This window comes from Rhodococcus globerulus (assembly GCF_019334125.1).
Lineage (GTDB): Bacteria > Actinomycetota > Actinomycetes > Mycobacteriales > Mycobacteriaceae > Rhodococcus_F > Rhodococcus_F globerula.
Map to the genome: position 1 here is coordinate 4887501 of NZ_CP079698.1, position 57671 is coordinate 4945171.

The 57671-nt window shown below is 61.9% G+C and carries 48 protein-coding genes, 2 rRNA genes and 1 riboswitch (2 of these 51 cut by a window edge); of the genes, 32 read left to right on the plus strand and 18 right to left on the minus strand.

Annotated features, from left to right (window positions below):
* A 23S ribosomal RNA gene (locus KYT97_RS22250) occupies positions 1-2639 on the plus strand; it begins 495 nt to the left of the window's first position.
* A 141-nt stretch (positions 2640-2780) separates the two neighbouring features.
* Positions 2781-2897 (plus strand): 5S ribosomal RNA (rrf, locus tag KYT97_RS22255).
* 156 nt (positions 2898-3053) lie between these two features.
* Here the strand turns inward: rrf and pdxR are convergent.
* Positions 3054-4439 carry a MocR-like pyridoxine biosynthesis transcription factor PdxR gene (gene pdxR, locus KYT97_RS22260; RefSeq protein WP_219110686.1) on the minus strand — a complete coding sequence of 462 codons (1386 nt, stop codon included), beginning with the start codon at positions 4437-4439 and terminating at the stop codon, positions 3054-3056.
* 50 nt (positions 4440-4489) lie between these two features.
* Between pdxR and KYT97_RS22265 the strand changes: the two genes are divergently transcribed.
* From KYT97_RS22265 to KYT97_RS22285, 5 genes are read left to right on the plus strand one after another with little or no spacing between them, the layout of a single operon-like run.
* A complete protein-coding gene (locus KYT97_RS22265; protein ID WP_219110687.1) occupies positions 4490-4945 on the plus strand; it encodes a carboxymuconolactone decarboxylase family protein in 456 nt (151 codons plus the stop codon).
* Positions 4946-4972: 27 nt separating this feature from the next.
* Positions 4973-5770, plus strand: a complete 798-nt coding sequence (locus KYT97_RS22270) for an SDR family NAD(P)-dependent oxidoreductase (RefSeq protein ID WP_219110688.1) — start codon at positions 4973-4975, stop codon at positions 5768-5770.
* A gap of 34 nt (positions 5771-5804) precedes the next feature.
* Entirely contained in the window at positions 5805-6449 is a 645-nt protein-coding gene (locus KYT97_RS22275; protein WP_092805972.1) for a GntR family transcriptional regulator, read from the plus strand.
* The gene (locus KYT97_RS22280) at positions 6449-7723 is read left to right on the plus strand and encodes an MFS transporter (RefSeq protein WP_045068247.1); all 1275 of its coding nucleotides are present in this window, start codon (positions 6449-6451) and stop codon (positions 7721-7723) included. Before KYT97_RS22275 ends, KYT97_RS22280 begins: the two co-directional genes overlap by 1 nt.
* 30 nt (positions 7724-7753) lie before the next feature.
* On the plus strand, positions 7754-8158 hold the full coding sequence (locus tag KYT97_RS22285) for a DUF4259 domain-containing protein (RefSeq protein WP_141486602.1): 405 nt from the start codon (positions 7754-7756) through the stop codon (positions 8156-8158).
* Positions 8159-8177: 19 nt separating this feature from the next.
* On the opposite strand, the gene KYT97_RS22290 is transcribed toward KYT97_RS22285, so the two are convergent.
* The 3 genes from KYT97_RS22290 to KYT97_RS22300 all read right to left on the minus strand — a co-directional run bounded on the left by KYT97_RS22290 (position 8178) and on the right by KYT97_RS22300 (position 15359).
* Positions 8178-9509 (minus strand): M1 family metallopeptidase, encoded by a 1332-nt coding sequence (locus KYT97_RS22290; protein ID WP_095888122.1) that lies wholly within the window; start codon positions 9507-9509, stop codon positions 8178-8180.
* A complete protein-coding gene (locus tag KYT97_RS22295; protein WP_219110689.1) occupies positions 9494-13411 on the minus strand; it encodes a Pls/PosA family non-ribosomal peptide synthetase in 3918 nt (1305 codons plus the stop codon). Before KYT97_RS22295 ends, KYT97_RS22290 begins: the two co-directional genes overlap by 16 nt.
* 94 nt (positions 13412-13505) lie before the next feature.
* The gene (locus KYT97_RS22300; protein WP_033236281.1) at positions 13506-15359 is read right to left on the minus strand and encodes a BCCT family transporter; all 1854 of its coding nucleotides are present in this window, start codon (positions 15357-15359) and stop codon (positions 13506-13508) included.
* Positions 15360-15901: 542 nt separating this feature from the next.
* Positions 15902-16016: riboswitch (SAM riboswitch) on the plus strand.
* A gap of 54 nt (positions 16017-16070) precedes the next feature.
* Here KYT97_RS22300 and KYT97_RS22305 point away from each other — a divergent pair.
* Complete coding sequence (locus KYT97_RS22305) at positions 16071-17393, plus strand: aminotransferase class V-fold PLP-dependent enzyme (protein ID WP_033236282.1); 1323 nt, start codon at positions 16071-16073, stop codon at positions 17391-17393.
* Between the two features lie 130 nt (positions 17394-17523).
* Positions 17524-18138, plus strand: a complete 615-nt coding sequence (locus tag KYT97_RS22310; protein ID WP_033236283.1) for an LLM class oxidoreductase — start codon at positions 17524-17526, stop codon at positions 18136-18138.
* Here KYT97_RS22310 and KYT97_RS22315 read toward each other — a convergent pair.
* Positions 18117-18989, minus strand: coding sequence for a PaaX family transcriptional regulator C-terminal domain-containing protein (locus KYT97_RS22315; protein ID WP_219110690.1), 873 nt, complete (start codon positions 18987-18989; stop codon positions 18117-18119). The two genes, KYT97_RS22310 and KYT97_RS22315, sit on opposite strands and share 22 nt — an antisense overlap.
* 149 nt (positions 18990-19138) lie before the next feature.
* Here KYT97_RS22315 and KYT97_RS22320 point away from each other — a divergent pair, with 149 nt between their 5' ends.
* Positions 19139-20137, plus strand: coding sequence for an alpha/beta hydrolase family protein (locus KYT97_RS22320; RefSeq protein WP_415395485.1), 999 nt, complete (start codon positions 19139-19141; stop codon positions 20135-20137).
* Between the two features lie 63 nt (positions 20138-20200).
* Here KYT97_RS22320 and KYT97_RS22325 read toward each other — a convergent pair whose 3' ends face one another.
* Both KYT97_RS22325 and KYT97_RS22330 read right to left on the minus strand, forming a co-directional pair.
* Complete coding sequence (locus KYT97_RS22325; RefSeq protein WP_033236286.1) at positions 20201-20620, minus strand: hypothetical protein; 420 nt, start codon at positions 20618-20620, stop codon at positions 20201-20203.
* A 220-nt stretch (positions 20621-20840) separates the two neighbouring features.
* Positions 20841-21059, minus strand: coding sequence for a hypothetical protein (locus tag KYT97_RS22330; protein ID WP_033236287.1), 219 nt, complete (start codon positions 21057-21059; stop codon positions 20841-20843).
* A gap of 157 nt (positions 21060-21216) precedes the next feature.
* On the opposite strand from KYT97_RS22330, the gene KYT97_RS22335 reads away from it, so the two are divergent.
* The gene (locus KYT97_RS22335) at positions 21217-21921 is read left to right on the plus strand and encodes a class I SAM-dependent methyltransferase (protein WP_219110692.1); all 705 of its coding nucleotides are present in this window, start codon (positions 21217-21219) and stop codon (positions 21919-21921) included.
* On the opposite strand, the gene speB is transcribed toward KYT97_RS22335, so the two are convergent.
* Positions 21885-22841 (minus strand): agmatinase, encoded by a 957-nt coding sequence (speB, locus tag KYT97_RS22340; RefSeq protein WP_033236289.1) that lies wholly within the window; start codon positions 22839-22841, stop codon positions 21885-21887. The two genes, KYT97_RS22335 and speB, sit on opposite strands and share 37 nt — an antisense overlap.
* Positions 22842-22979: 138 nt before the next feature.
* On the opposite strand from speB, the gene KYT97_RS22345 reads away from it, so the two are divergent.
* From KYT97_RS22345 to KYT97_RS22360, 4 genes are all read left to right on the plus strand, one after another.
* Positions 22980-23603, plus strand: coding sequence for a helix-turn-helix domain-containing protein (locus tag KYT97_RS22345; RefSeq protein WP_092806789.1), 624 nt, complete (start codon positions 22980-22982; stop codon positions 23601-23603).
* 113 nt (positions 23604-23716) lie between these two features.
* On the plus strand, positions 23717-24553 hold the full coding sequence (locus KYT97_RS22350; protein WP_219110693.1) for a carbon-nitrogen hydrolase family protein: 837 nt from the start codon (positions 23717-23719) through the stop codon (positions 24551-24553).
* Positions 24550-26238, plus strand: coding sequence for a flavin monoamine oxidase family protein (locus KYT97_RS22355; RefSeq protein WP_045068264.1), 1689 nt, complete (start codon positions 24550-24552; stop codon positions 26236-26238). Before KYT97_RS22350 ends, KYT97_RS22355 begins: the two co-directional genes overlap by 4 nt.
* Before the next feature lie 130 nt (positions 26239-26368).
* Positions 26369-29497, plus strand: a complete 3129-nt coding sequence (locus tag KYT97_RS22360; RefSeq protein ID WP_219110694.1) for an NAD-glutamate dehydrogenase domain-containing protein — start codon at positions 26369-26371, stop codon at positions 29495-29497.
* Here KYT97_RS22360 and KYT97_RS22365 read toward each other — a convergent pair.
* Complete coding sequence (locus tag KYT97_RS22365; protein ID WP_219110695.1) at positions 29474-30991, minus strand: PucR family transcriptional regulator; 1518 nt, start codon at positions 30989-30991, stop codon at positions 29474-29476. The genes KYT97_RS22360 and KYT97_RS22365 overlap by 24 nt on opposite strands.
* A gap of 128 nt (positions 30992-31119) precedes the next feature.
* On the opposite strand from KYT97_RS22365, the gene gabT reads away from it, so the two are divergent.
* Positions 31120-32484, plus strand: a complete 1365-nt coding sequence (gene gabT / locus KYT97_RS22370; protein ID WP_033236294.1) for a 4-aminobutyrate--2-oxoglutarate transaminase — start codon at positions 31120-31122, stop codon at positions 32482-32484.
* 1 nt (position 32485) lies between these two features.
* A complete protein-coding gene (locus KYT97_RS22375; RefSeq protein ID WP_095888132.1) occupies positions 32486-33931 on the plus strand; it encodes an NAD-dependent succinate-semialdehyde dehydrogenase in 1446 nt (481 codons plus the stop codon).
* Between the two features lie 60 nt (positions 33932-33991).
* On the opposite strand, the gene dszD is transcribed toward KYT97_RS22375, so the two are convergent.
* From dszD to KYT97_RS22390, 3 genes are all read right to left on the minus strand, one after another.
* Positions 33992-34561: an NADH:FMN oxidoreductase DszD gene (gene dszD / locus KYT97_RS22380; RefSeq protein WP_033236296.1), complete on the minus strand. Its 570-nt coding sequence runs from the start codon at positions 34559-34561 to the stop codon at positions 33992-33994.
* A 61-nt stretch (positions 34562-34622) separates the two neighbouring features.
* Positions 34623-35096, minus strand: a complete 474-nt coding sequence (locus KYT97_RS22385) for a YbaK/EbsC family protein (protein ID WP_033236297.1) — start codon at positions 35094-35096, stop codon at positions 34623-34625.
* A 16-nt stretch (positions 35097-35112) separates the two neighbouring features.
* Positions 35113-36216 (minus strand): hypothetical protein, encoded by a 1104-nt coding sequence (locus KYT97_RS22390; RefSeq protein WP_219110696.1) that lies wholly within the window; start codon positions 36214-36216, stop codon positions 35113-35115.
* Between the two features lie 68 nt (positions 36217-36284).
* Here KYT97_RS22390 and KYT97_RS22395 point away from each other — a divergent pair, with 68 nt between their 5' ends.
* Entirely contained in the window at positions 36285-36926 is a 642-nt protein-coding gene (locus KYT97_RS22395) for a TetR/AcrR family transcriptional regulator (RefSeq protein ID WP_219110697.1), read from the plus strand.
* A gap of 180 nt (positions 36927-37106) precedes the next feature.
* Here the strand turns inward: KYT97_RS22395 and KYT97_RS22400 are convergent, their stop codons facing one another.
* Together KYT97_RS22400 and KYT97_RS22405 are read right to left on the minus strand one after the other, a co-directional pair.
* Positions 37107-38228, minus strand: coding sequence for a DUF475 domain-containing protein (locus tag KYT97_RS22400; protein ID WP_095888135.1), 1122 nt, complete (start codon positions 38226-38228; stop codon positions 37107-37109).
* 139 nt (positions 38229-38367) lie between these two features.
* Complete coding sequence (locus KYT97_RS22405) at positions 38368-38943, minus strand: TerD family protein (RefSeq protein WP_033236300.1); 576 nt, start codon at positions 38941-38943, stop codon at positions 38368-38370.
* 243 nt (positions 38944-39186) lie between these two features.
* Between KYT97_RS22405 and KYT97_RS22410 the strand changes: the two genes are divergently transcribed.
* The 8 genes from KYT97_RS22410 to KYT97_RS22445 all read left to right on the plus strand — a co-directional run bounded on the left by KYT97_RS22410 (position 39187) and on the right by KYT97_RS22445 (position 48763).
* Positions 39187-40332 carry a hypothetical protein gene (locus KYT97_RS22410; protein ID WP_141486721.1) on the plus strand — a complete coding sequence of 382 codons (1146 nt, stop codon included), beginning with the start codon at positions 39187-39189 and terminating at the stop codon, positions 40330-40332.
* A gap of 113 nt (positions 40333-40445) precedes the next feature.
* On the plus strand, positions 40446-41603 hold the full coding sequence (locus KYT97_RS22415) for an HpcH/HpaI aldolase/citrate lyase family protein (protein WP_172935953.1): 1158 nt from the start codon (positions 40446-40448) through the stop codon (positions 41601-41603).
* Positions 41600-42883, plus strand: coding sequence for a phosphoribosyltransferase family protein (locus tag KYT97_RS22420; protein ID WP_219110698.1), 1284 nt, complete (start codon positions 41600-41602; stop codon positions 42881-42883). The genes KYT97_RS22415 and KYT97_RS22420 overlap by 4 nt, the downstream gene beginning before the upstream one ends.
* Entirely contained in the window at positions 42880-43989 is a 1110-nt protein-coding gene (locus tag KYT97_RS22425; protein ID WP_092806011.1) for a cysteine protease StiP family protein, read from the plus strand. Before KYT97_RS22420 ends, KYT97_RS22425 begins: the two co-directional genes overlap by 4 nt.
* Positions 43986-44873: a haloacid dehalogenase gene (locus KYT97_RS22430; protein ID WP_033236304.1), complete on the plus strand. Its 888-nt coding sequence runs from the start codon at positions 43986-43988 to the stop codon at positions 44871-44873. Before KYT97_RS22425 ends, KYT97_RS22430 begins: the two co-directional genes overlap by 4 nt.
* Before the next feature lie 28 nt (positions 44874-44901).
* A complete protein-coding gene (locus tag KYT97_RS22435) occupies positions 44902-46227 on the plus strand; it encodes a TerD family protein (protein ID WP_092806013.1) in 1326 nt (441 codons plus the stop codon).
* A gap of 43 nt (positions 46228-46270) precedes the next feature.
* Positions 46271-47173 carry an SGNH/GDSL hydrolase family protein gene (locus tag KYT97_RS22440; RefSeq protein ID WP_219110699.1) on the plus strand — a complete coding sequence of 301 codons (903 nt, stop codon included), beginning with the start codon at positions 46271-46273 and terminating at the stop codon, positions 47171-47173.
* Positions 47174-47182: 9 nt separating this feature from the next.
* Positions 47183-48763 (plus strand): TerD family protein, encoded by a 1581-nt coding sequence (locus KYT97_RS22445; RefSeq protein WP_245005901.1) that lies wholly within the window; start codon positions 47183-47185, stop codon positions 48761-48763.
* A 5-nt stretch (positions 48764-48768) separates the two neighbouring features.
* Here the strand turns inward: KYT97_RS22445 and KYT97_RS22450 are convergent, their stop codons facing one another.
* Complete coding sequence (locus KYT97_RS22450; RefSeq protein ID WP_033236308.1) at positions 48769-49032, minus strand: helix-turn-helix transcriptional regulator; 264 nt, start codon at positions 49030-49032, stop codon at positions 48769-48771.
* 159 nt (positions 49033-49191) lie between these two features.
* On the opposite strand from KYT97_RS22450, the gene KYT97_RS22455 reads away from it, so the two are divergent.
* Positions 49192-49647: a tellurite resistance TerB family protein gene (locus KYT97_RS22455; RefSeq protein WP_033236309.1), complete on the plus strand. Its 456-nt coding sequence runs from the start codon at positions 49192-49194 to the stop codon at positions 49645-49647.
* 58 nt (positions 49648-49705) lie between these two features.
* Here KYT97_RS22455 and KYT97_RS22460 read toward each other — a convergent pair whose 3' ends face one another.
* A complete protein-coding gene (locus KYT97_RS22460) occupies positions 49706-50227 on the minus strand; it encodes a 2-oxo-4-hydroxy-4-carboxy-5-ureidoimidazoline decarboxylase (protein WP_219110700.1) in 522 nt (173 codons plus the stop codon).
* 150 nt (positions 50228-50377) lie between these two features.
* Positions 50378-52333, minus strand: a complete 1956-nt coding sequence (locus tag KYT97_RS22465) for an amino acid permease (RefSeq protein ID WP_045068286.1) — start codon at positions 52331-52333, stop codon at positions 50378-50380.
* Between the two features lie 198 nt (positions 52334-52531).
* Between KYT97_RS22465 and KYT97_RS22470 the strand changes: the two genes are divergently transcribed.
* Both KYT97_RS22470 and KYT97_RS22475 read left to right on the plus strand, forming a co-directional pair.
* On the plus strand, positions 52532-52738 hold the full coding sequence (locus tag KYT97_RS22470) for a hypothetical protein (protein ID WP_092806021.1): 207 nt from the start codon (positions 52532-52534) through the stop codon (positions 52736-52738).
* 26 nt (positions 52739-52764) lie between these two features.
* The gene (locus tag KYT97_RS22475; protein WP_045068288.1) at positions 52765-53595 is read left to right on the plus strand and encodes a crotonase/enoyl-CoA hydratase family protein; all 831 of its coding nucleotides are present in this window, start codon (positions 52765-52767) and stop codon (positions 53593-53595) included.
* Positions 53596-53668: 73 nt separating this feature from the next.
* Here KYT97_RS22475 and KYT97_RS22480 read toward each other — a convergent pair whose 3' ends face one another.
* Positions 53669-54160 (minus strand): inorganic diphosphatase, encoded by a 492-nt coding sequence (locus KYT97_RS22480; RefSeq protein ID WP_033236312.1) that lies wholly within the window; start codon positions 54158-54160, stop codon positions 53669-53671.
* 104 nt (positions 54161-54264) lie between these two features.
* On the opposite strand from KYT97_RS22480, the gene dacB reads away from it, so the two are divergent.
* The 3 genes in view from dacB to tilS are tightly spaced (at most 33 nt apart) and all read left to right on the plus strand, a layout consistent with a single transcriptional unit that may run on beyond the window.
* Complete coding sequence (gene dacB / locus KYT97_RS22485) at positions 54265-55674, plus strand: D-alanyl-D-alanine carboxypeptidase/D-alanyl-D-alanine endopeptidase (RefSeq protein ID WP_033236313.1); 1410 nt, start codon at positions 54265-54267, stop codon at positions 55672-55674.
* Positions 55665-56735: a zinc-dependent metalloprotease gene (locus KYT97_RS22490; RefSeq protein ID WP_375129365.1), complete on the plus strand. Its 1071-nt coding sequence runs from the start codon at positions 55665-55667 to the stop codon at positions 56733-56735. The genes dacB and KYT97_RS22490 overlap by 10 nt, the downstream gene beginning before the upstream one ends.
* A 33-nt stretch (positions 56736-56768) precedes the next feature.
* A protein-coding gene (tilS, locus tag KYT97_RS22495; protein WP_219113089.1) for a tRNA lysidine(34) synthetase TilS crosses the window boundary here: on the plus strand, positions 56769-57671 show its 5' portion. Its footprint extends 42 nt past the window's final position; the window shows 903 of its 945 coding nt (coding positions 1-903); it begins with the start codon at positions 56769-56771; the stop codon falls past the right edge of the window.

Consider the following 57671-nt stretch of genomic DNA (forward strand, 5'->3'; position numbering starts at 1 on the left):
CGGGACCACCCGATAAGCCTGAATACTCCCTGGTGACCGATAGCGGACTAGTACCGTGAGGGAAAGGTGAAAAGTACCCCGGGAGGGGAGTGAAATAGTACCTGAAACCGTGCGCTTACAATCCGTCAGAGCCTTTGCACACTTCGGTGTGGGGGGTGATGGCGTGCCTTTTGAAGAATGAGCCTGCGAGTTAGTGGCATGTCGCGAGGTTAACCCGTGTGGGGTAGCCGTAGCGAAAGCGAGTCCGAATAGGGCGATCATAGTGGCATGCTCTAGACCCGAAGCGGAGTGATCTACCCATGGCCAGGTTGAAGCGACGGTAAGACGTCGTGGAGGACCGAACCCACTTAGGTTGAAAACTGAGGGGATGAGTTGTGGGTAGGGGTGAAAGGCCAATCAAACTCCGTGATAGCTGGTTCTCCCCGAAATGCATTTAGGTGCAGCGTCGCGTGTTTCTCACCGGAGGTAGAGCTACTGGATGGTCTAGGGGGCCCACAAGCTTACCGAAATCAGCCAAACTCCGAATGCCGGTGAGTGAGAGCGCGGCAGTGAGACTGCGGGCGATAAGGTTCGTAGTCGAGAGGGAAACAGCCCAGATCGCCAGCTAAGGTCCCTAAGCGTGTACTAAGTGGAAAAGGATGTGGGGTCGCGAAGACAACCAGGAGGTTGGCTTAGAAGCAGCCACCCTTGAAAGAGTGCGTAATAGCTCACTGGTCAAGTGATCCTGCGCCGACAATGTAGCGGGGCTCAAGTACACCACCGAAGCTGCGGCATTCACGCAATAGCCCCCAGTTGATCCAAGGATTTTCTGGCAGGTGTGTGGATGGGTAGGGGAGCGTCGTGTGGCCATGGAAGCGGCAGGGTGACCTAGCCGTGGAGGCCACACGAGTGAGAATGCAGGCATGAGTAGCGAAAGACGAGTGAGAAACTCGTCCGCCGAATGACCAAGGGTTCCTGGGCCAGGTTAATCCGCCCAGGGTGAGTCGGGACCTAAGACGAGGCCGACAGGCGTAGCCGATGGACAACGGGTTGATATTCCCGTACCCGTGTGAACGCGCCCATGGTGAATCAGTGATACTAACCGTCCTGAAGCCACGAGAAGACCTTCGGGTCTCGAGTTGGTGGATGCACGGGACCTGATCTGGTAGTAGCCAAGCGATGGGGTGACGCAGGAAGGTAGCTGGGCCGGTCAGTGGTAATACCGGTGTAAGCGTGTAGGGCGTGACCTAGGCAAATCCGGGTCGCATATAAGCCTGAGACGTGATGCGTAGCCGATTGAGGCGAATTCAGTGATCCTATGCTGCCGAGAAAAGCCTCTAGCGAGCTTTCACACGGCCCGTACCCCAAACCGACACAGGTGGTCAGGTAGAGAATACTAAGGCGATCGAGATAACTATGGTTAAGGAACTCGGCAAAATGCCCCCGTAACTTCGGGAGAAGGGGGGCCCTGTCTGGTGACGACATTTACTGTCTGAGCTGGGTGGGGCCGCAGAGACCAGTGAGAAGCGACTGTTTACTAAAAACACAGGTCCGTGCGAAGTCGTAAGACGATGTATACGGACTGACGCCTGCCCGGTGCTGGAAGGTTAAGAGGACCGGTTAGTTCTTCGGAGCGAAGCTGAGAATTTAAGCCCCAGTAAACGGCGGTGGTAACTATAACCATCCTAAGGTAGCGAAATTCCTTGTCGGGTAAGTTCCGACCTGCACGAATGGCGTAACGACTTCTCAGCTGTCTCAACCGTAGACTCGGCGAAATTGCATTACGAGTAAAGATGCTCGTTACGCGCGGCAGGACGAAAAGACCCCGGGACCTTCACTACAGCTTGGTATTGGTGTTCGGTTCGGTTTGTGTAGGATAGGTGGGAGACTGTGAAACGGTGACGCCAGTTATCGTGGAGTCGTTGTTGAAATACCACTCTGATCGAATTGGACCTCTAACCTCGGACCATGATCTGGTTCAGGGACAGTGCCTGGTGGGTAGTTTAACTGGGGCGGTTGCCTCCCAAAATGTAACGGAGGCGCCCAAAGGTTCCCTCAGCCTGGTTGGCAATCAGGTGTCGAGTGCAAGTGCACAAGGGAGCTTGACTGTGAGACTGACAGGTCGAGCAGGGACGAAAGTCGGGACTAGTGATCCGGCACCGGCAAGTGGAAGCGGTGTCGCTCAACGGATAAAAGGTACCCCGGGGATAACAGGCTGATCTTCCCCAAGAGTCCATATCGACGGGATGGTTTGGCACCTCGATGTCGGCTCGTCGCATCCTGGGGCTGGAGTAGGTCCCAAGGGTTGGGCTGTTCGCCCATTAAAGCGGCACGCGAGCTGGGTTTAGAACGTCGTGAGACAGTTCGGTCTCTATCCGCCGCGCGCGTAAGAAACTTGAGGAAGGCTGTCCCTAGTACGAGAGGACCGGGACGGACGAACCTCTGGTGTGCCAGTTGTTCCGCCAGGAGCACCGCTGGTTAGCTACGTTCGGAAGGGATAACCGCTGAAAGCATCTAAGCGGGAAGCCTGTTCCAAGATGAGGTTTCTCACCCCCTCGAGGGGGTAAGGCCCCCGGCAGACCACCGGGTTGATAGGCCAGAACTGGAAGTACAGTAATGTATGCAGGTGACTGGTACTAATAGGCCGAGGACTTACCACAAAGAAGCTACGCGTCCACTGTGCGGTATCTGAAACAACACACAGATACCTTGAATTCGATTCCCCATCATTCACCGACACTTGTCGGTGGGTGTGTGGAGGATCTGGTTCACGGTTAGTTACTGTGACAGTTTCATAGAGTTACGGCGGTCATAGCGAAGGGGAAACGCCCGGTCCCATTCCGAACCCGGAAGCTAAGCCCTTCAGCGCCGATGGTACTGCACTCGACAGGGTGTGGGAGAGTAGGACACCGCCGAACACAACTTGAGAAAGCCCCCCAACATTGTTGGGGGGCTTTTTCGTGTCCCCGAAACACCCCCCGGGATCGAGCGAACGGTACACCCGTCGCCTCGGATCGACCGAACGTACCGTTCGCACCATCACGGGCGGGGCAATCGAGGCGAACCGGACCCTGTTACAGCGCTGATTCCAATGTCTCGCAGAGCATTTCGAGTGCCCGAGGGTACTGGGACGGCGATGGCGTGCTGTAGCCGACAACAATGCCGTCGGAGCCGGCGGAAGACGTGTCGGGGTGCCGGAATGTTGACAGCCCTTCAAGTCCGAGGCCGCGCGAATTCGCGGCAGCCATCACGGATTGTTCGCTGCCACGGGGCAATCGAACTACGGCATGAAGTCCCGCGGAGATCCCCTCGACCCGAACTTCGGGTACTCGCGCAGAGAGGATCGCAACCAGTTGATCGCGTCGTCGTCGGTAGGAAACCCGCATCTTCCGAATGTGAGTGTCGAACCGTCCTGACACAATGAAGTCTGCCAGCGTCAGCTGATCCGTTGAACTGACCCAACGCTCGTACGGCCCTTTGACTGCGAGCACGGGTTCGATCAATCTGTCCGGCAACACCATCCAGCCGATACGAATGGCCGGCGAGAGCGTCTTGCTCGCGGTTCCGAGGTAGGCGACGTGTTGTGGGGCGATCCCCTGTAGTGCGCCGACGGGCTTTCTGTCGTAACGGAATTCACCGTCGTAGTCGTCCTCCAGTATTACTCCGCCAGTGCTCGACGCCCATTCGACGGCAGTTGCCCGCCGTGCGGGTGTGAGCGGTCCGCCGAGTGGAAACTGGTGCGTCGGCGTCAGAAGTGCGGCTCCGGCGGTAGTGGATGCCAATTCGTCTGTGCACGTGCCTGATTCGTCAACGGAGATAGGAACGGTTCGTATGCCCTCGTCGATCAGTAACTTCCGGTGTAGATGAAGACTGTAAGCATCCACTGCAAATGTTCCGCCTAGGGTGCGGGCTAGAAGCGCGATCCCGTGACCTGAACCGGCGCTGACCACTATTCGATTCGGGTCTACCCGCACCCCTCTGGTTCGGCCCAGGTACCCGGAGAGGGCATTGCGAAGTTCGACGCGACCTCGGGGGTCGGTGGCGCCAAACGCGTCGTTAGGTGCTGCGGTTAAAGCCCGTCGGGCAGACGAAATCCAGGCAGAACGAGGAAAAGCTGATACGTCAGGCGATCCGGGCATCAAACTGTGTGTGAAGCGCACTGTCGATGGTGCGTGCGCCGCGTCATTGCGGGAGTCCGCGAGCGAAGCGACGACGGTGCCGGAGCCCTGACGTGTCGCGAGCCACCCGGCTGCGGCGAGTTCGGCGTAGCAATCGGCCACGGTGTTTCGTGCTATGCCGAGGTCGTGTGCAAGAGTGCGTGACGGCGGGAGTCTGGTGCCAGGCTTCAAGACACCGCCGTCGATCGCGTCGCGAAGTGCCTGCAGAAGCGCTGCTTTGACGCCGACGCCGTGCGGCAGTTCGATGTGCAGATCGAAACCGAGATTGGCCCACGAATTCACTCGCAAATTGAACCATGTTTGAGGGTCATTGCGAGATTATCGTTCTAGGTATGACAACAACAGGGCAACGACTCAACATCGCACAGCTGGCACCCGACGTTTACAAGGCCATGGTCGCGCTGGACAGTGCTGCACGTAAGGGCCTGGATCCCATACTGGTCGAGTTGATGCTGACGCGTGCGTCGCAGTTGAATCATTGTGCATGGTGCTTGGACATGCACACACGTGATGCGCGCAAAGCCGGCGTGACGGAGCAGAAGCTGTACCTGCTGAACGCCTGGGAGGAAGCCCGGGATCTCTACTCCGACAAGGAGCGCGCAGCCCTCGCATTGACGGAGGCCGTCACAGTTCTCACCGACGGGTTTGTCCCCGACGCCGTGTACAACGAAGCGGCTGAGCACTTTGCCGACGCCGAGCTGGCTCAGCTCATCAGTGTCATATTGACCATCAATGCATGGAACCGCATTGCCGTCACTTCGCGTATGGCACCGCCTGTCCGGGACTGATTCCCCTCGTGTGGATAGTCTCGCGGCATGGATCTTCGACTTTCGGGAAAACGCGCAATTGTTGCTGGTGGTAGCAAGGGGATCGGGCTTGCGATCGCCAGAGGTTTAGCCGAGGAAGGCGTCGATCTCGCGATACTTGCCCGAACAGAACAGTCAGTGACCGACACGGCCCGAGAACTGGCGTCGGAGTTCGGGATTCGAGCAATCGGTGTGGCCGCCGATACGCGAGACGACGACGCAATTCAGGCGGCGGTACGTGAGGTTGTCGCGACGTTGGGTGGCGTCGACATTCTGGTCAACTCTGCGGCAACCCCGTGGAGCGCTGGAAGGCCAACGGATTTCTGGTCGACGACCGATGACGTAGTGCGGGGAGAAGTCGAGGTGAAGGTTCTCGGCTATCTCCGTACGGCCCGGGCAGTCGCCCCGCACATGGTGGCGCAGGGCTGGGGCAGGATCATCAACATCAGTGGCCTGGGCGCGCGTACCGCCACCTCGATTGCGCATACGGTGCGCAACGTCAGTGTCTCGGCGCTGACGAAGAACTTGGCCGATGAGTTGGGCCCCAGTGGAATCAATGTAACGGTGGTTCATCCTGGAGTGACTCGAACCGAACGACTGAAGGCACGGATCGAAGACGAGATAAATCTGACGGGGCAATCGCTCGCCGAGGTGGAAGCGGGGATTGCCACCAACTCGATTCGCAAGATCGTCGACGCCGCCGAGGTGGCCGACGTCGTCACGTTCCTGGCGTCGCCGCGCAGCGTCGCGATCACGGGTGACGCGGTTGCTGTCGGCGGTGGTATTCCGGGGCCGGTGTACTACTGACCTGCACGGAGGAGTATAAATACATCTTGTGTCTATGTTGCATTCCACGGCGGAGTCGGTATTCCGCGAAGTGAAGGAACTCATCCTGTCCGGGGAGTTACCCGGTGGTGAGCTCATCAGCGAGGGCGAGATCGCCAGTCGAATGGAGTGCAGTCGTACTCCCGTGCGTGAGGCGTTTCTGCGGCTCGAAGCCGAAGGGTGGATGCGCCTGTACCCGAAGAAGGGTGCATTGATCGTCCCCGTGGCGGACGGCGAGGCCGAGCATGTTGTCGCGGCGCGGCAACTGGTAGAGACGCAGAGTGTGCGTGTTGTAGCTGACCGACCGCAGGCTCGCAGCGGATTGATTGCAGCTTTGCAGGCGAGCATGGCCGAGCAGCGCGAGCTAGCCGACGGCGGCGACGTCGCAGCATTCAGCGCCGCCGACGCAGATTTCCATAAGATGATCGTTGCTGCGGGTGATAACCCTCTGCTCGATACCTTCTACGCCGGTCTGCGGGATCGACAGCGGCGCATGACGGCACGATCGATCTCGCTCGACCCCGGCAAGCTCCCCAGGATTCTCGAAGACCATGCCGAACTGGTCAGCCTTGTCGAGGCCGGCGACGCCGATGCATACAACGACGCGGTGCTGGCGCATATGCGTCGTGTTCATGGTCTCGGACTGCGCGGGGGCCTGTGATGAGCGTCGAAACCCTGTTGTCGAACAGGTCAACGGAAAACCGTTCTGCCCGAGCCTGGCTCATGGTTGCCGCCAGTATGTTCGCGGTTGCCTGGGGCGGCAACGAATTCACACCGCTGTTGGTGATGTACCGAATCGACCACGGCTATTCGCCCGTGATGGTCGACTTCTTCCTCTTTGCCTACGTAGTAGGGATCGTTCCTGCGCTCTTGCTCGGTGGCCCGCTGTCCGATCGGCTGGGTCGACGCCCGATCATGCTCCCGGCCCCGTTCATCGCGATCGCAGGCTCGACGCTGCTGGCTTTCGGAGCAGATTCCGCAGCCGTCCTGATTGTCGGACGTATTCTCTGCGGTATCGCGCTGGGAATCGGCATGGCCGTCGGCGGTTCCTGGGTGAAGGAACTATCTGCAGCTCCTTGGGATCCGGATGCCACCGAGGGCTCTGGTGCCAGGCGTGCCGCGATGAGTTTGACCGCCGGTTTTGCGTTGGGTGCGGGCTTCGCCGGCGTGTTGGCACAGTGGGCGCCACTGCCCAGCGCGTTGGCTTATGTCTTGCATATCGTGATCACTGTGCTTGCGGGAGTTGCCTTGTGGCGCGCACCTGAGACTCGCGCCGCGCAACCGAAGACCGAGCGTCGACGGTTGATCGACGACCTGAAGATTCCGTCGGCAGGTCATCGCCGATTCCTGTACGTAGTTGTTCCGTTGGCGCCGTGGGTGTTCGGAGCAGCAAGTGTCGGGTACGCAGTCATCCCCGCGCTGATGACCGGCCACAGTGGCAATGCGCCGGTCGCCTTCTCGGCGTTCCTCTGTGTTGTTGCCTTGGCCTGCGGATTTGCGATCCAGTCCCTCGGACGCAAGATCGACACGAATAGCAGTGCACGTGGCGCCGTCGTCGCGCTGGTGTTCCTGGTAATCGGAATGGCTGCAGCGGCCTTGGTAGCGTCGACGCTGACAGTTGCCGCCGCGATTGTTGCGGCTGCGATCCTGGGCTGCGGGTACGGAATGGCGTTGGTGTCCGGCCTGCTCGAGATTCAGCGCATAGCCGGGCCGGATGACCTCGCCGGCCTGACTGCGGTGTTCTACTCGATCACCTACATCGGGTTCGCGGTTCCGGCGGTCTTGGCGATGCTGTCGGAAAGCATTCCGGCGCTGAGCTATACGGCAACCCTGTTGTTCGGCTCTGCGGCAGCTGCGGCCTGCCTCGTACTCGTACTGTTCAAATCCCGGTCGCATCTCCCGGCGGATGAATCGGCTATGGTCAAGGCGGGCTGAGCCTGGCCCACGAATCAGGAGGAATACTCAATGGGGACTTGGGGTTCGGGTCCGTTCGAAAACGACGCGGCCGGCGATTTGCTTGTGGCGGTTCGGGCCGGTGAGTTCGACATCGCCGATTTCACCAGCCATGTCGACGACGAGTACGTCGAGGTGGACGATTCGCAGGCGGCAATCGCGATCGCTGAGATTGTTGCGGTGGCGCACGGACTCCTACCGGCCCCTGAGCAACTCGACGGTATCGATGCCGTTGCCTACACCGCGTCCTTGACCCCGGAGCAGCGCGAATGGATTCTCGCGACACTCGAACGCACGATTGCCGACCCCGAAACTTCCGAACTCTACGAGTTGTGGGCCGAGAACGGTCCGGAAGATGTCGAGGAATGGCGGGCGCCGATCCTGAAAAGGTTGGAGAGCCTCAAAACCCTGAGCTGAGGTCGGACTGATCGATGACTCAGGTCCGGCGCGGTAGGGGTTTCTGATTGAGCCACGCGTCCCACAGTGGACGCAGCGGGATGTCGGTGAATCGTGATGCCAGATCGGTGAACTGCTCGGTGCTGACAGTGCTGTGGCGGTGCTTGGTAGTCCACTGACGGAGGAGTTCGAAGAACTTGTCGTCTCCCAGAACCCCGCGCAAAGTATGCAGGGTAAGAGCGCCGCGTTTGTAGATTCGATCGTCGAACATCATGGCCGGCCCGGGATTGCCGAGGATGAGATCCTGAGGCTTGCGCATCAGTCCTTGATAAGCGTTGGCCGCAAGGGCTTCGGACGACGGGCCACCAGAGTTTTCAGACCAGATCCACTCCGCGTAACAGGCAAAGCCTTCGTGTAGCCAGATGTCGCACCACGCGCCGATCGTGAGGCTGTTGCCGAACCACTGGTGTGCCAACTCGTGTGCGACAAGGCGTTCGGAGCCGCGTCGGCCGGTGCAGTGATTGGCGCCGAAAATCGAGAGCCCCTGTGCTTCGATGGGAATCTCGAGTTCGTCGTCGGTGACCACGGCGGTGTAGTCGGCAAAGGGGTACGGGCCGAACAGTTTGCCGAAGACGTCGAGCATCTGCGGCTGGCGTGAGAAGTCGACGTCGAACTCGTTGTGCAACCGGGGTGGATGAACCGCGAAGATCGGGACCCGGCCGGAGCTGACCTGCCGATGCTCGTACTGCCCGATCTGAATGGTCGCCAAGTAGGTGGCCATGGGCTCGGTCTGCTCGTACACCCAGGTGGTTGCGCTGGCGCGGGTTTGCTTGCGCACCAATGCGCCGTTGGCGAGTGCGTAGAACGGGGAATCGGTGGTGATCGAAATGCGGTACGACGCTTTGGAACTGGGGTGGTCGTCGCACGGGAACCACGACGCGGCCCCGTTGGGCTGGCTCGCGACGAGGGTTCCTTCGGTGAGTTCTTCCCAGCCGACTTCACCCCAGAGACCTTTGATGGGTTCGGGATTTCCGGTGTACTGAACGGTGACAGAGAGCGCTCCGCCGGCGGGAATCTTGGTGCCGGGCGTGACGATCAGCTTGTTGTTCTGGCGGGAGTACTTGGCGCCGCGGGCGCCGTTGACCGACACCTTGGACACCTGCAGGTTTTGGGCAAGATCGAAGCTGAACTTGGATCGGTTCTCGGTGGTGACGGCGGTGATGACGGCTTTGCCGGCCAGACGGTTACTGAAAACCTTGTAGGTCAGTTCCAATTCGTACCGGGATACGCGATATCCGCGGTTGCCGTTCTGCGGCAGGTACGGATCGATCGGCTCGTCGAGCATCTTGTTCGGCTTCACGAAGCCGCCCATGGGGCAATGGGGTTGCCCTGCCACCGGGTCGACGGCGGAACGGTGTCACCTCGCATGACCAATGATGCAGGTCCGACGGTTGCGCCTGCGCCGATTCCGGCTGCGGGTAGCGCGACACAGTGTGGTCCCAGCGTTGCTCCTGCTCCCAAGGTGACGGTGTCCATGGCCATAATCCGATCATGGAAGAGGTGAGTTTGCACGACGCACCCCCGTTCGACGGTTGCCCCGTCACCCAAAGTCACGAGATCTGCTTCGGGTAGCCAGTACGACTCGCACCAAACCCCTTTGCCTATTTTGGCGCCGAGTCCGCGCAAGAAAATGTTCAGTACGGCAGTGCCAGTTGCTGCTCGTGCGAACCAGGGAGCGGCAACAGTCTCGACAAAGGCGTCAGCAACCTCGTTGCGCCAGACGAAGGAACTCCAGAGTGGATGCTCCACCTTCTTGATCTTGCCGACGACAAGCCACTTGGCCGCGACGGTGATCGTCCCGGCAACGGCGCCCGCGATCAGCAGGACGACGCCGCTCAGCAGGGCGGCAAACCAGAATCCGACGGCTCCGGCGAGGGCTTCGAGTGCAAACAGCACGCCAAGGCCGATGCCGAAGGTGACCATGACGGGGATGAGTCGGCAGGTTTCCACGACGCCGCGGGCGATCTTGAGACGCGTCGGGGGATTGAAGGTGCGGGCCGCGTCGGTGTCTCCGACTGCACGACGCAGGCGCACGGGCGGGCTACCGAGCCAGGAGGATCCGGACTTCGCCTTCGACGGCGTCGCGGACAACACCGCAACAAGCCCGTTCTTGGGGACGCGTCGGCCGGGGGCGGTCATTCCGGAGTTGCCGAGGAATGCGCGCTTGCCGATCTTGGCGTGCTCGATGTGCATCCAGCCGCCGCCGAGCCCGTAGCTGGCGACCATGGTGTCGTCGGCGAGGAACGCGCCGTCTGCGACGGTCGTGAACTTGGGAAGGAGCAGGACGGTGGACGCTTCGACGTTCTTGCCGATCTTGGCGCCGAGAAGGCGCAACCAGCCGGGCGTGAGCAGGCTGGCGTACAGCGGGAAGAGGAAGGTGCGGGCGGAGTCGAGCAGACGCTCGGTGGCCCAGACCTGCCAGCCGATCCGGCTGCGGACGGGGTGGTATCCCTCGGTCAATCCGATCGACAACAGGCGTACTGAGACTAGCGTGATGACGGCAAAGACCAGCAGGCTCAGAATCGTCGCGAAGGGAAGCATGATGAGCGACTGGGCAATTGCGCTACCGAGGGTTTCGGTGTTGCGAATCCACCAACCGATCAACACGATTCCGGCCACGAGAGCAAAGATCGGGACACCGGCAAGGAAGACGGACGTGATGCCGTACACCGGAACCCAGCCGGGGGCGCGCTTCGGATGTTCCGACGGCCAAGGATGATTCGCTTTGCCGACCTTGGTGGCTGGCGAACCTGCCCACTGCTGATTGGCTTTCACCCGGCCGAACACAGCTGATCCGGGTTCGACGACGGCGCCGCGTCCGACACGGGCACCGGGCAGAAGTGTGGAACGCGATCCGATAGAAGCACCGGCCCCGATCTTGATCTCACCGATATGAATGAGATCGCCGTCGATCCAGTGACCGGACAGGTCGACTTCGGGTTCGACGGAGCACCCGTCGCCGAGTTCGAGCATGCCGGTGACGGGCGGCAACGTGTGCAGGTCGACGCCGTGGCCGATGTCGGCTCCGAGGGCTCGCGCGTAGTACAACATCCACGGTGCGCCCGAAAGATTTGCTGCGCCACTGGCTTCGGTGAGTCGCTGGGCAATCCACAGTCGCATGTGTTCACTGCCGCCGCGCGGGTAGGTGCCCGGCTGTAGGTTGCGCAGCAGGGCTCGGGTGCCGATCACCGCGATGGTCATACGGCCGATCGGCGTGATGAAGACGAGGAACGCCAACAGAATCCACCACCACGAGACCGTCGGCGCCCAGCTGACGTCGACGAACCACGCGAGAACGTTGTTCGCGATCGCGATCCAGGTAACCCACTGGAGACCGGCAAGGGTCGTGATCGGAACCGTTGCCGCAACCTGAGCCAGTTGGGTTTTCAGAGGCGTGGGCGTGACGATACGTGGTTCGACGGTTTCCGTAGGAGCCAATTCGTCGAGGTATTCGGCCAGAGATCCCAATCGTGGATGATCGTAAAGCTGGGCGACGGTGACCTCGGGGAAGCGTTCGCGTAGTGCCGTCACCAGCTGGGCCGCGGAGAGTGATCCGCCGCCCACTTCGAAGAAATCGTTGTCGAGGCCGGTGATCTGGGCGCCGAGGATGGAACCCCACAGTCCCGCGACCCAGGCCGCGGTTCCGTCGAGTCCGAGTGCGGCTCCGGCATCTTCGCCGGCACCGGGAAGGGGCCAGGGGAGAGCGTTGCGGTCGACCTTGCCGGAGGTACGCGTCGGGAGTTCGTCCATCAACGCCAGACGCGGGACGAGCGCTGCCGGCAACTGTTCGCTGAGCGTCGCGTGCGCTGCCTTGAGGTCGAAATCGGGGTCGGTACTCGCGATGTATCCCACGAGTATTTGGTTTCCGGCCGCAGTCTTCTTGACCGCGGCTGCGGCACCACTGACACCGGGAAGGTTCTGCAGCGCGTTGTCGACCTCGCCGAGTTCGATCCGTCGGCCACCGAGCTTGACCTGATCGTCGGCCCGGCCCTGGAACATGAGCCCCTCGAGCTCGAGCCGGACGAGGTCGCCACTGCGATAGGCACGCTCCCAACCGAGTGAGGGCATCGACGCGTACTTCTCGGCGTCTTTTGCCGGGTCGAGATAGCGGGCGAGGCCGACGCCACCGATCACCAGTTCGCCCACCTCCCCGACTGCGACGGGGTTGTTCTGAGCGTCGACGACTGCGAGGTCCCAGCCGTCGAGGGGGAGACCGATGCTGACGGGACTCTTGCCGTCCATCAAAGCCCCGCACGCAACAACCGTCGCTTCGGTCGGTCCGTACGTGTTCCACACCTCGCGGCCTTCGACGGCCAGGCGTTCGGCCAACTCGGGCGGGCAGGCTTCACCGCCGAAGATCAGGAGGCGGACAGCTTCGAGGGCCTCGGCCGGCCACAACGACGCCAACGTGGGAACAGTGGAGACGATGCTGACGTCGCGGGAGACCAGCCACGGCCCGAGGTCCATGCCACTGCGCACGAGTGATCGTGGTGCGGGAACCAGGCAGGCGGCATGACGCCACGCGAGCCACATTTCCTCACACGACGCGTCGAAGGCGACGGACAGTCCCGCGAGAACACGGTCACCGGGCCCGATCGGCTCGTCCTGAAGGAACATGCGGGCCTCGGCGTCGACAAACGCTGCGGCATTGAGGTGGGTGACGGCGACGCCCTTGGGTGTGCCGGTGGACCCGGAGGTGAAGATGATCCAGGCGTCGTCTTCGGGCAGGGGATCGCGCACGGGTGGGTGCTCCAGCCGCTTCGGTGCCGTGCCAGGCCCGATGCCGTCACCCGTGATGATCGCGGCTACCTGGGCTTCACCGAAAACGAGTTCGGCGCGCTCTTCCGGATCATCGGCGTCGACGGGTACGTAGGCGGCGCCGGCCGCGAGGATCGACAGGATTGCCACGTACAGCGAACGCGAACCGGACGGCATCCGGATGCCGACGCGATCACCCGCGCCGACTCCGGCATCGGCGAGCCAGCGCGCGCCCTGTTCGATTTCGCCCAGCAATTCGGCGTACGACAGCGTCGTCTCACCGTCGTCGATGGCAGGTGCTTCGGAGTTGGCCTGCGCGGATGCCCGCACGATGTCGATGAGGGTGCGCGGCGCAGGTGCCTGCGTCGAGCGGAGAAATACGGACGGAATCCCGAAAGACGATTCCGTTTCCGCGTGCGGCTGGAGTGGCAAACCCGTTGATCCTGTTCTGCTCATGAATCTCAGTCGTGCGACCTGTCGAGTTGTTATCTCATGACAAGTTTGCGAGTTGGTGAACAGTTCTGCCTAATGCAACATGCCGACGCGGCGCTTATTCCGAGTTCGTGACGCTCTGCAGGTGTCCTTCGGCCGAATCGGCGAACTCCGGAGTGTCGAACACTTCGCCGCCCAGCGGGTCGACGGCACGAGAATCTGCGGAGATGTCGACGACGCCGGTATCCGGGTTGATGTTGACCGCGTGTTGCGGGACTTCGTGGACTGCGACGAACATGTGGGTATCACTCGGATCAGTGGTGATTCCTGATTGCGACGGCGTCAGCCCGGCGAAGCTCGACGAGATGTTCAGGTCGCGCAATCGTTTGGTCGACGGTTGTGGCACGTCGACCGAGCTGTTGGTGGTCGAGATCCGCAAGTACCGCGGAGCCGCGGCAACCTCGTATCGGAACGCCTTGAGCATCGACAGGCACGCCAGCACCATGATGATCGAGAACGGAACCGCCGTCGCGATAGCCACGGTTTGCAGGGCGGTCAGTGATCCACTGCCGCCGACAAGGAGCAGAACAGCTGCGGCGGCGCCGGACAGGAAGGTCCAGTAGACCCGGGTGATCTTGGATGTCTCGAGATTGCCGCCCGTCGCGAGAATGTCGATGACGATCGAGCCCGAGTCGGCCGACGTCACGAAGAAGAACACGATGACAACGATGGCGAGAATACTCGAGATCGTGCCGAGCGGAAGACCGTCGAGCAGCGTGAACAGCGACGTGTTGGTATCGACGGCGCCGGACGCGTCGAGCATGGTGCCCTCGTTGCGCTGACGCAGGATGCCGGAGTTGCCGAAGATCGTGAACCACAGCGAACCGACGAGTGTGGGCGCGAGCAGAACACCGAACACAAATTCACGGATGGTGCGTCCACGCGAAATGCGGGCGATGAACATGCCGACAAACGGCGCCCAACTCATCCACCATCCCCAGTAGAAGATCGTCCACGCGCCGGCCCAGCCGTCGTCGGCAAACGGTGAGGTACGCAGCATCAGTTCCGGAAGAGCCTGAACGTAGCCGCCGAGGTTCTGCACCCAGGACTGCAGGAGGAACAGCGTGGGGCCGAGGATCAGCACGAACAGAGCTAGAACCGCGGCCAGGATCATGTTGATGTTGGAGAGCCACTTCAGTCCCTTGGTGACGCCGGAGACCACGGAGAATGTAGCCATACCTGTCACGATGACAATGATGGCGATGACCAACCAGTTGTCGGTCTCCACCCAGCCGAGGTAGTCGAGGCCGGCGGTAATCTGCTGAACACCGAATCCGAGCGAGGTAGCGACGCCGAACAGGGTGCCGACGATCGCAACGACGTCGATGGCGTGCCCGATCTTGCCCTCGATGCGGGCGCGTCCGAGCAGGGGTTCGAGGAGCCAGCGGATCGACAGCGGGCGACCCTTGCGGTAGGTCATGTACGCCAGTCCGAGGCCGACGACAACGTAGATTGCCCACGCGTGCAGGCCCCAGTGGAACATCGTCAGTTCCATTGCCTGATTTGCGGCCGCGTCGGTCGATCCTGCTACCCGGCCCGCGACCGGCGGGTCCACGTAGTGCGAAAGTGGTTCTGCCACTCCGTAAAACACCAGACCGATGCCCATGCCTGCACTGAAGAGCATGGCAAACCAGGACATCATGCCGAACTCGGGCTGTTCGTCGTCGCGGCCGAGTCTGATGTTGCCGATCCGGCTGATCGCGCAGTAGAGCGCAAAGACCACAAATCCGGTGGCAGACAGGATGTACCACCAGCCGACACCATCGGTGATGGCGTTGTTGAGGCTCTGGAAGGCGTCGGACGCAGTCCCGGAGTAGATCACAGCAAAGGCGATCAACCCGAAGATCACTATCGATGCCGGGACGAATACGGGTTTCCGTAGTCCCCTCCACGCGTTTTTGACCGCAGTCATCTCGCTCCTTCACACAGTTCAGCGTTCTTGTCGCACTCCGGCGACATCGTCGACGCGCTCAGCCCTCGTACGGCGGCCACAGGTCACGTAGGTGGGCATGCGCTCGCACCATCGCAGTAAAGACCGGGCTATTGCTTTGCAATTCAACGTAGCTGCGCAGTTCTGGCGACTCAAATGAATGAAAGATGGTGCAGTGTTGACGAATCTGCCGGTCTTGTTCGACTATCGATCTGTATTTTGTTGCTGTTTAAGGATTCTCGTAATCGTTTGCTCGAAATCTGTTCGAATCTCTCTGGAATGCAAGGAATGAAGGGTCAATGCGAGATTCGGAACGAATCGTATTTGTCAAACTCGGTGAATGATTCTGTAGGTCAAGCGCTTATGGCCCGTGAAGGCTCCTCGGAAGGTTGCGGTGCCACGGAGGCCGAAACGTTACCGTGATGGTGGTCACCACGAAGAGATGTCGGGCGATTTGTCGGAGTCGAGAGCGTGTTCTGCGTTGGGGTTGACAAGCCGGTTGACTCCTGCCATTCTCGTTTGCAGGTCACGAGTACCAGTGTTCAGCCCCGGCTTGCTGGTCGGCAACCCTCCTCCGCGGTGGGGTGCTCCGGGTGACGACCCGGCTGTATCCGAAAACGGATTCGGCAAGCGCGGACTCTTCCGGGGACATCACCCGAACGAATGAGTCCTTGAACGTGAGGATTGTCTTCGATGACTGCTGTTCTGAGTGCCGATACCTGCACCGCTCCCATTGCCAAGGTTTCTGGCGCCGACCTACAGGTTCCCCTCGTCCAGGGTGGTGAGTGTTCCTACGCGAACTTCGACTACGCAGCGAGCGCGCCCGCATTGGCCCAGGTCACCGATCGCATTGCGGAACTTCTTCCCACGTACGCCAGCGTTCACCGCGGTGCCGGATACGCCTCCCGGATCTCCACGCTGACCTACGAGAACGCTCGCGAATCGGTTGCTCGCTTCGTGAACTGCGCTGACGATCAGGTTGTCGTCTTCACCCGCAACACCACGGACTCGCTCAATCTTCTCGCTCAGTCCGTGCCCGGCAGCACCGTCGTTCTCGACGTCGAGCATCACGCAAACCTGTTGCCCTGGAACGACGCTCGCATCGTCACGGCCGCCGATACCGTCGAAGAGACCATCGAGCGCCTGATTGCGGAACTGTGCACCAAGCCCGCCGCGCTCCTCGCCATCACGGGAGCGTCCAACGTGACCGGCGAGATCCTGCCGATCGCACGCCTCGCGGACATTGCACACCGTTGTGGTGCACGCATCCTCGTCGACGCCGCTCAGTTGGCTCCCCATCGTCGTATCGATCTGCAGGAATGCGGAGTCGACTACCTCGCGTTCTCGGGTCACAAGCTGTACGCACCGTTCGGTGCCGGCGTCCTCGTCGGTCGCCGCGACTGGCTCGACGAGGCCAAGCCGTACCTTGCCGGTGGCGGCGCTGTCCGTGAGGTGACGCTGGAATCCACCGAGTGGGCCTGTGCTCCCGCCCGTCACGAGGCCGGTTCGCCCAACGTCCTCGGTGCTGCTGCAATCGCCGCAGCCTGCGACGCACTGACCGCGCTCGACTTCGACGCCATCTCGGAGCACGAGAAGGCGCTCACCGCTCAGTTGACCGACGGACTGGCCGCCATCGCCGGCGTCAACTTGCTCCGGTTGTGGGCCGATGCTCCCGACGCCGTCGGAATCGTCACCTTCACGGTCGACGGCTACGAGGCCGGCGAGGTTGCCGCATTCCTCTCCGCAGAACACGGCATCGGCGTCCGCGACGGACGCTTCTGCGCGCACCCGCTGCTCTCGCGTCTCGGCCTGTCCGGCGGTGCCGTGCGCGCCAGCCTCGGGTTGGGCAGCAGCTCCGACGACGTCACCCGCCTGATCAACGCCGTGAGCATCCTGGTTTCGAATCAGCGTGATTGGAACTACGAAAAGACCGCCGGTGCATGGAATCCCGTGCCCGAGACCCGCACTTTCCTTGGTGGCACCGCCGGCGACGCCGGCGCAGCCGAATGCGTCTGAGCCCATATCCGGATGCACTGATCGAAATAGGCAACTAACATGGCAGACATGACAACTGCGACGTTTGGAATGTGTACGAGCTGACGATCGTCTCGCGCTCACCCCTCCCTCCATACTTTCGGAGAAACACATGTCTTCTATCGCATCTCATTCCCTGCATGTAGCTGTTGAACTCACCGGATTCGGCCACCACCCCGCCGCCGAAGGAGCTCCCGGAAACCTTCCGCTCATCGGCGCGGATTACTGGGTGGATCTCACCGAAGGTGACACCCTTCTCGATCTAACGGCCTTCCCTGTCAATGTCATTCGTATCCGGGCCAGCGACCTGCGCGATGCGCAGGCTCAGCGCGCCCAGATTCGTGCAGCGATCGCCGAGGACGGCCGCGATCCCGACTCTGTTGCAGTGTTGGTCGATCTCGAAGTTCTGATCGCTCCGGAAGCGCGGGCCGCGCGTAAAGAGTTGGCGCAGTTGGACAGTGCGCTGAACGTCCCGCGAGTCCCGGCATCGCTGCACTACGTCGGTACGCCGTCCGGGCTCGGCAGTTTGATTGCCGATATTCGGGCTGCCGACGTCGCAGACGGTGTGACTTTGCTCCCGTTGTCGTTGCCTCGAACTCTCGAACATCTTGTCGGCGAAACCATTCCGTGGCTGCAGTCGCGGGGATTGGTGACTCCGGCCACCGCTGTCGACGAAGTTCTCGGTCGCTTCGGATTGCCCCAGCGTCAGCGCACTCTCGCGTCCTGATCACCGATTGCATCTGCGTACAGGTGGAACAGCGAGGGTAGTTGGTCGGCGCCGTCCACCTGTGCCAGAAGTGTCCAGCACTGCGCAGTGATCGACCGCGCTCTCTTGCCGATCCAGTTGGTGGGCAGTAGTTCCGGTGGCAGGAGCGGATCGGGTTCCATCGCTCGCGTGAATTCCGCGGCGAGTTCGACGGTCATCGTGACGGCGTCGGTGTCAGTGAAGGCTGAGGTGTTCCGCAGTTTTTGCAGGCGCGAGGTCGCCACGTTCAGTAGCTGATCGTATCCGGCCGCAATCTGATCCAGTGGCCACAATTGTGCGGCAATCTTCGACGGGTCTTCGAGGGTGCCCACTTTCAGGTCGCGAGCGGTCAGAGAAGACAGATACTGTTCGACGTCGAGTTGGGCGGCCGCATCGAGAACATAGGGTTCCCACGCGTGCGGCGAGACGTACAAGCCGCCCTGCACGAGGGCTCCACCGAGATAGGTCACCCTGGTGCGCAGTGCATCTCGCGCTTTCCGCGACGACTCCGGAATTGCGAATCCCACCACATGCCAGCGCCCGTCCCACGGCGTCGTGGTGCCTCGATCTTGTTGATAGGCGAGCCGAACGAACTCGACGTCGGGTTCCATCTCCCGCACGGCTTTCGTGGTTGCCCGCAGCGTGGCCTGGCGCCCACGCCCCTCCTGTGTGAACTTTCCCTCGGCGACTAACCGCTTGATGCACAGTCGAATCTGCTGGTCCGTCATGTCGAGGGCGCCGGCGGTGGCATACAGGGTGTGCCCGTCGACAGTTCCGTCTGCGCGCAGAAGTCCCTCGATCAGAATCCGCGTGGGTACATCGACAGCTGTCATCGCTCAGCCCTTTCTTTCCTTCTCGACATCTTCGCACCTAACTGTACTATCGAAATAGAAACGGTCGTTCGAGATTCGTACGTTAGGGCGGGGAGATGGCAGTGCAATCGGAGCGCGAGAGGAAGAACAGCCCACGTTTACGCAGGTGGGTGATCGCTTCTCTGGGGGTGGTCGTTGTACTGATCATTGGTCTGGTCGGCTGGACCCTGTACCAAAACACCTACGACCTCCGTGAGGAAAAAGTGACGATCACCGGGGGATTGGTGCCGCTTCAGGGAGTCCTGGCACTTCCCGATCGCGGTGACGGTCCCTTCGGGCTCGTGGTTTTCGTCCACGGAGACGGACCGATCGATGCAACACACGAGACCTTCTACCGGCCGTTCTGGGAGTCGTTCGCGCAGGCAGGCTACGCGTCACTTTCGTGGGACAAGCCGGGGGTCAACGGGGCGCCGGGCAATTGGCTGGATCAGAGCATGGATGATCGAGCCGCGGAGACAGAAGCGGCGATCGAGTGGGCGCGGGGACGCTCGGATATCGATCCGGCTCGCATCGGCCTGTGGGGTGCAAGTCAGGCAGGCTGGGTGATGCCCAAGGTGGTAAACCTCGATTCGGACATCGCGTTCGTCATTGCTGTGGGTCCCGCGATCAACTGGCTAGAGCAAGGTGAATTCAATACTCGTGCAGAGCTTTCCGAACGGAATGCGTCGGCCGACGAGTTCGAGAAGGCCCGGGCCGACCGAGCGAAGAACTTGGAACAGTTGGCCAGGGACGCGTCGTTCGACGATCTCGTGGTGTCCGGTGAGGCTGACGGTCTCACCGAAGATCGCTGGAACTTCATCCGGAAAAACTATCGGTCTGATGCCCGAGCCGATCTCGAAACCGTGGATGTTCCGGTGCTCTTGATTCTCGGCGGACATGACGTGAACGTCGACGTGGCAGATACGGAATCGGTGTATCGCGAATTGCTCGACTCACCAGGGCAATTGGTGGTCAAGAAGTACCCTGAAGCGACTCATTCGCTGGTGGAAAAGAACCTCGAAGACTCCGAACTGATGTCGACCCTGGTGGCCGTCCTTGCACCTCGTTCGCTCTTCGCGCCCGGGTATCTGGCGGACCAAGCCGCGTTCTTGGCGGGAATTCAGGGCTGAGTGAAGTGTCGGACTGTGATGCCGTGCTCGTCGAGCCCTACGGTTCCGTCCTCGTACATACGCTCAGATGACCATGTGGCAGTAGATGCGGTCGCCACGGTGCACTGCCCCGGTTGCCAGTTCGGCAAGCGCGGCGAGAAATGGCACCGATTCTTCGGAAGGCTCGACCGTCTCGTCGATTGCCCAAGCGCGAGCCGCTGCCATCACACCTTCGGCATCCAAACCGGCTAGTGCGTCCCGTAGTTCGTCGGCGACGGTCAGGATGTAAGCGTCACCGTCGTCGTTGACGGCAACCAGCGATCCTCGCCTGAGTCCGGCTGTGATCTCGTCATATGTCCTGCCGGTGAGCACCGACTCGAGGCGGCTGAGCGAGACGATCGGGTCGACGCCCTTGGCTTGCACAGGGTCGATCGGCCCGTCGTCCAATGCGGTGGCTGCGGCGGCATCCGAGGGGGCTGCGAAGTAATCGGTGATGGCAGACATACACCGCATATTCTCACATCTGTCTGACCGCCGGCGGGCCTGGAAATTAGGAAACCGTCGGCACCTGATGGTGTCGACGGCTTCGCAAGTGTCAGTGCCCGCCTTGCGCCTCTCGGCAAGTGGCCGCTCGAAGCGGCATTTCTGGGGTGGTACCCGGGGCAAAGAACCGAACACTGACAGCCAGTACAACGACCGGGTCCTAGAAGTTATTCCACAGCCGTCACCTGCGGGTATTGATCATCCGAAGCGCAAAACGGAACAAGACCGCAGCGCCAAGGCCGACAGCGAGGCCCGCAAGAACGTCGGTGAGAAGGACTCCGATACCAACACCGAGGACCGTCGCGGCCGCGACGGCAAGGGCGACATCAGCGCGAGGAGCGGCTATCGCGAGGTCCTTTCCCGAGAATCGAACGAGTGCCGGTCCAGCGGAGCATGCCATAAATCCGTTGTCTGTGGGTGTGACGCGGCGGGCGAGCCAGGCTCCGTCTTTTCTGAGACGGACACGAAGCGGGACGGCGTCAGAGTCGCGTCGGCGCTATTTGCCGTTTCGGCAAGGAACGTTGCACCAGCCGTGGAGATTGCTCATCCTGGAATGCATGAGCCCCGAACACCATGACCACGAACACCATGACCACGCACAGCAGAACCACGACAACCACGCTGACGCGACCGAGAACCCGTTTGCCAAGGCGGATGCACAATTCTGGAACTCGCTGTACGAGGAACGCCCAGCACGGTGGAGCGGAAACCCCAACCCGCAGTTGATCGCCGAGGCTTCAGACCTTGCGCCGGGTACCGCGCTTGACGTCGGATGCGGCGAGGGCGCCGACGCTCTGTGGTTGGCACGCCGCGGGTGGAAGGTCACGGGCACGGATATTTCGTCGGTGGCGCTCAGTCGCGCTAAGGCTCACGTCGAGGGCTCTGGCGTTGATATCGAGTGGCTGGAAGCAGACCTGACCAAGTGGGATCCGCAGGGCCGTTCGTTTGATCTGGTGTCCGCGCAGTTCTTCCACATGCTCGAACCCGCACGCGGGGAACTGTTCCGAGCTCTCGGTGAACTGGTTGCACCGGGTGGTCATCTGCTGATTGTCGGCCACTCGCCCCACGAGTCGCCGACGGAGCACCATCGAGCAATGCTGCATACCCCGGACTACGTGGAGTCGCTGTTCACGGATGGGTGGAAGGTGTTGGTCTCGGAGTCGCGGGAGCGCGATCTTCCCGCGAACCCCGAGATGCATCACACCACGGATACCGTTGTGCTGCTTCAGCGATTGAGTGCGAGTACCGACAGCAGCTCGTAAGCGACGTGAGCCGCTGCGATACCGGTGATCTCGGCGTGGTCGTATGCCGGCGCGACCTCGACGATGTCGGCGCCGACCACGTTGAGGCCCACCAAACCTCGCAGTGTGTTCAGCAATTCGCGCGACGTCATGCCGCCCGCTTCCGGTGTTCCGGTACCCGGAGCGTGGGCGGGATCGAGTACGTCGATGTCGACGGAGACGTACACCGGGCCACCGTCGAGGCGCTTACGCATGCGCTCGACGATGCTGGCGACGCCGTCGACCTCGTAATCGTCGCTGCGAATCACCTGGAAGCCGAGCACTCGGTCGTCCTCGAGGTCCTTCTCGCTGTAGAGCGGTCCGCGGATGCCGATGTGCTGTGAGCGCTCCATATCGATGAGGCCCTCTTCGCTGGCGCGGCGGAAAGGTGTTCCGTGCGTGAAGGGTTGGCCGAAATAGGTGTCCCACGTATCGAGGTGGGCATCGAAGTGCAGCACGGCGATGGGTCCGTGATCGCGTGCGAGTGATCGCAGGATCGGCAGCGCGATGGTGTGGTCGCCACCGAGCGTGAGCACCGAGGAGCCGTCGGCGCGCAGGTCGGTGACCGCGGATTGAATCGTCGTCAACGCTTCCTGGATGTCGAAGGGATTGACGCCGATGTCGCCGAAGTCGGCAACCTGCTGGTTGGCGAAGGGGGAGACCTTCAAAGCCGGGTTGTACGGACGCAGCAACTTCGACGCAGCGCGGATGTGACCAGGGCCGAAGCGCGCGCCGGGACGGTAGCTGACCCCTGAGTCGAAGGGGATCCCCAGGATGGTCACGTCGGCGCGCGACACCTCGTCTAGACGCGGCAGGCGCGCAAAGGTGGTCGGTTCGGCGTATCGGGGGACTCGAGTCGCGTCGACTGGGCCGATGAATGATCCGGCGTCGTTGGTGGCCATGTGTGGGGTCCCTGCTTGTGAACGGCACATCGGTGATGTAGCTCTCTGTGCAAGTATGGTTTCTTCAAGAAGCCTATTTGTCAACTCTTGTTTCCTATAAGGGACAGATTGTGTTGAAGGAGTTACCGCGTGGTGAAGATGAAGGACAGCTCGGAGCCTGGTGGGCCGCAGATCGGGGCCAGGCTCAAGGCTGCCCGTCAGTCGAAGCGGTTGACCCTCGACGACCTGGCCGCTTCGTGCGGAGTGACCAAGGGATACCTGTCGAAACTCGAGCGCGATCACGTCAACGCGTCGGTGGCGACCCTGATCAAGGTGTGCGCTGCACTGGAGATCCCCGTCGGCTCGCTGTTCGAGAACGCGACAGCAGGCGAGGTGGTGCGCGCCGACGCTAGGCCACAGATCAGCTTTGGCGGCGAAAAGATGGCGGAATTCCTGCTCACGCCGTCGAATGAGCGTCGCATCCAGGTGCTGATGAGCGAAATCGAACCCGGTGGGGGAAGTGGGCGGGAGTACTACAGTCTGCCGGCCGATGTGAACTTCGTTCACGTCCTCGAAGGTGGTTTGCGGGTGTCGTTCGAGGGTGGGAGAACCGACCCGGAAAGTGAGTCCGTCGACGCGGAGGACGTGGTCCTCCAAGTGGGGGATTCGTTCACCTTTGCTCCGCGTCACAACCACAGTTTCTCGGCTGAGGGCACCGTGCAGGCCAAGGTTCTGTGGGTGTTGAATCCGGCTTTGCCGGAGGGTCCACGCGTTCCTGCCTGATATCCCAGGTTGAATTTTAGGAAACTCTAGTTGACAGATTGGGCGTTGCCGATCACCCTTTGTAGTCGTCCCCGTCGCATACTGACGTCACGGAACTTCTCGAGGAGCGCACGATGAAGGTCGATTCCCTCCGCGTCGGACTGTTTCAAGGCCCGCTCACGTCGAAAGGTGCCATTGCGTCGGTGGAGTGCAATGTGGAGGCGATCGGGGCCGCAGCACGCACAGCGGCGGCGTCGGGGGCATCCATCCTGGTGACGCCGGAGATGTCCGCAACGGGATACAACATCGGTGGACTGGTCGGAACGCGCGCGGAACCGGCGGACGGACCGATCTTCGACGCGATTGCGGCGGTCGCGGTCAGCACCGGAATCACCATTGTCTACGGCTATCCTGAACTCTCCGGCAGCGATGTCTACAACAGCGTGCAGGTAGTAGGGCGCAACGGCCTCTCGCTTGCCAACTACCGCAAGACGCATCTCTTCGGGGCGCTCGATCGTGAGAATTTTGTGCCAGGTGACACTTTGGTTATCGGATTCGATCTCGACGGAATCCGGTGTGGTCTGTTGATCTGTTACGACGTCGAATTCCCCGAAGCTGTTCGTGCCCATGCTGATGCCGGAACCCAGTGGTTGATCGTGCCCACCGGACTGATGGCTCCGTACGAACACATCGCACAACAAGTTGTTCCGGCTCGTGCCTACGAGAGCCAGATGTTTGTGACCTACGTCAATCGCTGTGGTTCGGAGTCCGAACTCACCTATTGCGGGTTGTCGTGTGCGATCGATCCGACCGGTAGGGAACTGGCCCGAGCGGGTGCCGCGCAGGAACTGATTCTTACCGATATCGCCGCCGCGGTTGTCACTCGATCACGTTCGCTCAATACACATCTCGATGATCGTCGACTCGATCTGTATCCCGACCATCGCTCCCAGCGAGAGGGCCGCCGATGACCGTTCCCGTAGCTCCCGACAGTTCCTCCGAGCCGGGGCCGTTGCCTCCGCTGACGATGTTCGGCCCCGACTTCCCCTTTGCCTACGACGATTACGTTGCCGACCCGGCTGGGTTGGGATCGGTGCCCGACGTCGCGTTCGGTACCGAAATCGCGGTGATCGGCGGCGGGCTTGCCGGCATGATCGCGGCGTACGAGCTGCTCAGAATCGGACTCAAACCGGTTGTCTACGAGGCAGATCAGATTGGCGGCCGAATGCGCTCGGTCGAATTCGACGGCTACCCGGGCGTAGTCGCGGAGATGGGTGCGATGCGATTCCCGCCGTCGTCGACAACGCTCTTCCACTACCTCGACGAGATGGCGCTAGAGACCCAGGAGTTCGCCAACCCGCTGGCGGAGGTGACCCCGAGTACCGTCATCGACCTCAAGGGCGAAAGCCACTATGCGCACACACTCGAGGATTTGCCGCCGATCTTCACCGAGGTCGCACAGGCGTGGGCACGCACTCTGGAAGACTACGCCGATTTGATTCCCATGCAGCAGGCAATTCGGGACCGCGATACCGCTGAGATCAAGCGGATCTGGAACGAGTTGGTGGTGCGATACGACGACCAGACGTTCTACGGATTTCTCGCCGCGTCGAAGCACTTCAAGTCCTTTCATATGCGGGAAGTGTTCGGGCAGGTAGGATTTGGTACCGGCGGCTGGGATACGGATTATCCCAATTCGATCCTCGAGATCCTTCGTGTGGTCATCACAGCAGCCGATGACGATCACCGTGGCATCGTCGGTGGATCGCAGCAGTTGCCGTTGCGGCTGTGGGACCGAACCCCCGCGCAGATGAGGCACTGGCCGGCAGGCACAACGGTTTCTTCGCTGAATGGCGGGAAAACGCGGCCCCGTGTCACTGAACTGCGACGTACCGAACCGTGTCGGTTCACGGTTGTCGATGCCGAGGGTTTCATCCGAACATATGCGAGTGCCATTGTGACTGTGCAGAGCTGGATGCTTCTCAACAACATCCGCTGCGCCGACGATCTGTTCCCGATCGATCACTGGACTGCGATCGAGCGAACCCATTACATGGGCTCGACCAAGGTATTTGTTCTTGTCGATCGTCCGTTCTGGAAAGACAAGGATCCCGAGACCGGTCGCGATTCGGTGTCTATGACACTGACCGACCGCATGAGTCGCGGCACGTACCTCCTCGATCAAGGGGAAGGGAAACCCGGCCTGATCTGTCTGTCGTACACGTGGTCGGATGATTCGTTGAAGTTGTTGGCGCTGAACGCTACCGAGCGCATGGAGATCATGTTGCGCTCCTTGGAAGAGATCTACCCCGGCGTCGATTTCCGTAGTCACATCATCTCCAGTCCGGTCACGCTGTCCTGGGAAACCGAACGCGACTTCATGGGTGCCTTCAAGGCAAATCTGCCCGGGCATTACCGGTACCAGGAGCGGCTGTTCTCGCACTTCGTGCAAAGCGACCTGGAACCGCGTCATCGCGGAATCTTCCTCGCGGGCGATGACATCTCCTGGACGGCGGGCTGGGCCGAGGGAGCGATCCAGACGGCGATCAACGCAGTGTGGGGCGTCGTCCACCATCTGGGCGGTTCTACGCCGTCCGGGAATCCTGGTCCTGGGGACGTCTTTGCGGATCTGGCGCCGATCCGGCTGGGTGACTGACCCGAGATTTGCAACTGCCGGATTGTCGTGTCCGGGGAGGGTTTGTACTCCTATCGGGCACGAACTTTATTCGGTGATGCACGTAACACTGGAAAGTGTTCGGATCCAATACTTTCCAGGAGGGTGTTCAATGGCGAGCACATCAACGGCAACCAAGTCAGAATTCGCGGACTCAGCGGATCCAGCGTTGGGACTGGTTGCCGAGTTGGCAGCAGCAGGGCAACGACTGGTATTTCGTCAGGGCGACGAACTGACCGGCGTGGTTCTGTGGCCGTCCGGAGAGCCCTCCCTCTCCGATCTGTGCGAGAACTTCGAATCCCTCGGACTTCGAGTGTCGACGCACCGCCCGCTTCCGACAGTTCTCGGATCGGCGCACCATTTCACCTTCGAGCCCTGCGCCTTCGACGGCGGTGCGCTCGAGAAGATGGCCTCGGCTTTCGAAGCTGTTGTTGCCGGTAGGACCCGGATGGACAACTTTTCCAGCCTGATCGGCCGAGCCGACATCACGTGGCGTGACGCAGAGTTGCTGCGCGCGGCGTGCCGGTTCCTCGCGCAGGCACGCATCGGGCTGTCCGAAGGCTACATCGTGGGAGTATTGCAAGCGAAGCCCCTATTCGTTCGGGCGGCACTCGGACTGTTCACTGCGCGATTCGACCCGGCAGTGCCGAAGCGCAGTGTGGCGGTTGCCGCCGCGATCACCTTGATCGACGAGTTGGTCGACAGCGCAGACACTCTCGACGAAGATCGGGTTCTTCGCGGTGTTCGCTCGTTTCTCCAGGCAACATTGCGGACCAACTGGTACCTGCGCGACGGCGCCGGCAATCCGTTGTCGTACGCGTCGTTCAAGATCGACTCCCAGGTTCTGTCGACGCCGCAGAAAACCGTTCCGTTCCGCGAGATCTACGTCAGCGCACCCAACGTCGAGGGCGTTCACCTGCGAAGCTCGTCGGTGGCACGTGGCGGCCTGCGATGGTCCGATCGCTTCGAGGACTTCCGCACCGAGGCCTTGAGCCTCATGAAAACCCAGAGCGTCAAGAACTCGCCCATCGTTCCGACCGGAGCCAAGGGCGCTTTTGTCGTGCGCGGAACATCCACGCCCACACCGGACCAGGTGCAGGAGTCGTACAGCACGTTCATTCGCGGACTGCTCGACGTGGTGGACAACATCGTCGACGGCTCGCCGGTACATCCGGCCGAAGTGATCGCCTACGACGGTGAAGACTCGTATCTTGTCGTGGCAGCGGACAAGGGAACCGCCCGGTTCTCCGACGTGGCGAACGGCATTGCGATCGAGCGTGGTTTCTGGCTGGGCGACGCCTTTGCGTCGGGTGGTTCGGCCGGCTACGACCACAAGGCCATGGGCATCACCGCCCGCGGCGCGTGGGTGGCTGTGCGACGCCATTTTGCCGAACGTGGTGTGGACGTCGACACTGATCCTTTCACCGTCGCGGGGATCGGCGACATGTCCGGCGACGTGTTCGGCAACGGAATGTTGCTCTCGCACAAGATTCGTCTGGTTGCGGCGTTCGACCACCGCCACATCTTCATCGACCCGAACCCGGACCTGGAGGCCACGTTCAGTGAACGCGCCCGCCTCTTCACCGTGCCGCGCTCGTCCTGGGACGACTTCGATCGCACCGTGATATCGAGCGGCGGCGGCGTGTGGCCGCGCAGCGCAAAGTCCATCAGTCTTCCGCGCGAGGCCCGCGACGCACTCGGAATCACCGAGGAGAAGCTCACCCCGCAGGAATTGATCCGGGCGATCCTGTGTGCGCCGGTCGACCTGTTGTGGAACGGGGGCGTTGGCACCTACGTGAAGGCGTCGGGCGAGAGCAACGTCGACGCGGCCGATCCGTCCAACGACGGTGTTCGTGTGAGTGCGGACGAATTGCGTGCCGGCGTGGTGGGGGAGGGCGGCAATCTCGGTTTCACACAGCGCGCGCGGATCGAATACTCTGCCGGCGGTGGACGAATCAACGCCGACTTCATCGACAATGCGGCCGGTGTTGCGACGTCGGACCGAGAGGTCAACATCAAGATCGCTCTTGCAGGGTTGGATTCCGGCTCACGAAATGCGCTTCTGGCGTCGGCCCAGGACGAGGTAGCCGCGTCGGTACTGAAGGCCAGCGAGGATCAAACCCTTGCCATCAGCCTGGCCGAGCATCGGGCACCGGCACTTCTCGACCAGCACGAGCGGCTGATCGAGAATCTGATTGCGGCGGGCGCCATGAAACGCGTCGAAGAATCGCTGCCGGATGCCAAGTCGCTTGCCGTGCGGGCCCGGGCAGGTCAGGGGCTTCTTCGCCCCGAACTTGCTGTGCTGGTTGCTCAGTCGAAGAATGTGCTGACTGCCGAGTTGGGTGCTTCCGAGGCCCCTGACAACAAGATCTTTGCCGACCGGCTGACGCAGTACTTCCCGCCGTCGGTGGTCGAGGCAGCGCCAGAGGCTGTGCAGGCGCACCGACTCGGACGCGACATCATCATCACTTCGGTGGTCGACGAACTGGTCAACCGCGTAGGGCCGGGTGTGCTGTTCCGGCTGGAAGAGCACTTGGGTGTGCGCAGCCCGGAAGCGTCGTTGGCGTATGCGGTGGTCAGTGAGGTGCTCGGCACCGAGGGTCTGCGCCGCGACATTCTGAACTCCGATCTTGATGCTGCCGAACAACTTCAGGCACTTGATCGACTGCAACAGTTGCTCGAGTCCGAAATGAGCTGGGTGCTGCGACGGCCAGGAGCGGCCGGACGGTTTGCGGTGAACCCGCGGGCAGACATCGATCGATGGTCGGGGCCGGTGCGCGAACTCACGGCGGGGCTGAACTCGAGCGAACGTATCGAGGTGTCCTTCGGAGCTCTGGCGTTGGCCGACCTTGCACTGCAGGAGAATACGTCGGTCCAGGCGGCTGCGACCGTCTACCGTGAGCTCGCTGCAGAGCTTGATCTGGGTGACGTGCTCGGCGGCGTCGACGTTGCCGTCGGAGCTTCACACTGGGAGGTCATGGGCAGCGCTGCCGTTCATGCTCGATTGACGACGCGATTTGCGGATCTGGTATCAGGTGCTCTCGACGACGATCGCGACGGTGTGGTGCAGCGGTGGTCGAGCGCCAATTTCGATGCTGTGCACCGATTTACGACGTTGATGTCCAGTGTTCGCCGCAGCGGTTCGCTCGACACTGCACGACTGTGCACCGTCGATGCGGAACTCGAATTGCTGATCCGCGGTACATCGTCGTTCTTGTCAGCGGCTCTCCCAAGCGAGTAGCGACAGCAGCAGTTCAGCTCTGACCCTGGCCTCTCCGAGGTCGCATCGCAAGAGTTCTTCGACGCGGGTGATGCGACCTCGGAGAGTGTGCCGGTGGATACCGAGTTCGGAAGCGGCAGATTCCCATTGGCCGTTGGCCTCGAGGTAGGCGCGGAGCGAGATCGCGAGGGCTGTTCCGTGTTTGTCGTCGTGTTCGGTCAGCACGGGAATCGTGTCGGCGGCCATGGCAACAAGCGCTTCTCTTGCGGGTTCGGACGCAAGAATCGTCGAACCCGTCAGTGCATCGAATTCGAGAATGCGCGCTGTAGCCGTTGTGAGGTTGGCTGCAGCGCGGGCTTGGACGAGTGCGCGCGAAGCGTCGAGGATTGGGTGCGGCGTGCTGATCCCGGCGCGAACTGCCTTGGATTCGCTCGGAGACAGCTGCGCCAGAAGCGCTTGTGCGGTGTCGACGGTATCGGTGCCACGAAGCAGCACGGTGAGTGCGGTGTTCTCCACTTGGGCAAAAAGAGGTCTTCCTGCGCGTGCAAGTGCGCTGTCCAGCTCGCGTAGAGCAGGTCCCAGCGCTGATCCTCGGATGTGGACGACGCGTACCAATCCGTTGGTGTCGCTCGCTTCGCCGAGATACGACGGCACGGAGTCTTCGGCGATTCGTCCGTCGAGTAGCAGTCCGAATGCCATCGAGTTCAGTTTGGATCGTTCGGCCCGCAGGCGCACTGGCTTCTCGAGTTCCAGGGTCAACAGTGAAACAGCATGTCCGAGAAGCACTCTGTCGATGTTGCTCAGTGGTCCCGAACCGGCCAGTGCAAGGTAGCCGTGCCAACTGTCGGTCACGCCGACCGGGGAGAGCGTAAGCGTCCGCTCGGGGGTGCTCTGCGAAATCGATGCCGGTGCATTGGGATCGCGAGTGGTCGCGGCCACGGCACGCACCTCGGCGATCAGCGACTTCTGATTTGCGGGATGTACGGCGGTAATGCGGTCGCCGACAAACGCAACCGAAGTTTTTGTCGCCGTGGCCAGTTCGCGCACGATCGCGGAGACACCGCCGCGCAGCGCAACCCGGGTGATGCGCGTCTGTACTTCTGCCGCGCGCAGGACGGACTCGTACTCCTGCTGACTCAGCCGGGTCATCACCGCGCGGGTGACTGCCGCGAACGGGGTGGTGAACGGAACGTCGAGCAGGGGAAGTCCGCGACCGCGGGCAGCTGCGAGAAGCTCCGGCGGGACCTCTTTGTGAGAAAGTCCCGTTCCGAACCCCAGCGCTGACACTTCCGCCGACGCCAAACGGTCGACGTAGTCGGCAAAATCAGTGGCAGTAGCGCCCACGAATGCAAGCCCGGTGGTGAGCACCAGTTCCCCGCCCGAGAGCCACGGAGTGGGGTCCGTCAGCTCTGTGGCCTGTGCAAACGTGACCGGCTGAGTGGATGACGACGGGTCGGTCAGCAATGTCAGCGACAGGTGCTTCTGACGCAGTAGCCAGGAGATCGGAACGGTCACGAGTTCAAGGCTAGCGGGAGCTGCCGATATGGAGTAGGCCTGAGTATGTAGATATCCATTTCGGCACTGCTCGATGGTGCTCGCGCGTCGCATACTCGAATGCAATACACAACCGAGAGGGTGGTCACATGAGTGCAATCGAATACCGGCTTCCGCAGGAACGTCGCATCGTCACGGAGTTCCCGGGCCCGCGCTCGGCTGCGCTCGCAGAGCGTCGTAAGAAGGTTGTCGGAGCAGGCGTCGCGTCCACCCTTCCGGTGTACGTCGCTGACGCGGACGGCGGAGTGATCGTCGATGTCGACGGCAACTCGCTCGTCGATCTCGGTGCCGGTATCGCCGTGACCAGCGTCGGTGCATCCAACCCGGCTGTTGTCGCCGCAGTTCAGGATCAGGTTGCGCACTTCACCCACACCTGTTTCATGGTCGCTCCGTACGAGGGCTACATCGAGGTCGCCGAGCGCCTCGCCGAGCTCACCCCCGGTGACCACGAGAAGCGTTCCGTTCTGTTCAACTCCGGCGCCGAAGCCGTCGAGAACGCCGTCAAGATCGCGCGTCACGCAACGGGTCGCGACGCCGTTGTGGTGTTCGATCACGCGTACCACGGCCGCACCAACCTCACGATGGCACTGACGGCAAAGTCCATGCCGTACAAGAGTGGCTTCGGCCCGTTTGCCCCCGAGGTCTACCGCGTTCCGATGTCCTACCCGTACCGCGAGGGCCTGAACGTCGACGGTTCGAAGATCACCGGTGAGCAGGCCGCACAGCGCGCCATCACGATGATCGAGAAGCAGATCGGCGCGTCGAACACGGCAGCCATCCTCATCGAGCCCATCCAGGGTGAGGGCGGATTCATCGTTCCCGCAGAAGGATTCCTCCCGACGCTCGTCGCGTGGGCCAAGGAAAACGGCGTCGTCTTCATCGCCGACGAGGTCCAGGCAGGCTTTGCCCGTACCGGTGCCTGGTTCGCCAGCGACCACGAGGGAATCGTCCCGGACCTGGTCACGCTTGCCAAGGGCATCGCCGGCGGTATGCCGCTCGCAGCTGTCACAGGCCGCGCCGACCTGATCGACGCAGTCCACCCGGGCGGCCTCGGCGGCACGTACGGCGGTAACCCCGTCGCCTGCGCCGCGGCGCTGGCATCCATCGACCAGATGCACGAGCTGGACCTCTGTGGTCGCGCCCGCACCATCGAGACCACCGTCGTCGGCCGAATGAACGCGCTGGCAAAGGAACTCGACGTCATCGGCGACGTTCGTGGACGCGGCGCCATGCTCGCCATCGAGCTGGTCAAGCCCGGCGGACAGGAGCCGGATGCCGACATCACGAAGGCCATCGCAGCTGCGTGCCTCGCGGCAGGCGTTGTGATCCTCACGTGCGGCACTTACGGTAACGTCATTCGTCTACTCCCTCCGTTGGTCATTTCCGAAGAGCTGCTCGACGACGCCCTGACCGTCCTCGAGTCTGCTATTCGCACTGCAGCACAGGAGAACTGACATGTCGAACGTCTCGGAACTTCTCGATTCCGTACCCCAAGGTCTCTGGCTGGGCGGCAAGCTCACGCCGGCCGAGAAGACCTTTGCGGTCTACAACCCGGCAACCGGCGAAGAGTTGGCTCAGGTAGCCGACGCCACTGCAGCTGACGGTATCCGTGCGCTCGATCTCGCTGCTGCGGCACAAGATGATTGGGCCGCGACGCCCGCTCGGACCCGTGGCGAGATCTTGCGTCGCGCGTTCGAGTTGTTGCACGCCCGCGCCGAGGACTTCGCGCTGATGATGACCCTGGAAATGGGTAAGTCGTTGGCCGAGAGTCGCGGTGAGGTCAACTACGGCGGCGAGTTCCTGCGTTGGTTCAGTGAGGAAGCCGTCCGCATCGGTGGACGTTTCACACAGGCTCCGGCCGGTAACGGTCGCATCCTCGTCACCAAGGAAGCCGTCGGACCGGTTCTGGCGATCACGCCGTGGAATTTCCCGTTGGCCATGGGAACCCGAAAGATCGGACCGGCACTTGCGGCCGGCTGCACCATCATCGTCAAGCCGGCCGAGGACACTCCGCTCACCATGCAGCTTCTCGGCCAGGTATTTGCCGACGCCGGCCTGCCTGACGGTGTGCTCTCGATCCTCCCGACCTCCGACGCCGCAGCTATCAGCGGACCGCTGATGGAAGACGCACGTCTGCGCAAGGTTACGTTCACCGGTTCCACCGGCGTCGGAAAGCTGTTGGTGCGCAATGCCGCTGACAAGCTTCTCCGCACGTCCATGGAACTGGGTGGCAACGCGCCGTTCATCGTCTTCGACGATGCCGACATCGATGCAGCTGTCGACGGTGCGATGCTTGCGAAGATGCGTAATGGCGGCGAGGCATGCACCGCAGCTAACCGCATTTACGTTGCCAACTCGGTGCGCGAAGAATTCACCGACAAGTTCACCGCCAAGGTTGCGGCCTTGAAGGTGGGTGCAGGTGACGCCGAGGGCACCAACATCGGCCCGCTGATCAACACCAAGCAACTCGCCACCGTCACCGGACTCGTCGACGACGCCGTGTCCAAGGGTGCTCGCGTGCGCACCGGTGGATCGGCGCCCGAAGGCCCGGGGTTCTTCTTCACCCCGACCGTTCTCGACCAGGTGCCCGCCGACGCGCGCCTGCTGAAGGAAGAAATCTTCGGACCTGTTGCAGCCGTAGTAGGTTTCGACACCGAAGACGAAGCCATCGCCGCAGCGAACAACACCGAGTTCGGGCTTGTGGCGTACTTCTACACCCGCGACATCGATCGCGCGATGCGCGTCTCGGCGAAGCTGGACACCGGCATGGTCGGCGTCAACCGCGGCGCGATCTCCGATGCCGCAGCACCGTTCGGTGGTGTCAAGGAATCGGGCTTCGGTCGCGAAGGCGGAACCGAAGGTATCGACGAGTACCTCGATACCAAGTACGTAGCGCTGTAAGTTCTTTCGCGAACAACGAAGGCCTCGCCGGATTCCCAGCGAGGCCTTCGTTGTGCGCGGTTATTGTCCCAGTGGAGTGGGGCGGTAGTACTTGCCCTCGTGATAAAGAAGCGGCGCCGCAGCGGAATCATCGTCTTCGTCGGCGTGAACTCGGGTGACAAGCCCGACAACAAGGGTGTGGTCGCCCACCGGAATCAACTGATCGACCGTGACGCGCATCCAACTGGGCGTGCCGTGCAGAACCGGCTCTCCGGTATCGAGGACAGCCCAGAGTGATTGATCGGCAAAACGCTGATCGGCGCTGCGCGCAAAGCGCTGGGCCAAATGCTGTTGGTGTTCACCGAGAAGATGAATCACCAAGGACTTTGCGGCCTTGAGGGCGGTGATGCTCGACGACGTCTCCGCGATGTTGAACGACACGAGCGGCGGCTCGAGCGAGAGCGACGAGAACGAGGTCGCCGTGAAACCTACCGGTCCGGTGCCGGAGTCGAGGGTGACAACAGTGACTCCCGCGGGGTGACGGCCCAGTGCGGCCCGGTAGTCGGCGGCGCAGATGCCGGTGGACAACTCGGGCGCGGTGGTCGCGTCGGGTGTGGTTGGGTTGGAAATATCGTTCGGCGTGTCAGTCAACGGGGCTCTCCGGTGGGAAATTTGGTCTTTCGACCCACTATAAGCGCGCGTCTGACCGTCCTTAGTCCATATCCACGGCAAGGCCGGCCGTGATGCGCAGCAGTTCCGGATACGTCGTGCGGAAGACTGTGTTCGGATGGCCCGCCGCGGCCCACAGGATCGGATACTGCTCGAGCGCGGTGTCGACGTACGTCGGCAGGTTGGTGGGGTGCCCGAGCGGCGCTACTCCGCCGATGGGTTGACCCGTTGCGGCCTTGGCCATCTCCAGGGGAGCGCGGGTCAGTTTGCCTTCGAGGCGCTCACCCGTTGCCTGCAGATTCACCTGGTGCGCGCCTGAGACCAGCAACAACACTGGATCGTCGTCGAGTAGGAAGACAAGTGACTTGGTGATCGCGCCTACCTCCACCCCGACAGCTGCCGCTGCTTCTTCGGCAGTGTGCGTCGCGTCGGCTTGCGTGACGATGACGCCGTGATGACCGCGAGCGATCAGGGTTTCGGCGACGTGCGAGGCGTTGGGGTGGAGGAGGCTCGTCATGAATTCAAGAGTAGGACTAGTCGGCGATTGTCACAGCCGGAGTTGGCACTGTGTCGGCGGACTTTCGGTTCTTCCTGATTGTAAATCCGAACAACATGGCGGCGCCGACCACGGCGTACAGGAAAAGCGTCAGTACGGGCTGGCCGACTCCGACGTTGCCGAAGTACACGATGCTTCGAACACCCTCGGTGCCGGCGCCCGGAGTGATCCACCGGCCGATCGCCGCATAGAACGACGGGAGCACATTCGAGCCGAAAGCGCCTCCGGCACTAGGATTGCCGAGGATGACAAACACTGCGATCGCCAATGGAACGGCGAGGACGCCGATTGCCGCGCGGAGTCCGACCGTGAACATTGCCGTACCGAACACGACGGCACTTCCCAGCAGCGAGAGCGGGAGCCAGTGCCCGGCAAAGGTCCCGAGAACGTGCGACGTGATGAGTGCGCCAAACGCCCCGGAAATCACCGAGTACACGGCGATCACACCGGTATGCGCAGCTGCCTGGCGAAGCGTCTTCGGTGCACCGATGAACAGGCCGATTGCTGCGGCAAAGAGGTAGCCGCCCACAACCCAGCCGATCGAGAGGTAGAAGCCGGACAGGCCGCGGTTGTCGTGAGCGCCCACCGGGATCTCGTCGCGCACCACGAACTCGCGGTTCTGGCTGCTCTCGACCTGGGTAAAGATCGATTCGAGTGACGTTGCAATGGAGCTACCGCCCGCACTGGCGGTGATCAGGGTGTCGGCTCCCGCCGGATTGATGACAAACGCACCCTGGATCTCGCGATCGTGGAGCATCCGACGCGCTGCGGCGGTGTTGTCGCCAACGCGCGCGTCGAGCGGGCTGCCGTCGATGGCGTTGAGCTTGTCGGCGATCTGCTGATCCATGCCGGCCGGTGTGCCCTGATCTGCGATGACCACAATCTCGATGTCACGTGGCGTCGGCTGATGGAACGCGGCGACATAGCTGAGGATGAAGCCCATCTGGAGCAGGATCATGCCGACGAACAGCGCGACCATGACTTTCGTGGCGCCGTATTTGGCCAGCAAGTTGTCGCTGGGGTGTTCGTGCGGAGGCGTGGGTGTTTCCGGTGCGGCGTGTGCCGGATGCGTTGTGGTCACGATGAGTCCTGATCTTGTCGAAAGTAAAGAGCTTGTCAATACCCGAGGTATTGAATACTCTAGGTATCGTGACCGAATCCCGTCAACCGGACTTCGTGCCGGTAACCCGCCCCGGACGCGACGTTGTGCGGCAAAGACTGCTCGACGCTGCAGCGGAAGAATTTGGGGAGCAAGGATTCAGTGCTGCACGTCTCACCGAAGTGGCCCGCCGAGCGGGCTTCACGAAGGGCGCCGTCTACTCCAACTTCGAGTCCAAGCAAGACCTGTTTGCCGAACTATTTGCGCAACGGTCACTCGAACTTGCCGGAAGGGTGCTCGCCGAGATCGCGGGCATGAGCCCCACCGACGCCGCCGGCAAAAGCGGCGAGGCAATCGCGTCGTGGATGGCGGGCAACCCCGGGTGGTTGCTGCTCGTCCTCGAATTCGGAGTCCTCGCCGGACGTGACCCCCAGATCGCCCAGGCATACCTCCGAGAGCGTCGGCACCTACGTAGTCAACTGGTGGAATTGATCGGAGCGCGAGCCCGGGAATGGGGCGTCGAGGATGCCTTCGATGTGCGGACTACCGCAATCTCGTTGATGGCCTTGATATCCGGATTGGTCCTCGAACACTCCGTGGACCCGGAAGAAGTCGATCAAGAAGCAATGGGCGCCGCAGTGACCGCTCTGTTTGCAGGCGCAGTCGCGCGGGCCGGTTTGCCCACCAGCTAACGCATCGGCGTTTGGGTGGCGTCGCAGTCGCGGATATTCGGTGCCGCGCGCCAATTGTGCGCCCGCAGGGACAACTAGCCGCGCGGCTGAACATTAGCCGCGCGGCAACCGCATCAATTCCGACATAGCAAACAAAACGCCCGCGACCGGAATCGGCCGCGGGCGTTCGAGCAAAGAAACTCAGACTGTTGCTGGAGTGTTCTCGTCGAGTTTCGGATCTTCGTTCGCGATCCGCTTGTTTCGGATAACGCTGCTGATAAAGGCCGCGCCGATCAAGAAGACACCAACAAGGCCGGTGATGATCTCGTTGATGTGAACACCGATGGACACCATCAGGATGACGGCCAGAGCGCCGATGGCCCAGTGAGCGCCGTGCTCGAGGTAGACGTAATCGGACAGCGTGCCCTTGCGGACGAGGAAGACGGTGATGGAGCGGACGAACATCGCGCCGACAAAGCCGAGGCCGAGAGCGATGATGATCGGGTCCGAGGTGATCGCAAACGCGCCGATGACGCCGTCGAAGGAGAAGGACGCGTCGAGGACCTCGAGGTACAGGAACAGGAAGAATCCGGCCTTACCTGTTGCCTTGGCCAGCTCGGTGGGTCCGCCTGACTTGACGGTCTCTTCGTCTTCGTCCTCTTCGGGAAGGTTGAAGAGTTCACCCAACCCGTTGACGGCGATGTACGTGATCATGCCGAGCACGCCGGAGATCATGACCGTCGTGACCTTGTCGTCTGCGGCGAGGAACGAACCTGCCAGAACCAGAGTGAGGCCGGCAACGACAACTGCGAGCTGATCCAGCTTGCCGATCCGCGCAAGGGGCTTCTCGAGCCAGGACAGCCAGGTGATCTCACGCTCTTCGAAGATGAAGCCGAGGAACAGCATCAGCAGGAACATGCCACCGAAGGCGGCGATGGTCGGGTGAGCGTCGGTGATCAGTGTTTCGTAGCTCGGATCGCCGTTGGGGAAGTAGGCGGCGTCGTCGGCCGGCGGGTTCAGCGCGAGGTCGAGTGCCGCGATCGGCCCCAGGCCCGATGCCGCCCACACGATGACAAGCGGGAACACCAGACGCATACCGAACACCGCGATCACGATGCCGACGGTGAGGAAGATCTTCTGCCAGAAATCACTCATTCTTCGCAGAACGGTGGCATTGATGACGGCGTTGTCGAAGGAAAGCGAAATTTCCAGAATTGACAGGATGACAACGAGGAATAGTGCCTCGGGGCCGCCGTAGATGAACGCGACGATCATCGCGATGATCGAAATGCCGATCGATAAACCGAATATTCGCAGTACCACGGAGCGTGGCCCTTTCTAGTTGGTCAGTGCGCAGTGGTTACTGCAGCGGTTATCTCACCGCAATCGAGACGAAGCCGGGGAGAGTTCCACAGCGTACTGCGGAACTCTCCCTTTGGTCAGCTCGACGGTAGGTCGACTATCAGACGTTGACGCCGTAGTCGCGTGCGATGCCCGCGAGGCCCGAGGCGTAGCCCTGGCCGATAGCGCGGAACTTCCACTCTGCGCCGTTGCGGTACAGCTCGCCGAAGACCATGGCGGTCTCGGTGGAGGCATCCTCGGACAGGTCGTAGCGGGCAAGTTCGTTGCCGTTGGACTTGTCGACAACGCGGATGTACGCGTTGCGGACCTGTCCGAAGGACTGCGAGCGTGCTTCTGCGTCGTAGATCGAGACGGGGAAGACGACGCTCTCGATGTTGGCCGGAACAGCGGCGAGGTTCACGTCGATCTGCTCGTCGTCGCCTTCGCCTTCACCGTCGGTGTTGTCACCCTTGTGCTCGATCGAGCCGTCGGGCGAACGCAGGTTATTGAAGAAGATGAAGTGCTGGTCGGAGACGACCTTCTTGTCTGCACCTGCGCCGATTGCGCTGGCGTCGAGGTCGAAGGCTGCGCCGGTGGTGGAACGTGCGTCCCAGCCCAGGCCGACAACCACTGCGGTCAGGTTCGGGGCCTCCTTCGTGAGAGAGACATTGCCGCCTTTGGTCAAGCTGACGCCCATTCAGGGGTCCTTTCAAGAGAAGAGACATGGCCCGCGACGACGATTGGCCGTCTTGGGAATGTGTTTACCTCCTCCACCCTAACGGCACTTCGGGTGTGGCTGCGGTAACAGTGGAAATCGAAACGGAAGCGCAAGCAGTCGGCCCCGTAGGATTCAATCGTGGTAGGCAGATGGTCGGAGCGCTTCAATCGGGGGGTGAGCGTGGAGGAGTCGATCAGTCGTGCGCGGGAGGCGCAGACTGCGATGGTCTCGGCGTTTCTCGACATGGACAAGCGTCAGACGATTGCTTCCGCTGCTGTCAAAGCGTCGACCGAGCTCTTCCCCGAGCGTGGTCTGGGCGAGGCCTGGAAACCGGTGAGGGACAAGTGCTACGTGGCGGTGTCGAACTACCTGTCCACGAGCGAGCAGTACGGGAACGACCAAGCTCTCCATCGTGATGCGCGCACTGCCACTGCGGCCTTCGAGAAGTCGGTGGCCGAACTGGTATCCGCAGCTCAAAGCATTGATGCCTTCTACAACGGCAATCGAAGCCACCTCGAGCAGGCCACGGCGACGATGTCCACGATTCCGGTTCTCGGTCAGCAGGCGCGCGCGGCTGCCGAAGCCGCTCGCCGCGCGTTGAGTGATACCGATCGGCGCTATTGCGAGTACCCGTCGGTGGTTGCGTCGTCGGAGCATCTGGACGCGTCCGTTGCCGCGCTCGCTCGGGCGGAACACGGTGAGCGGGCAGACGAAATCCGGGTCGAAGCCGAGCGGGTCAACGCCGCGGCAGCAGCACTCACGGAAGCATTGGCCCAGGCACCGTCCACGCAGCGACATGCGCAGACGACGGTGTCGGCCGTGTCGACGAGGCTGGCTGCGGTGCGAACGCGGGTGGACCGCCTCGACCCTGCGTATTCGGCATTGCTCCGGGAGTTCAATGCCGCGAGTTCAGCAGATCTGGTCAACAACAGCAGTCGGAGTCGTGAACATATCGATAACGCCGCTGCCGATTTGAACGAGGCAATGCAGGCTTTGGATGTGGGCAATCCGGAGCATGCGTTGGCGTTGATGGCAGATGCGCGTCTTCATCTTGCCGAGGCGGAAGCCTGCGTCGATGCTGTGACGGATCGTTTGACAACACTTCGGGCAGTTCGGGCAGATCCGACAGAAAAAGAGCGTCAGGTCCGTTTTCGTTTGAAAGACGCGCAGATGTTTGCCGTCAATCACGGTTTGGTGGCGGAATGGGGGTCCGTGCTCGATGCGCAATTGGCGCGGATCGAACGGGCGGCTGCGTCACTGACGGGAACTCATCCGGACTACTGGTCGTATGTCATGCAGTTGGATTCGGTTTCGGCGTTCATCGCCGAAGTCGTCGAAAAGATGCGAACGCAAGCAGGAAGACGCTGACCAAGAACTGAATATGCAGGTCGGGGCCGATCGGGGGATCGGGATGGACACCCGAAAAATCAAGTGGGGGGGCATGAAACGTGGAATTGCCATCGGTCATAGAGAGAAGAGACATGCAGCACTTTCAACACCTCGAGGATGATGTGCGGGAGCAATTGTTCCTGCATGCTCCCCGGACCTTCAGCGACTCCGACGAGCGAGACCTGCTGGCGATCGCTTTGGGCGCGACTCTCTACGTTCCCGCCACGCGGGCAGGGTTGGCCGAGATCGTGGAGAAGCGCGCTGGCGAAGGTGTCAGTTCGATGGTTCTCGATCTCGAGGACGCCGTCGCGGACGACGAGGTGGAAACTGCGCGGGCCAATGCCGTGGCCGCGCTCGACAAGATCGCGGCAACGGATGCGGTCGGCATGTTGCTCTTCGTCCGGGTCCGTGAAGTGTCCGACATCGCGGACATTGCACAATCGCTGACCATTGGGCGCGCTGCGCTGACCGGATTTGTCATCCCGAAATTCGGGAGTGAATCCGGCGAGTCATTCCTCGATGCCGTCGCTGACGCGTCGGAAGCGCTCGGAAAGCATCTGTACGCCATGCCCGTCCTCGAATCGCCGGAATTGGTACACCGTGATACCCGCGATCATGAATTGCGCAGTGTCCAGGAGCTTCTGGCTCGTCATCGGGATCGCATTCTCGCGGTTCGCATCGGTGCCACCGACATGTGCAGCACGTTCGGTATCCGCCGTGACCGCGACTTGACGATCTACGACGTGCGTGTAGTTGTCGATGTCATCGCCGACATCGTCAATTACCTTGGCCGAGCCGATGGTTCGGGTTTTGTCATCACCGGGCCGGTGTGGGAGTACTTCGCGGACCACGAGCGTATGTTCCGTCCGATGCTGCGTGCGACGCCGTTCGAGGAGCACGACGCGGTGCGGTTCCGGCAGCACTTGGTGAGCCGCGACCTGGACGGTTTGTTGCGGGAAATCGCTTTGGATCGGGCCAACGGCATTCAAGGTAAGACGGTTATCCACCCGTCGCACGTTGCCGCGGTCAATGCGTTGTCCGCAGTCACCCATGAGGAGTACCACGACGCTCTCGACATTTTGGGCGTCGAGGTGGGTGGGGTGCAGGCGTCCGGCTACCGGAACAAGATGAACGAGATGAAGCCGCACCGCAACTGGGCTAGGCAGACAGCCTTGCGTGCACGTGTTTTCGGCGTGACCAACAAGGGGATCACATTTGTGGAACTGCTGACGGCGTTGGTTGATCGATGACCAGCAGCGTGGGGTCGGTTCCCTGGGCCACAGAAGAATTCGGATTGGATCTTGTACACGGCGACTCCGCTGTCGGACGGACGGTGCCGGAGTTGGTGATTCCCGGACTGCGTCGCAATCCGCGCCGTGCGCACCTGTTGGTGTCGACGGTACTCGGCAAGCACATCCCGACGCCGCCATCGGTCGTCATCGGGGCCGCCGACGATCTGGGTGATCTGGTGCGCGAGCGCCTGGGCGTGGGCGTTGACGTTGTTGTGCTCGGATTTGCCGAAACTGCAACAGGCTTGGGCCATTGTGTTGCTGCTCGCCTGCATGCTCACTGCTACTTGCATTCGACGCGCCGCGACGTACCAGGGGCTACCACGTTGGCCGGGTTCGAGGAGGGGCACTCGCATGCGACAAGTCACCTGATGCAACCGACGTCGGCGGAACTGTTCGAGAACAATTTGCCCCTGGTGTTGGTAGACGACGAAATATCTACCGGTGCTACAGCTATCGATGCCATTCGCGCACTGCACGGCCAGTGCCCGCGCGAGCGGTACGTCGTGGCCTCGCTGGTGGACATGAGAACTGACGAGCATCGCGCGGCCAGTGAGGCTGCCGCGGCGGAATTGGGAGTGGCTATCGATTACGTCAGTCTCGCATCGGGTTCCACTGTTCTGCCGCTCGGTCTGACGGAACGAGTGACGGCGCTGGATGCTCCCACTCTCAATATTGCCGGTACCGATCGCGGTTCGGTCACCAGAGTGGACATTCCGTGGCCGGCGGCAGTGCCGGACGGAGGCCGTCACGGGTTCCTCGACGCGGATTCGGCAGGTTTCGACAGCGCGGTCGAAGCCGCTGTCAGGGTTCTGGATTCGACGGTGGTGCCAGACCGTGCACTGATCGTGGTCGGTCACGAAGAGTTGATGTATCTCCCTCTTCGCATTGCGAGCGGTCTCGAACGCGGCGGCCGCCAGGTGCGGTACCAGACGACCACGCGGTCTCCGGCATACGTCATGGACCATGTTGGCTACCCGCTGCGTCGTGGATTCACCTTTGTCGCACCGGAATCCGGCGAGAACGAGCCGCGCTTTCTGTACAACGCGCAGTGGCCGGACGAGGCCGTCGACGCACTTGTCGTGCTGATCGTGGACGAACCTGCCGACACCGATCGCCTGATGGCGTCCGGCGGTGTCGTGGAGGCACTGAGAAATGCCGGGACCGATGTTGTCGTGGCAACGGTGCGCGGCGCGGACCCGTCGATGTTGCGGGATTCGAGAGAAGGTGAAGGCACATGACGGCGCCTCTGGTCGGACCGGAGTTCGGTTCGTATGCACCCGACGAAGTGACGTGGTTGCTCAAGGATCTGTCTCACGTGGACCTCGAAGCGGATGTTGCGCTGCGGGAGAAGCGTATTCAGTCGGGTGAAGCACATTATGCCGAATCCCTTCCCATCGAGTACCAGCCCGATGCGGCGTATCGCGAACTGTTCGAAACCGTGTTGTCGGAGAGTGCGCCCAGGTTGGCGCGTGCGGTCGGAACGGTCACAGACCTGGTGCTGGCCGAGCGCGGCTCCGACGTCGTATTGGTCTCGCTGGCCCGCGCGGGTACTCCGGTGGGAATTTTGATGCGTCGGTGGGCGCAGCACGTCCACGGATTGACCTTGCCGCACTACGCCGTGTCGATTGTGCGGGGTAAAGGCATCGATTCTGTCGCGCTCGATTATCTTGCGCGCCATCATGATGCGTCGAACATCGTCTTTGTCGACGGCTGGACGGGCAAGGGTGCTATTGCCCGGGAACTCGAGGCCGCTCTCGCCGAATATCATGCGGCGGGCGGCGCCGAATTCAATCCGGACCTCGCTGTTCTCGCGGATCCCGGATACTGCGTTCGGACCTACGGCACCCGAGACGATTTCCTGATCGCGTCGGCGTGCCTCAATTCGACTGTGTCCGGTCTGGTCTCACGGACGGTTCTCAACGACACCCTCATCGGACCCGGGGACTTTCACGGCGCGAAGTTCTACGCCGATCTGGCCGATGTCGATGTGTCCAACCGTCTACTCGACGTCGTCTCGGCGGAATTCGACAACGTACGGAGCGATGTCGCGGATTCACTTGCCGCTGTGCGCGATTCGGATCGGACACCGACCTGGGCCGGCTGGGAATCGGTGGAGAAGGTGCAGGCGGAATACGGGATTTCGACCGTGAACTTCGTGAAACCGGGTGTCGGCGAGACCACCCGCGTGCTGCTTCGCCGACTGCCGTGGAAGGTACTCGTACGTCGGAGGGCCGCGCCCGAACACGCACACATCCGGCTGCTGGCCGAAGCTCGCGGCGTCCCGGTCGAGGAAGTACCCGATCTTGCGTACTCCTGCGTCGGATTGATCAAGGACATCACATGAGTGCGTCACCGGTACTGGTTGCGACCGATCTGGATCGCACGATGATCTATTCGAAAAACGCGATCGGCGGGGATCCCACCGGCACCGATCTGACCTCGGCACAGCACTACGTGTGCGTCGAGTACTACGACGGCGGTCCGCTGTCTCACATGAGCACCGAGACCATCGATCAGCTCCGGGCGCTCAGCGCGGCAACGCCGGTGATTCCCACAACCACCCGGACTATCGCGCAGTTCCAGCGCATCGACCTGCCGGGCGCTCCGTGGAAATACGCGATCACGAGCAACGGCGGCAACATCCTGGTGGACGGAAAGCCCGATCTCCGCTGGCGCAGCGAGATCGACCGATCGACCCGCACTGCCGGGATGGAGCTGGCGCACGTTCACAGTGAACTGGAAACCCGCATCGACGTCAGCTGGGTCAGTTCCATGCGGGTGGCAGACGAGCTGTTCCCGTACTTGGTAGTGGACTTGTCGACCATCCCGGCCGATTTCGAAGCGGACTGGAGTGCCTGGTGCACCTCACGCGGATGGAACGTCTCGCGACAAGGCCGGAAGATCTACACGATGCCGGACGCGGTCTCGAAATCTCGAGCACTCGCCGAGGTGCGAGCCCGCCTCGTCGACGCGGGCGAACTCACGCCGGACGCCACTGTCCTGTCGGCCGGAGACGGTGCACTCGATGCGGACATGCTCGAATATGCGGACTTCGCGATCCGGCCCCGGCACGGTGAGCTGGAAGAACTCAACTGGCAACGGCCGACCGTTACTGTGACAGAAGGATCCGGTATCGCGGCGAGTGCGGAGATTGTGCGTTGGTTCTCCGCCCATGTTGCCGCGATGACGGTCGGAACACCGCAAGAGTCCGAGCAGCTCTCTAAGTAATGCACGCTCTGAAATGAAGGAGATGTAGTTGTCTGTATCGCTTGCCAAAGGTCAGAACGGTCCGTTGGATGTGCCGGAGGTGATTGTCTCAGTGCAGTTGGCCGCCGCCGCTGACCTCTCCGCACTGCTCGTGGCCGGCAACGGCAAAGTGCGCTCCGACGCGGACTTCGTCTTCTTCAATCAGCCCACCGGGCCAGGCGTGCAGTTGGTTCCCAACCCGGGTGGCATCGCGTCGCTCAAGGTTTCGCTGGCCGGTGTGCCTGCCGACATCGAGCAGGTTCGTGCGGTGATCACTCTCGACGACACTTCCTCGAATTTCGGGCGCACCGCGGCGCCGACGGCTCGGGTATCGGATGCCTCCGGAAACGTGCTGTACGAGTACGTGATCGACGGGCTGTCCAGCGAGTCCATCGTCATCGCGCTCGAGGTGTACCGCCGTCAGGGCGCGTGGAAGGTCCGCGCCGTCGGGCAGGGCTATGCCGGTGGATTTGCAGCGTTGGTGACGGATCACGGTGTCTCCGTCGACGACGCACCAGCACCCGCTGCCCAGGCCGCACCCCCGCAACCGGCCTACAGCCCGCCGCCGCAGCAGCAGCCGGTGTACAACCAGCCTCCCCAGCAGCAGCCGGCCTACAACCAGCCGCCGCAGCAGCAGCCGGTCTACAACCAGCCGCCGCAGCAGCAGCCCTCGTACAACGCGCCGCCGGCCCCGCCCGCGCCGCCGGTGTACAACCAGCCTCCTGCCGCACCGGCTGAGGTGAGCCTGGTGAAGGGTCGCCCCGTCAGCCTCACCAAGGGGCAGAAGGTCACGCTCCGCAAGGAGGGCGGCGTTGCACTCACTCTGATCCAGATGGGGTTGGGCTGGGACCCGATCAAGAAGAGCGGCATGTTCGGCAGCCGCACGGCCAATGTCGACCTCGATGCGTCGGCGCTCCTGTACGCCGACGGCAATCTGGTCGACGTCTGCTACTACGGACAGCTCACGTCGAAGGACGGGTCGGTGCGTCACATGGGTGACAACCTGACCGGCGACGGTGATGGTGACGACGAAGTGATGACGGTCGATCTCCAACGCGTGCCTGCGCACGTCAACGCGGTGATCTTCACGGTTACGTCGTACCGCGGGCACACTTTCGAGCAGGTGCAGAATGCGTTCTGCCGTTTGGTCGACAGCACGACCAACTCCGAATTGGCTCGGTACACGATGCAGGGCGGTATGGCGTTCACCGGAATGGTGATGGCAAAGGTGTACCGGCAGAACGGTGAATGGAAGCTGCAGGCGATCGGCGAGGGCATCCAGGCAAAGCACGCCGGCGAAGCCGCACCACAGCTGGGCCGTTTCCTGATGGCGTAGTGAGTGAAATTCGGTTGGGGTGTGAAAGGGCTTGGCTCGGTAGATGATTAATCGTGGGATTCGGTTCGGTTCAGTTGCGGCCACCGTGGTGGGACTGGTTCTGACGTTGGCGGGTGCCGGCGCCGCACACGCGTCGGTTCCCGTGGACTCCGGAGAGAACGCAGGCATCAAGTACACCGCTCTCGGAGACTCCCGGGCGTCGGGACCGCGCTTGGAACCGATGTACCCCGACGGGTGCTCGCGGTCGTACGAGAACTTTGCGGGCAAGATATCGCGCGAACTCGGAACCTCGGAGTTCGCGGACGTGTCATGCAGTGCTGCTCGTAGCGAGAACATCATCTCCACACCCCAACTGATTCCGACGCAGTGGCCGGTCCAATTGGATGCAGTACACCCGGACACGAATCTGATCACCCTCTCGGTCGGTGGCAACGACTCGAACACCCTGATCGTGGGGGCACTGTGTGTTGCTCCCGCACCGGGCGTCGATCGCGGATGTCGCAACGATCCGCTCACCGAGTCCCTTGCGCAGTCCGGCATCGATCAGGCTGCCGATTCGCTCGACAAGACTCTGGCTGCGCTGACGCAGCGGGCTCCGCAGGCGCGGATCTACATGGTCGGAGCAGGCGGGATGATCGGTGCCAGGGCGTGCTGGCCCAATGTTCCGTTCTCGGACGGTGACGCGGCGTGGTTCATGAACTACTACGCGCGTTTCAACACACAATTTGCCGCGATCGCCGGCCGGTACGGCGTTCACGTCATCGACATCGCCACGGACGCGGTAGCGGGTGGACACGACGCCTGTGCTGCGCCGGAGCAGCGGTGGTTCGAGGGCATGTTCTCGGAGTCGACGGCGCAACGACTGCACTTCACAGCGAGCGGAATGACCGAAGTTGCAGGCCGAATTGTGGCAGATCTGCGAGCGAACCCCATCGGCGTGGCATAGTTCTCGGCTGTGACTGTGGAGTTCGTTCCTGGACAGAATGCGCCGCTGCAAACATCCGTCGTGACGTTTCGTGCGTCCAGCCAGACGCCGTTCGACGTGTCTGCGATGGTGGCGGATACGCGCCTGCAGGCCCTGTCGTCCGACGCTTTTGTCTTCTACAACCAGCCGTCGACGGCCGGTGTGCAGCTGACAGGCGACGTCGTCCGGGTCGATCTCGATCGTCTTCACCCCGATGCGGCAGCGGTGCTGTGCATCGTGAGCGTCGATCCGAGTGCCGCCACAGCCGGGGCCTTTCGGGTTGCCGGTTTGTCTGCGCGGCTGAGCGATGAATCCGGTTCGGTACTCGGCGAATTCGACATTCCCACCGCAGGTTCGGAGACCGCAGTCATCTGCTGGGAGCTGTACCGGCGAAACGGCGCGTGGAAGGTTCGAGCAGTCGGACAAGGCTATGCGGGCGGTTTGGCCGAACTCATCGGCGTTCACGGAGTCGAGGTAGACGACGCGCCGGCAAACGCGGGAAGCCCTACTGCGCCGGTGCGCGACGATCAGGTTGTGGAGCCCGTCGAAGAGGGCCGCGCACTCGAACGTATGTGGATGATCTTCGAAGACGCATCGAGGTCGGCGGCGTCGCTGATATCGAGCAGCGAATACGCGATGACGAGGTTGGACGAGGAACTGTCGGTAGCGGTAGCTGACGCGAGCACCCGCAACTCGCCGGCCGGTATTGCCGCCCGTGAAGCTGCGCAGAAGCGTCACGACGAACTGGTGGCGACAGCCCGCGAGAGCCATACGCGAGATTCCGCGCAATTGGCCCATGAGCTGACCGTCGTGGATTCGGTGATTCCGCGGGCGATGGCGTCCTGGGAATCACCGGTATGGGCGGCGGGTTCGGCGAGGGAATCTCTGACGTCGAGTGATGGTGTGCGACTTGGCATGTTGTCCGCACCTGACCGAAGTTCACTGAGTGTGCCCTACTGCATGCCGCTCCCACTGCCACGGCCGATCTGGGTGGACAGCACCTCCGGGGCAGCGGCGGTCGCTGTGGTCAGTGCGTTGACGCTGCGAATCATGGCTGCCGGGCCGATGCCATTGCTTGACGTCGTCGATCTGACCGGGTCGTACACGTTGCTGACGGATCGTTTGTCCGCGCAGTTGGCCGGGCCGGTAATTCGCACGCATCAGGAGATTTCTGCGCGGTTGACGGAGTTGGCCCAAGCTGTGGATTTCGCGGGGCTGGCAAGAAACAGCGGCCAGGAGTTCGCGATGTCTCACGACGCCGGCCCGAGCACTCCACGACTACTGATACTCGGCGACTTCCCGCATGGGTATTCGGCGCAGGACGCCGAGGCGATCATGTTTCTCGCCGAGCACGGACCGATGATCGGATTGTCGATACTGCTTGTCGGAGATGACGAGTCGAGTTCGACCGAGGAGAGCATCGTGGCCTTGGCACATGGGTGCCGCCACGTTCCGGCGGCCGGTGAGATCGACGTCCACGATCCGTGGACGGGCTCGCACTGGGTCTTGGTCCCGGACACCCTCAATCCGGCCACGCAACCGCAACTCTTTGCCGCGTTCGACAAACTCTGACTCGATCAGAGTTCGTCGAGCGTAATAATCCCGTCCTGCAATGCACGTGCAAGCAGGCTCATCTTCGTGGGGGCTCGCCGACCGACGGCCGCGTATTTCCCTCGAATTCGCATCAGATGTGTGTTGATTGTCCCGATCGAGATGAGCAGCTGCGCGGACACGACGGTCTTACTGTCGGATTTGAGCCAGTGCCGGAGCACTTCGATTTCGCGGCTGGAGAGACCGGGATCGCGTGGCGGCGCAGCGGGTTGTTCGGGCGACCCGGTCACGGAAGTGCTCCTCGATCTTGACTGATTGCAGGGCCGCAAGCATATAAGAACCTACCGGAAGGTTTTAATTGCAGGGGTGGATGGCAAAATTCGGGGCTCCCAGGCAAAGTGGTTGGTACGACTACGCGCGGTGCGTGGCGGCTCTACCCGAGGAGACTCATGGCATTCTGGGATCAGCTGAAGGCTAAGGCTCAGGAAATGAACAGCCAGCTCAAGACCAAGACGAGCCAGTTCCAGAACAAGGAGTTCAAGAACGCAAGTATGGCGATGTGCGCGTTGATCGCGGCCGCAGACGGCTCGATCGACCCGGCGGAGCGTCAGAAGACGTCGGCATTGATCATGAGCAACGAGTCGCTGGCGGTCTTCCCGCCGGCAGAGTTGAGTCAGCAGTTCGATTGGTACTGCAGCAAGCTGACGTCGGACTTCGAGTTCGGAAAGCTAGAGGCAACCGCGGCAATTTCCAAGCTCAAGTCCAAGCAGGATCAGGCTCGCGCGGTCATTCAGATCGGCATCATCATCGGCGGCGCCGACGGCAACTTCGATCAGCATGAGCGCGCAGTAGTGCGGGACATGTGTTTTGCGGTCGGAATTGCTCCCTCGGAATTCGATCTCTGATAGTTCTCTTGCAGAAAGCGGGTGCGGTGCCACTGGCACCGCACCCGCTTTTGTCTCGTCAGTACTCCGGGTAACCGTCCTCGGGGCCGAGCATGCGCTCGATCCTGGTACATGTGATCTTTGCCAACTCGTCGACGCAGATCTTGCGTTCCACGGATGCCGGATTAGTCAGGCGGACGCGGATGTTCTCGAGGAGGTCCTGGGCATCGTGCCCGTGTGAGCACCAGATGTATCGGAACCCGAAGGTCGACTCGTATTCCTCACCGGCTCGGCGGATGGTGGCCATCAGCGACTCGTCGGAATCCCAGATCGCGCATTGTTCGAGGTGGGATGGCACACTTTGGGCGCGGACGCCGACGGGCGGATGGCAGTGCAGGGCATTTTCGACATCTGCGTCGGACAGGTTGAGCAGTGCGTTCTCCGCTCGGGCCAGGATCTCCGCGTAACTGGCAAACGGGCGACCGTCGCTGACCCATCCAGCCCACGTCATCGAGCAACAGCATTCGTACAGCGCATGGATTGCCTTCGGGCGGGGCAGTTCGTTGAAGCGTTCCAACCCGATCGACTGATGTAGCAGCATGTGCCCTCCCGGTCGGTTCCTGAGGCAGTGTTGGGCGTCCTGCCACGGGTTAGCCAGATGTGCGATCACCATCGATGATCCGACGTTTACCTGCGAATGGGAAGGTTTGCCAGCTCGAATTTTCAGGTTCTTAACACGTGGGAAATCCGTTCAACCGACGTGAACATGGGGCCGGCGGGAGCGTCGACGTTCGGCGCGGCGCAGCACTTCGCGGGTTACCGGAGCGGTTTCGCCTTCGCCGATGAACAGGAAACGAAGCAGGTTGGTCAGAGGATTTCCCTCGGACCATTCGAAGTAGACATCCGGGATCACGCCAGTGAGATCGCGAGCCTTCAGGAGAACGGCTGCGATGGTGTTCGGCACTGCCGGACTGTCCACTCGCAGGACGCGGTGTCTGCCGCGGCGTCGGCCGTGGACAACAAGATCGGTGCTGAAATCGGAGGAGTCGGTGACATTGACTTCCATGAAGATGATCGATTCACCTCGGGGGATGTTGCTGTGCACTCGTTGCTGGAGTTCCTTGACTCGGTACTCCTTTTCGCTGAGGTGGGCGGCGTCGTGCGCGACAATTGCGAGATAGCCCCGGTGCGTGGCTTCGTTGATGAATTGCACAGCGGTGTCGTCGAATTCGACGGATTTAGCGCGCAGCTCGAACGCGCGTGTCACCCTCGACAGGAGGGATACGACCATGATCGCAGCGATGAAGAACGATGCAACTTTCACCCCGTCCGGTCGTTCGATGATATTGGCGATGGTTGTGTAGACAAAGAGAGCTGCAACAAAACTGAAGGCTACGAACAGTTTTCGATTTCCACGTCTGCGCACGGACAGGGTGACTGCCACCGCCGCGGAGGAGATGAGAACCAACACGCCGGTTGCGTACGCGGAACTCTGGGCGTCGACGCTTGCATCGAAGTAGAACGTCACGGTGATCGCGATGACGCTGAACACGAGCACGAGTGGGCGGACCGCGCGAGCCCACGACGGGGCCATTCCGTACCGGGGGAGATATCGGGGAACAAGATTGAGGAGACCGGCCATCGCGGAGGCGCCGGCAAACCACAGGATGAGGATCGTGCTGAGGTCGTAGACGGTGCCGAATATCTGCCCGAGATAGTCGTGAGCAAGAAATGCCAAGGCGCGCCCATTTGCAGCGCCACCCGGCTGAAACTCGTTCTCCGGGATGAGAATTGTTGTCACCAGGCTCGACGTCAGCAAGAACCCACTCATGATCAAGGCGGCCGCGGTGAGTAGATGTTTAGTGCCGCGGATACGGCCCTCCGGTTGCGCTTCGGTGTCGCGTGGCCCGCCTTCGATCTGCGGCATCACGGCAACACCGGTCTCGAAACCCGAAAGGCCCAGAGCAAGTTTCGGGAATACGATCAGAGCGATCAGGATCATCATCGCGGGATTGCCGTGTTCCGTCGACATGGCTCGGGTCCAATCGGTGACCAATGCGGGCGCGCTCACTATGTGCCACAGGCTCACGCCGATCACCACGAGATTCAGCGTCAGGTACACCGCGACGAGTCCGACCGCGATGCCGATGGCCTCGGTGAAACCGCGAAGGAACACCGCTGACAGCAGTGCCAGGAGAACCAGCGTGATGACAACGGTCTGTCCGGAGAGAAATGTTGGCGCAAAAGGATTTTCGACGAGGTGGGCGGTTGCATCCGCAGCCGAGAGCGTCATCGTGATCATGAAGTCCGTTGCGGCAAATCCCAGTAGCACCAAGACGAATATCTTGCCGCGCCACTTCGGAAGCAGACGTTCGAGCATGGCAATCGAACCTTCGCCGTGCGGACTTTCCCGCGCCACGCGTCGGTAGACGGGTAGTGCGCCGAACAGGGTGAGAAGGATGAGCACAACCGTTGCCAGCGGGGCCAAGGTGCCGGCTGCGAGGGCGGCGATCCCAGGTTGGTACCCGAGCGTCGAGAAGTAATCGACCCCGGTCAGGCACATGACTTTCCACCACGGGTGGCGATGTTCCTGCTTTGACGTGATGCGGTGTGGACCCAGGTGTCCGCCGGGTTCTTCGGTGATGTCTGCGAGCATCCACGACCTCAGCCGACGTCTAGGAGTGTTCGGTTCGGCGGTCGTCGCCATAGTGATCGCTCCTCGTGCGCAGGCTCGATCAACCGGGTACCCGTTTTCCGGTTCTCAGCATTTCCGGTTCTCAGCGGATTCGCAGGAATCTCGAGCTGAATTCTTCGGGAAGCGGGTCTACATTGAAGTAGTCGAACTTCGCCGCAGGCTTGACTTTTGGAACCTGCGACGAGAATGCGGAGTCGAGAGGATCGTGTAATGGCTACCACTGTGGAGACCAGGAATCCGAGAAGTTCGAGCGTGCGGACCGTCCCGCTGGCTCAGTACATCGAAGAGCACCCGACGGTGCGGGTTTTTCCTCCGACGAGCGAACGCGCCGCGCGGATCGCGATGCAGACGATGTGGGCGCTGATTGCAGTGTCGCTTGTGATCTTGGTGCTGGATGAGGCCGGGCTCTTCGGCTGATCGCAACTCGAGGTTACTCTTGAGTAATGAGCGAACAGAAGAGCTGGAATGCGTTCACCGTAGAGCGCGAAGACCACATTGCCCAGGTCACGTTGATCGGCCCGGGCAAGGGCAATGCGATGGGCCCGGATTTCTGGAGTGAACTTCCCGAGATCTTTGCGGACCTCGACACCGATCCCGATGTGCGCGCCGTCGTCATCGCCGGTTCCGGCAAGCACTTCTCGTTCGGTCTTGATCTGCCGGCGATGAGCGGTGAATTCGGTGCTGTCCTCGCGGACAAGGCTCAGGCCGGTCCGCGAACCAAGTTCCACGACATGATCAAGCGCATGCAGTCCGGCATCAATGCAGTCGCGGATTGCCGCAAGCCGGTGATTGCCGCAGTTCAGGGTTGGTGCATCGGCGGCGGCGTCGACCTCATCACGGCAGCAGACATTCGCTACGCAAGCGTCGACGCCAAGTTCAGCATCCGTGAGGTCAAGGTCGCCATCGTTGCGGACATGGGCAGCCTCGCCCGTCTGCCCGCGATCATCGGCGACGGACACCTGCGCGAACTCGCGTTGACCGGCAAGGACATCGATGCTGCGCGCGCCGAGAAGATCGGCCTCGTCAACGACGTGTTCGACGACGCAGACGCCGTGCTTGCCGCAGCCCGCGCAACTGCCCAGGAAATTGCGCTCAACCCGCCGCTCGTCGTCCACGGCATCAAGGACGTGCTCGATCACTCGCGCAGCGCGAGCGTCGACGACAGCCTGCGCTACGTCGCAGCCTGGAACGCGGCGTTCCTGCCGTCGCAGGACCTGACGGAAGCCATCACCTCGGTCTTCCAGAAGCGCCCGCCGGTCTTCACCGGGGAGTAGACAAACGGGGAGTAGGCAAACGAAAATCCCCGCGCACCGGAAGGTGAGCGGGGATTTTTTGTGCGCAGATCTTTCAGTGACCGCCGTTGGCAGCGAGACGCTTGATCGAAGCCTCGACCTCGGCCTCTGCCTCGGCGCGGCCGACCCAGTTTGCAGCCTCGACGTGCTTGTTCGGCTCCAAGTCCTTGTAGTGGACGAAGAAGTGCTTGATCGCGTCAAGCTCGAACTGCGAAATGTCGCTGAGGTCCTGGATGTGATCCCAACGCGGATCACCTGCAGGAACGCACAGGACCTTGTCGTCTCCGCCGGCTTCGTCGACCATTTTGAACATGGCAACGGGACGAGCTTCGACGATTACGCCGGGGTACACCGACTCGGGCAGCAGAACCATGGCGTCCAGAGGATCGCCGTCCTCGCCGAGGGTGTTCTCGATGTATCCGTAGTCAGCCGGGTAGCCGAAGGCGGTGTAGAGGTAACGGTCCAGCTTGACGCGGCCGGTCACGTGGTCGACCTCGTACTTGTTGCGCTGACCCTTGGGGATCTCGATGGTGACGTCGAACTCCACGCCGATTCCTCGCTGTCGTGTCGGTAATGATTCGTCCGGAAGGATATCGGGTCAAGGATAAGGTTGGCTGACCACCCAGCAGGGCGAGCACAGACGGAGGGGCGTTGGCGGGCCAGGGAAAGAAAAAGATCGGCTCGTTGGAAGAGCGCAAACGACGCACAGTGCGCATTCTGCTGGCGGTGTGTGTGGTCGCGGTAGTCGCGATCGCAGCAGTGCTGGTTGTCGCACTGGGAACTTCCGAAGAACCCACGCAGAACGCGATTGTCACGACATCGCCACAACCGAGCCCGGTGACGCCGTCGCCGCAGGTAGTTCCTGTTCCGGCAGACGCGCCGATACCGTCGGAGGCTGGAATTGCCGCGGCTATCGGACCGGCTGTCGCGAACCCCGACCTGGGGAAATTCACCGGCGTTGTCGCTGATGCGCTCACCGGGCAGGTTCTGTGGAGCGCCGACCCGTCGACGCCCATGACACCGGCATCCACCACCAAAGTGCTGACCGCAGCTGCTGCGCTGCTGGCATTGCCGCTCGATCATCGACTGTCGACGACAGTGGTCCAGGGTGCTGCGCCGGGGCAGTTGGTGCTGGTCGGTGGCGGTGACCCGACATTGACCGCAACGCCGAAGGGGCAGAGCGGGTACTACGCAAACGCTGCGCATATTGCCGATCTTGTCGATCAGATCAAAGCGTCGGGAACGCCGGTGGACAGCATCGTCGTCGACAGCGGTCTGTTCAAAGGTGACACCATGGCGCAGGGATGGTTCCCGGCCGATATCGCTGCGGGATACATCACACCCATCGAATCGGTGATGATCGAGGGCGGTCGATTCGACGGCTCCATGGACGAATCACCGCGTTCGGAAACTCCCGCATTGGACGCGGGGAAGGTTCTGGCACAGGCGCTGGGCGTCGACGTGGCCAAAGTCTCGGCAGGAACTGCGCCCGCCGGCGCCAAGGCGATCGCGAGCGTGCAGTCCGCACCGCTCAGTGACCGTCTGATCCAGATGATGGAACATTCCGACAACGTGCTCGCCGAGACCATCGGGCGCGAGGTGGCGATTGCGTCAGGCACCGAAGCGTCGTTCGCTGGGGCAGTGGAGGGAACCGCCAAGACTCTGCGCGCCGCCGGCTTCGATTACACCGGTGTGACGCTGTTCGACTCGAGTGGACTCTCCGTCGACGATCTCATTCCCGCGGAGGTTCTCGATCGAGTGATGACCGCCGCAGCGGGAGACGGCGACCCGAAGCTGCGGCCGTTGCTCGACTATCTGCCTGTTGCCGGTGGAACCGGCAGCTTGTCCGACCGATACGCGTCGGGCAATCGGACCGGCGCAGGCTGGGTGCGTGCCAAGACGGGAACTCTGTCGACGGCTAGTGCGTTGTCAGGTTTTGTGGTGGATCAAAACGGACGAGTGCTCACCTTTGCGCTCATGTCCAACGATCGGCCACCGGAAGTCAGCCGTCCGGCTTTGGACGCCATCGCCGGAGCATTGAGGAATTGCGGGTGCCAATAGTGGCAGCAGAGAACGACTCGACAACTCTGGGTGGAGCGGTCGACTGGAGTCTCGCGACCAAAGCCGGCATCAAATTGGCTCGCGGTGGTCCGGCCATGTCGCGCTACACCGCCGAAACCGCAACCGCGGAGCTGGCTGACGCGTCGAAGCGCGCCGAACTGCCGGTGCGCGATGTCACCGGTCTGGCCGACGGCCTGCCCGTCCCGGCAGCGGAGGTTCTCGACCGAGCCGGCTGGATCACTGCGGCGTCGCGGTCGATGGCCCATCTCACCGGCGCCGATCCGGACGGCAACGGAAATCTGCTGGTCGGCAAACCCGCGGGATTGCAGGCAGGTGCGATGCTCGCCTACCTGTCGTCGGCGATTCTCGGGCAGTACGACCCCTTCACCGGCGAAAACGGCACACTGCTTCTGGTCACGCCGAACATCGTGTCCGTCGAGCGTTCGCTCCGACTCAACCCGAGTGATTTCCGGCTATGGGTCTGCCTCCACGAAGTGACGCACCGCGTGCAGTTCTCGTCGTCACCGTGGTTGGCGGATTACATGAAGGAATCCGTCGAAACATTGAGCGCGAGCGTCGACGAGTCGATGACGGATGTCGTTGGGCGTCTCACCGCCGAACTGCGGTCCAGGAAGAACCCTGCAGCCGACGGTGACGACGCCACCCCCGGCGGAATCATCGGGCTGCTGCGTGCGTCGCAGGCGGAGCCGCAACGCGAAGCACTTGATCGCATGCTGGTTCTCGGCACTCTGCTCGAAGGTCACGCCGACCACGTGATGGATGCAGTCGGGCCTGCCGTTGTGCCGTCCGTCGCCACGATTCGCGCCGCCTTCGACAAGCGTCGGCAACGCAAGTCCAATCCGGTCCAGCGCATCATCAAGATGCTGCTCGGCATGGACGCCAAGATGGCGCAGTACGTCCGAGGCAAGGCGTTTGTCGACGCCGTGGTTCTCAAAGTCGGGATGGAGCAGTTCAACACCATCTGGACCGGCCCGGAAACATTGCCGTTGCTCGACGAGATCGACCATCCCGACGCGTGGGTGACACGCGTGCTCGGTTAGACGGTGCTGCCTGAAACTGCGTCACTGCTGGAAATGCGGCTGGCGCTGCGGGGGTGGCTGCGTCGCTACCACTCTCACGGCCGGGTGTGTGTGGCGCTGTCCGGTGGTGCTGATTCCTTGGCGCTCACTGCCGCTGCGGTGGCCGAAGCGGAGTCGGTGGACGCGCTGATCGTCGACCATCGTCTGCAGGAGGGCTCGGACGTCGTCGCTCGCGCCGCCGCTGATCAGGCACTGGCTCTGGGAGTTCGCTCGGCGCGGGTACTCACTGTCGACGTCCACGGCAACGGCAGCCTGGAGGCCGCCGCCCGTGATGCGCGCTACGAGGCACTGGACGGCAGCCGGGGAGATGCACCGGTTCTGCTCGGACACACCCTCGACGACCAGGCCGAAACGGTTCTTCTCGGACTCGCCCGCGGATCCGGTGGTCGATCCATTCAGGGAATGCAGGCCTTCGACGATCCGTGGGGCCGGCCGCTGCTCGGCGTGCGACGCGGCGTGACCCGAGCCGCGTGTGAGGACCTGTCGATCACGCCGTGGGAGGACCCGCACAACACCAACGACGAGTTCACGAGGGTTCGATTGCGGCACGAGGCCTTGCCGCTACTCGAAGAAATTCTTGCGGGCGGAGTTGCCGAAGCACTGGCCCGCACTGCCACACAATTACGTGAGGACGGGCAGGTTCTCGACGCGCTTGCCGGCGCCGTACTGCTTCGCGTTGTTGTCGACGGGGAAGTGGAAGTGGACACACTTGCCGAATCCGCCGGCGCGATCCGACGGCGCGTTCTCCGGAGCTGGCTTCTCGGCAGTGGTGCAAAAGCGTTGACGGACAAGCAGTTACGAGCCGTCGATGCATTGATTGCCGATTGGCGGGGGCAAGGTGGTGTCGCGATCGGTGGCGGAACCCCGGAGTCGAGGTTGGTGGTGGTTCGTCGACGT

Coding starts and splice junctions, on each gene's coding strand:
- KYT97_RS22265 (WP_219110687.1), top strand. CDS start 4,490: ATGACAACAACAGGGCAACGACTCAACATCGCACAGCTGGCACCCGAC.
- KYT97_RS22270 (WP_219110688.1), top strand. CDS start 4,973: ATGGATCTTCGACTTTCGGGAAAACGCGCAATTGTTGCTGGTGGTAGC.
- KYT97_RS22275 (WP_092805972.1), top strand. CDS start 5,805: ATGTTGCATTCCACGGCGGAGTCGGTATTCCGCGAAGTGAAGGAACTC.
- KYT97_RS22280 (WP_045068247.1), top strand. CDS start 6,449: ATGAGCGTCGAAACCCTGTTGTCGAACAGGTCAACGGAAAACCGTTCT.
- KYT97_RS22285 (WP_141486602.1), top strand. CDS start 7,754: ATGGGGACTTGGGGTTCGGGTCCGTTCGAAAACGACGCGGCCGGCGAT.
- KYT97_RS22290 (WP_095888122.1), bottom strand. CDS start 9,509: ATGGGCGGCTTCGTGAAGCCGAACAAGATGCTCGACGAGCCGATCGAT.
- KYT97_RS22295 (WP_219110689.1), bottom strand. CDS start 13,411: ATGAGCAGAACAGGATCAACGGGTTTGCCACTCCAGCCGCACGCGGAA.
- KYT97_RS22300 (WP_033236281.1), bottom strand. CDS start 15,359: ATGACTGCGGTCAAAAACGCGTGGAGGGGACTACGGAAACCCGTATTC.
- KYT97_RS22305 (WP_033236282.1), top strand. CDS start 16,071: ATGACTGCTGTTCTGAGTGCCGATACCTGCACCGCTCCCATTGCCAAG.
- KYT97_RS22310 (WP_033236283.1), top strand. CDS start 17,524: ATGTCTTCTATCGCATCTCATTCCCTGCATGTAGCTGTTGAACTCACC.
- KYT97_RS22315 (WP_219110690.1), bottom strand. CDS start 18,989: ATGACAGCTGTCGATGTACCCACGCGGATTCTGATCGAGGGACTTCTG.
- KYT97_RS22325 (WP_033236286.1), bottom strand. CDS start 20,620: ATGTCTGCCATCACCGATTACTTCGCAGCCCCCTCGGATGCCGCCGCA.
- KYT97_RS22330 (WP_033236287.1), bottom strand. CDS start 21,059: ATGGCATGCTCCGCTGGACCGGCACTCGTTCGATTCTCGGGAAAGGAC.
- KYT97_RS22335 (WP_219110692.1), top strand. CDS start 21,217: ATGAGCCCCGAACACCATGACCACGAACACCATGACCACGCACAGCAG.
- speB (WP_033236289.1), bottom strand. CDS start 22,841: ATGGCCACCAACGACGCCGGATCATTCATCGGCCCAGTCGACGCGACT.
- KYT97_RS22345 (WP_092806789.1), top strand. CDS start 22,980: ATGAAGGACAGCTCGGAGCCTGGTGGGCCGCAGATCGGGGCCAGGCTC.
- KYT97_RS22350 (WP_219110693.1), top strand. CDS start 23,717: ATGAAGGTCGATTCCCTCCGCGTCGGACTGTTTCAAGGCCCGCTCACG.
- KYT97_RS22355 (WP_045068264.1), top strand. CDS start 24,550: ATGACCGTTCCCGTAGCTCCCGACAGTTCCTCCGAGCCGGGGCCGTTG.
- KYT97_RS22360 (WP_219110694.1), top strand. CDS start 26,369: ATGGCGAGCACATCAACGGCAACCAAGTCAGAATTCGCGGACTCAGCG.
- gabT (WP_033236294.1), top strand. CDS start 31,120: ATGAGTGCAATCGAATACCGGCTTCCGCAGGAACGTCGCATCGTCACG.
- KYT97_RS22375 (WP_095888132.1), top strand. CDS start 32,486: ATGTCGAACGTCTCGGAACTTCTCGATTCCGTACCCCAAGGTCTCTGG.
- KYT97_RS22385 (WP_033236297.1), bottom strand. CDS start 35,096: ATGACGAGCCTCCTCCACCCCAACGCCTCGCACGTCGCCGAAACCCTG.
- KYT97_RS22405 (WP_033236300.1), bottom strand. CDS start 38,943: ATGGGCGTCAGCTTGACCAAAGGCGGCAATGTCTCTCTCACGAAGGAG.
- KYT97_RS22410 (WP_141486721.1), top strand. CDS start 39,187: ATGGTCTCGGCGTTTCTCGACATGGACAAGCGTCAGACGATTGCTTCC.
- KYT97_RS22415 (WP_172935953.1), top strand. CDS start 40,446: ATGCAGCACTTTCAACACCTCGAGGATGATGTGCGGGAGCAATTGTTC.
- KYT97_RS22420 (WP_219110698.1), top strand. CDS start 41,600: ATGACCAGCAGCGTGGGGTCGGTTCCCTGGGCCACAGAAGAATTCGGA.
- KYT97_RS22425 (WP_092806011.1), top strand. CDS start 42,880: ATGACGGCGCCTCTGGTCGGACCGGAGTTCGGTTCGTATGCACCCGAC.
- KYT97_RS22430 (WP_033236304.1), top strand. CDS start 43,986: ATGAGTGCGTCACCGGTACTGGTTGCGACCGATCTGGATCGCACGATG.
- KYT97_RS22440 (WP_219110699.1), top strand. CDS start 46,271: ATGATTAATCGTGGGATTCGGTTCGGTTCAGTTGCGGCCACCGTGGTG.
- KYT97_RS22455 (WP_033236309.1), top strand. CDS start 49,192: ATGGCATTCTGGGATCAGCTGAAGGCTAAGGCTCAGGAAATGAACAGC.
- KYT97_RS22460 (WP_219110700.1), bottom strand. CDS start 50,227: ATGCTGCTACATCAGTCGATCGGGTTGGAACGCTTCAACGAACTGCCC.
- KYT97_RS22465 (WP_045068286.1), bottom strand. CDS start 52,333: ATGGCGACGACCGCCGAACCGAACACTCCTAGACGTCGGCTGAGGTCG.
- KYT97_RS22470 (WP_092806021.1), top strand. CDS start 52,532: ATGGCTACCACTGTGGAGACCAGGAATCCGAGAAGTTCGAGCGTGCGG.
- KYT97_RS22475 (WP_045068288.1), top strand. CDS start 52,765: ATGAGCGAACAGAAGAGCTGGAATGCGTTCACCGTAGAGCGCGAAGAC.